The 45,248-nt window shown below is 71.1% G+C and carries 36 protein-coding genes and 3 pseudogenes; 28 read left to right on the top strand and 11 right to left on the bottom strand.

The features are described 5' to 3' along the window. Window positions 1-579, bottom strand: a 579-nt coding sequence (locus tag CKO43_RS12145) for a TetR family transcriptional regulator (protein ID WP_200230187.1), incomplete at its 3' end; no start/stop codon positions are given. 80 nt (window positions 580-659) lie between these two features. Between CKO43_RS12145 and CKO43_RS12150 the strand changes: the two genes are divergently transcribed. From CKO43_RS12150 to CKO43_RS12215, 15 genes and pseudogenes are all read left to right on the top strand, one after another. Then, window positions 660-1,325: an O-methyltransferase gene (locus CKO43_RS12150; protein WP_200378788.1), complete on the top strand. Its 666-nt coding sequence runs from the start codon at window positions 660-662 to the stop codon at window positions 1,323-1,325. A 305-nt stretch (window positions 1,326-1,630) separates the two neighbouring features. Next, window positions 1,631-5,941 (top strand): PAS domain-containing protein, encoded by a 4,311-nt coding sequence (locus CKO43_RS12155; RefSeq protein ID WP_200378789.1) that lies wholly within the window; start codon window positions 1,631-1,633, stop codon window positions 5,939-5,941. 237 nt (window positions 5,942-6,178) lie between these two features. Continuing rightward, on the top strand, window positions 6,179-6,553 hold the full coding sequence (locus CKO43_RS12160; RefSeq protein ID WP_200378790.1) for a response regulator: 375 nt from the start codon (window positions 6,179-6,181) through the stop codon (window positions 6,551-6,553). 17 nt (window positions 6,554-6,570) lie between these two features. Then, window positions 6,571-8,904 (top strand): response regulator, encoded by a 2,334-nt coding sequence (locus tag CKO43_RS12165; protein WP_200378791.1) that lies wholly within the window; start codon window positions 6,571-6,573, stop codon window positions 8,902-8,904. Then, a complete protein-coding gene (locus tag CKO43_RS12170) occupies window positions 8,901-10,061 on the top strand; it encodes a methyl-accepting chemotaxis protein (RefSeq protein ID WP_200378792.1) in 1,161 nt (386 codons plus the stop codon). The genes CKO43_RS12165 and CKO43_RS12170 overlap by 4 nt, the downstream gene beginning before the upstream one ends. A 20-nt stretch (window positions 10,062-10,081) precedes the next feature. Then, entirely contained in the window at window positions 10,082-10,453 is a 372-nt protein-coding gene (locus CKO43_RS12175) for a response regulator (protein WP_200230174.1), read from the top strand. A 9-nt stretch (window positions 10,454-10,462) separates the two neighbouring features. Then, window positions 10,463-10,777 (top strand): STAS domain-containing protein, encoded by a 315-nt coding sequence (locus tag CKO43_RS12180; protein ID WP_200378793.1) that lies wholly within the window; start codon window positions 10,463-10,465, stop codon window positions 10,775-10,777. Beyond that, a complete protein-coding gene (locus CKO43_RS12185) occupies window positions 10,774-12,915 on the top strand; it encodes a chemotaxis protein CheA (protein ID WP_200378794.1) in 2,142 nt (713 codons plus the stop codon). The genes CKO43_RS12180 and CKO43_RS12185 overlap by 4 nt, the downstream gene beginning before the upstream one ends. Window positions 12,916-12,926: 11 nt before the next feature. Next, window positions 12,927-14,438 (top strand): annotated as a pseudogene (locus CKO43_RS26425) (PAS domain-containing protein); the annotation flags it as partial. Window positions 14,439-14,912: 474 nt separating this feature from the next. Beyond that, window positions 14,913-15,740 (top strand): annotated as a pseudogene (locus CKO43_RS26430) (methyl-accepting chemotaxis protein); the annotation flags it as partial. 10 nt (window positions 15,741-15,750) lie between these two features. Beyond that, window positions 15,751-16,290 (top strand): chemotaxis protein CheW, encoded by a 540-nt coding sequence (locus CKO43_RS12195; protein WP_200378796.1) that lies wholly within the window; start codon window positions 15,751-15,753, stop codon window positions 16,288-16,290. 1 nt (window position 16,291) lies between these two features. Further along, window positions 16,292-17,107 (top strand): CheR family methyltransferase, encoded by an 816-nt coding sequence (locus CKO43_RS12200; protein WP_200378797.1) that lies wholly within the window; start codon window positions 16,292-16,294, stop codon window positions 17,105-17,107. Then, window positions 17,104-17,583 carry a chemotaxis protein CheD gene (locus CKO43_RS12205; RefSeq protein ID WP_200378798.1) on the top strand — a complete coding sequence of 160 codons (480 nt, stop codon included), beginning with the start codon at window positions 17,104-17,106 and terminating at the stop codon, window positions 17,581-17,583. The genes CKO43_RS12200 and CKO43_RS12205 overlap by 4 nt, the downstream gene beginning before the upstream one ends. Before the next feature lie 14 nt (window positions 17,584-17,597). Beyond that, on the top strand, window positions 17,598-18,647 hold the full coding sequence (locus tag CKO43_RS12210; protein WP_200378799.1) for a protein-glutamate methylesterase/protein-glutamine glutaminase: 1,050 nt from the start codon (window positions 17,598-17,600) through the stop codon (window positions 18,645-18,647). 4 nt (window positions 18,648-18,651) lie between these two features. Continuing rightward, window positions 18,652-19,314 carry an excisionase family DNA-binding protein gene (locus CKO43_RS12215; protein WP_200378800.1) on the top strand — a complete coding sequence of 221 codons (663 nt, stop codon included), beginning with the start codon at window positions 18,652-18,654 and terminating at the stop codon, window positions 19,312-19,314. A 51-nt stretch (window positions 19,315-19,365) separates the two neighbouring features. Here CKO43_RS12215 and CKO43_RS12220 read toward each other — a convergent pair whose 3' ends face one another. The 4 genes from CKO43_RS12220 to atoS form a co-directional block, all read right to left on the bottom strand. Beyond that, the gene (locus CKO43_RS12220) at window positions 19,366-20,349 is read right to left on the bottom strand and encodes a DUF6976 family protein (RefSeq protein ID WP_200230163.1); all 984 of its coding nucleotides are present in this window, start codon (window positions 20,347-20,349) and stop codon (window positions 19,366-19,368) included. A 7-nt stretch (window positions 20,350-20,356) separates the two neighbouring features. Continuing rightward, window positions 20,357-20,572, bottom strand: coding sequence for a hypothetical protein (locus tag CKO43_RS12225; protein WP_200230161.1), 216 nt, complete (start codon window positions 20,570-20,572; stop codon window positions 20,357-20,359). Window positions 20,573-20,722: 150 nt separating this feature from the next. Next, window positions 20,723-22,108: an acetoacetate metabolism transcriptional regulator AtoC gene (gene atoC, locus CKO43_RS12230; RefSeq protein ID WP_200378801.1), complete on the bottom strand. Its 1,386-nt coding sequence runs from the start codon at window positions 22,106-22,108 to the stop codon at window positions 20,723-20,725. Next, window positions 22,105-24,015, bottom strand: coding sequence for a two-component system sensor histidine kinase AtoS (gene atoS / locus CKO43_RS12235; protein WP_200230156.1), 1,911 nt, complete (start codon window positions 24,013-24,015; stop codon window positions 22,105-22,107). Before atoS ends, atoC begins: the two co-directional genes overlap by 4 nt. A gap of 292 nt (window positions 24,016-24,307) precedes the next feature. On the opposite strand from atoS, the gene CKO43_RS12240 reads away from it, so the two are divergent. From CKO43_RS12240 to pta, 6 genes are all read left to right on the top strand, one after another. Then, window positions 24,308-24,961: a CoA transferase subunit A gene (locus CKO43_RS12240; protein ID WP_200230155.1), complete on the top strand. Its 654-nt coding sequence runs from the start codon at window positions 24,308-24,310 to the stop codon at window positions 24,959-24,961. 1 nt (window position 24,962) lies between these two features. Continuing rightward, window positions 24,963-25,619 carry a 3-oxoacid CoA-transferase subunit B gene (locus tag CKO43_RS12245; RefSeq protein WP_200230154.1) on the top strand — a complete coding sequence of 219 codons (657 nt, stop codon included), beginning with the start codon at window positions 24,963-24,965 and terminating at the stop codon, window positions 25,617-25,619. Between the two features lie 27 nt (window positions 25,620-25,646). Continuing rightward, window positions 25,647-27,074 (top strand): short-chain fatty acid transporter, encoded by a 1,428-nt coding sequence (locus tag CKO43_RS12250; protein WP_242481141.1) that lies wholly within the window; start codon window positions 25,647-25,649, stop codon window positions 27,072-27,074. A gap of 139 nt (window positions 27,075-27,213) precedes the next feature. Next, complete coding sequence (locus tag CKO43_RS12255; protein ID WP_200230153.1) at window positions 27,214-28,389, top strand: acetyl-CoA C-acetyltransferase; 1,176 nt, start codon at window positions 27,214-27,216, stop codon at window positions 28,387-28,389. A gap of 257 nt (window positions 28,390-28,646) precedes the next feature. Further along, the gene (locus tag CKO43_RS12260) at window positions 28,647-29,876 is read left to right on the top strand and encodes an acetate/propionate family kinase (protein WP_200230152.1); all 1,230 of its coding nucleotides are present in this window, start codon (window positions 28,647-28,649) and stop codon (window positions 29,874-29,876) included. Beyond that, a complete protein-coding gene (gene pta, locus CKO43_RS12265) occupies window positions 29,876-31,951 on the top strand; it encodes a phosphate acetyltransferase (protein WP_200230151.1) in 2,076 nt (691 codons plus the stop codon). Before CKO43_RS12260 ends, pta begins: the two co-directional genes overlap by 1 nt. Window positions 31,952-31,975: 24 nt before the next feature. On the opposite strand, the gene CKO43_RS25805 is transcribed toward pta, so the two are convergent. The 3 genes and pseudogenes from CKO43_RS25805 to CKO43_RS12275 form a co-directional block, all read right to left on the bottom strand. Then, window positions 31,976-33,208, bottom strand: coding sequence for a Zn-dependent hydrolase (locus tag CKO43_RS25805; protein WP_242481146.1), 1,233 nt, complete (start codon window positions 33,206-33,208; stop codon window positions 31,976-31,978). A 33-nt stretch (window positions 33,209-33,241) separates the two neighbouring features. Continuing rightward, window positions 33,242-34,411, bottom strand: a pseudogene (locus tag CKO43_RS25810) (diaminopropionate ammonia-lyase); the annotation flags it as partial. Further along, entirely contained in the window at window positions 34,408-35,613 is a 1,206-nt protein-coding gene (locus CKO43_RS12275; RefSeq protein ID WP_200378803.1) for a M20 aminoacylase family protein, read from the bottom strand. The gene CKO43_RS12275 and the pseudogene CKO43_RS25810, both read right to left, overlap by 4 nt. A 112-nt stretch (window positions 35,614-35,725) precedes the next feature. Between CKO43_RS12275 and CKO43_RS12280 the strand changes: the two genes are divergently transcribed. Next, window positions 35,726-36,232: an Lrp/AsnC family transcriptional regulator gene (locus CKO43_RS12280; RefSeq protein ID WP_242481142.1), complete on the top strand. Its 507-nt coding sequence runs from the start codon at window positions 35,726-35,728 to the stop codon at window positions 36,230-36,232. Here CKO43_RS12280 and CKO43_RS12285 read toward each other — a convergent pair. After that, entirely contained in the window at window positions 36,216-37,223 is a 1,008-nt protein-coding gene (locus CKO43_RS12285) for an NAD-dependent epimerase/dehydratase family protein (RefSeq protein WP_200378804.1), read from the bottom strand. The genes CKO43_RS12280 and CKO43_RS12285 overlap by 17 nt on opposite strands. A gap of 94 nt (window positions 37,224-37,317) precedes the next feature. On the opposite strand from CKO43_RS12285, the gene CKO43_RS12290 reads away from it, so the two are divergent. After that, window positions 37,318-38,193: a LysR family transcriptional regulator gene (locus tag CKO43_RS12290; protein ID WP_200230144.1), complete on the top strand. Its 876-nt coding sequence runs from the start codon at window positions 37,318-37,320 to the stop codon at window positions 38,191-38,193. Here the strand turns inward: CKO43_RS12290 and CKO43_RS12295 are convergent. Continuing rightward, entirely contained in the window at window positions 38,190-38,726 is a 537-nt protein-coding gene (locus tag CKO43_RS12295) for a hypothetical protein (protein WP_200230142.1), read from the bottom strand. The genes CKO43_RS12290 and CKO43_RS12295 overlap by 4 nt on opposite strands. Window positions 38,727-38,901: 175 nt before the next feature. Between CKO43_RS12295 and CKO43_RS12300 the strand changes: the two genes are divergently transcribed. Continuing rightward, window positions 38,902-39,978: a phospholipase A gene (locus CKO43_RS12300; RefSeq protein ID WP_200378805.1), complete on the top strand. Its 1,077-nt coding sequence runs from the start codon at window positions 38,902-38,904 to the stop codon at window positions 39,976-39,978. 83 nt (window positions 39,979-40,061) lie between these two features. Next, window positions 40,062-41,453 (top strand): amidohydrolase family protein, encoded by a 1,392-nt coding sequence (locus CKO43_RS12305; RefSeq protein WP_200378806.1) that lies wholly within the window; start codon window positions 40,062-40,064, stop codon window positions 41,451-41,453. A gap of 1 nt (window position 41,454) precedes the next feature. On the opposite strand, the gene CKO43_RS26220 is transcribed toward CKO43_RS12305, so the two are convergent. Then, window positions 41,455-43,005, bottom strand: a complete 1,551-nt coding sequence (locus CKO43_RS26220) for a methyl-accepting chemotaxis protein (RefSeq protein WP_200378807.1) — start codon at window positions 43,003-43,005, stop codon at window positions 41,455-41,457. A 158-nt stretch (window positions 43,006-43,163) separates the two neighbouring features. Between CKO43_RS26220 and lpxC the strand changes: the two genes are divergently transcribed. The 3 genes from lpxC to CKO43_RS12325 all read left to right on the top strand — a co-directional run. Further along, window positions 43,164-44,099, top strand: a complete 936-nt coding sequence (gene lpxC, locus CKO43_RS12315; protein WP_200230189.1) for a UDP-3-O-acyl-N-acetylglucosamine deacetylase — start codon at window positions 43,164-43,166, stop codon at window positions 44,097-44,099. A gap of 10 nt (window positions 44,100-44,109) precedes the next feature. Continuing rightward, complete coding sequence (locus CKO43_RS12320; protein ID WP_200230133.1) at window positions 44,110-44,295, top strand: hypothetical protein; 186 nt, start codon at window positions 44,110-44,112, stop codon at window positions 44,293-44,295. Window positions 44,296-44,321: 26 nt separating this feature from the next. Further along, the coding region (locus CKO43_RS12325) for an ExeA family protein (protein ID WP_242481143.1) at window positions 44,322-45,248 on the top strand (927 nt) is incomplete at its 3' end.

Here is a 45,248-nt window from a genome sequence, read left to right on the forward strand (position 1 = left end):
CCCCATCGCCCGCACCCGCGCCTGAGACCTCCCCGTCTCCGACACCCGCTTGCCCACCGCACTCAGCGTCGTCGTGATCAGCTCCGCCGCCAGCGCGCGCCGCGCTTCAGGAGCCTGCGGCATCACCTCGTCGACAAACGCCCGCAGCGCACGTTCGCCGGCCGCGCGTGTGTCCAGCGCCTCGGGCGCATCCCGGTACAGCGGCGCCGCATCGTCCAGCGCCCCGCGGATCGCCGCTTCCTCGCATTCGGACTTCAGGAAGGCGTGCACCAGCCGCCGCAGGCGCTCGCGCGGCGGGCGGCGGCGGTCTTCCAGCAGTCGCGCCAGCATCTCGCTGGTGCTGCGCCACTCGTCGCTCTGCAGCCGGAACAGGATCGCCGCCTTGTTCGGGAAGTACTGGTAGATCGAGCCGACGCTGACGCCGGCACGTTCGGCCACGCGTGTGGTCGTGAAGCGGCGCGCGCCTTCCCGGGTCAGAACCTGAACCGCCGCCTGCAGGATGGCGCTCACCAGGTCGTTGGAACGGGCTTGTTTGGGCCGTCGGCGCGAGGTGATGGGCGGTTGGCGTGGCTCGGTCATGTTCGGCTCCCGGAACGCGAATGGCGAATGTGAAGAGTGCTTCATATTATTCACGGCACTCCCCTCTTGAAAGACCGTGCATGAACACCCTGGACACCGCGCCGCTGGCGCCCCTGCTGGACCGCCTCTTCGCCGAAGCCGACGCCGCGCTGCCGGCGTTGCACGCGCTGCTGGCCGGCCTCTCGCCCGACGAACAGGCCGCCGCCGTGCGCAGCCGCAGCGGCTACCGCGAGCTCTACGCCCGCCTGAAGGACCAGCCGCTGCCCGTCTCGCGCGAGACCGGCCGGCTGCTGTACCTGCTGGCACGTGCCACCGGCGCGCGCACGGTGGTCGAGTTCGGCACCTCGTTCGGCCTGTCGACGCTGCACCTGGCCGCGGCGCTGCGCGACAACGGCGGCGGCCGGCTGATCGGCAGCGAGTTCGAGCCCGGCAAGGTGGCCCGCGCCCGGGACAACCTCTCCGCCGCCGGCCTGGCCGACGGCGTGGAGATCCGCGAAGGCGACGCGCTGCAGACGCTGGCCGCCGGCCTGCCGCCGGTGGTCGACCTGCTGCTGCTGGACGGCGCCAAGGCGCTGTACCCCGAGGTGCTGGCGCTGGTGCTGCCGCAGCTGCGCCCGGGCGCGCTGGTCGTCGCCGACAACGCCGACGACTGTCCCGACTACCTGGCCTTGGTGCGCGCGCCGGGCTCGGGCTGGCTGTCGCTGCCCTTCGGTGCCGACGTCGAGCTGTCGCTGCGGCTGGGCTGACGGCGCCTGGCGCCCGCTGCAGGCCTGGAGCTGCCAGGTCCTGCTCGTGCACGGGCGCGCCTGCGTCGCGCGACGAGGAAGGTTTCGTGCGCGGCCTCGCCGGCCGTCTCACGCGCTGCCGCTGGCCGCCGCCCCGCGTCCCGGGACGCGGGCCGAGGCGCAGCGGCACTACTGGGCACAAGGCGGAGCCGCGAGCGTTCCGTCTTCAAGTCCATCCGGCTACGGCCGATGAACGGGGCAAGGCATGGCGCCCGGCCGGAATACTCCCGCCGGGCTGCTGCTGCCCCCACCCGGCGGGACCTTCGATGAGCCTACTTCCTGCCGTGCTGGGCCTGCTGGTGCTCGTGGCCTTGGCCGGGGCACTGCTTGCGCTGGCGGCCAGCCGCGCAGCCGGGCGCACGCTCGCTCGCGAGCGCGAGCGGCTGCTCAAGATCATCGAGGGCACCGACGTCGGCACCTGGGAGTGGAACCTCGAGACCGGCGCCATCGTCGTCGACGAACGTTGCGCGCAGATCGTCGGCTACACGCTCGAGGAGCTGGGCCCGACCTCGCTGGCCAGCCTGCGCCGCATGACGCACCGCCGCGACCTGGCCCGGTCGGCCGCGCTGATGCGCCGCCATGCCGCGGCCGAGCTTCCCGGCTACGAGTGCGAACTGCGGGTGCGCCACAAAGACGGGCGCTGGGCCTGGGTGCTGTCGCGCGGCAAGATCTTCAGCCGTGCCGCCGACGGCCAGCCCCGGCTCATGGCGGGCACGCACATGGACATCAGCGAGCGCAAGCGCGCCGAGACGCTGCTGCGCGAGTCCGAGGCCCTCAACCTGTCGATCCTCAACTCGGTCAGCGCCGAGATCGCGGTGCTCGACCGCGACGGCGTGATCATCGCCGTCAACGAGCCCTGGCTGCGCTTCGCCCGCGAGAACAGCCCGCCCGATGGCCGGGCGGCGGCCGGCACCGGTGTCGGTGCGAACTACCTCGGCATCTGCCAGCCGCAGGGCCAAACCACCGACGGTGCGGATGACGCGCACGCCGCGCGTGCCGGCATCGCCGCCGTGCTCGAGGGCCGGCTGCCGCGCTTCTGCATGGAGTATCCCTGCCACTCGCCGCGCGAGCAGCGCTGGTTCAGCGTCACCGTCACGCCGCTGGGCAGCGACGGCCGCGGCGCGGTGGTGTCGCACGCCAACATCAGCGAGCGCCGCCGCGCCGAACTCGATCTGCAGGCGCAGAACATCAAGCTGGACATGAACCGCCAGGTGCTCAACGCGGTGTCGGAGGCCATCCTGGTCAAGGGCGCCGACTCGAAGATCATCTGGGCCAACCGGGCGTTCCTCGACTACTACGGCATGGACTTCGCGCAACTGCAGGGCCTGGTCGACGCTCCCTTCGTCGAGCCCGACCTGACGCAGCAGTACCTGCGCGACGACGCCCAGGTGTTCAGCTCGGGCCAGGCACTGGACGTCGCCGACGAACAGGTGACACGTTTCGACGGCGTGGTGCAGCAATGGCACACCGTCAAGTCGCCGATCTTCGACAGCCAGGGGCAGGTCGTGGCCACGGTCGGCGTCTCGCGCGACATCAGCGCGCGGCTTCAGGCGGCAGACGAACTGCGCGCCAGCCAGGCCTTGCTCGACGCCACCGGCCGCATCGCGGGCGTCGGCGGCTGGACGCTGGACATCGCCACGCAGACGGTACGGTGGACCGACCAGACCTGCCGCATCCACGACGTCGAGCCCGGCTACCGCCCGAGCCTGGAGGACGGCATCCGCTTCTACGCGCCCGAGGTGCAGCCGGTGGTCGAACGCGCGGTGCGCGCCAGCATCGCCAGTGGCGCGGGCTTCGATCTCGAACTGCCGCTGACCACCGCCACCGGCCGCTCCATCTGGGTGCGCGCTGTCGCCGAGCCGGAACTCGTCGACGGCCGCACCGTGCGCCTGATCGGCGCCTTCAAGGACATCAGCGCGCGCCGTGCGCTGGAAGACGAACTGCGCCGCCAGAGCGAACTGCTGGGCAGCGTGCTCGAGCACCTGCCCTGCGGGCTGAGCGCCTACGACCGCGACCTGAAGCTCCTGGCCAGCAACGGCGAGCACCAGCGCCTGCTCGATCTGCCGGCTGCCTTGTGCCAGCGGCCCGGCATCGGCCTGGAGGAGGTGCTGCGCTTCAGCGCGGCTCAAGGCGAGTACGGCGACACGGGTGCCGAGGCCACGGTGCAGTCCATCCTGGACAAAGCTCGCGGGTGCACGGCGGTGTATCTCTCGGAGCGCATCCGTCCCAACGGCATGACGGTGGAGCGATCGGTCGCGCCGCTGCCCGGTGGCGGCATCGTGGTGACCCACAGCGACATCACGGCGCGCAAGCTGGCCGAGCGTGCCTTGCAGACGCAGACCGAGCGTCTGCGCCTGGCCGCCGACAGCGCCGGCATCGGCGTCTGGGAGTACGACCCGGTCCGCGGCACGGTCGACTGGGACGACATCTGCTACCGCATCTACGGCATCCGTCGCGATGCGAGCGTCACAGCGCTGGATCTCTGGACCAGCCACCTGCATCCGCAGGACGCCGAGCGTGTGCTGGCCGACTTGCAGGCAGCGATGGCCGGCCAGGGCAGCTTCAAGCCCGAGTTCCGCATCTTCCGCGCCGATGGCGAGCTGCGGCATATCCAGGCCGCCGCCCACGTCGTGCGCGACGCCGCCGGGCTGCCGGTCCGGATGACGGGCGTGAACATCGATGTCACGCCGCAGCGGCTCGCTGAACAGGCGCTGCGCGACGCGATGCAGGCGGCCGAGGCGGCCAACGTCGCCAAGAGCCAGTTCCTGGCCAACATCAGCCACGAGATCCGCACGCCGATGAACGCCATCCTGGGCATGCTCACACTGCTGCAGCAGACGGCGCTGACGGCGCACCAGGCCGGCTACGCCGACCGGACCGAACGCGCCGCGCGTTCGCTGCTGCGGCTGCTCAACGAGATCCTCGACTTCTCCAAGTCGGAGGCCGGCAAGATGGTGCTGGACCCGCAGCCCTTCAGGCTGGACGAACTGCTTCAGGACGTCGGCTCGCTGATGTCGGCGAGCCTGGGCGTCAAGCCGGTGACGCTGCGGCTGGACATCGACCCCACGATCCCGCAGCGGCTGGTCGGCGACGCGTTCCGCCTGAAGCAGGTGCTGATGAACCTGCTGAGCAATGCCATCAAGTTCACCGCCGTCGGCGAAGTCGTGCTGTCGATGCAGGCCGCGCGGCGCGACGAAGCCGAGGTGAGGCTGCAGGTGGCCGTGCGCGACTCCGGCATCGGCATCGCGGCCGAGAACCACGAACGTGTGTTCATCGGCTTCAGCCAGGCGGATGCCTCGATCACGCGGCGTTTCGGTGGCACCGGCCTGGGGCTGGCCATCAGCCAGCAGCTGGTGCTGCTGATGGGCGGCCGGCTCGGGCTGGACAGCGCGCTGGATCAGGGCAGCCGCTTTCACTTCGAGCTGACGCTCGCTGTGGCCGACGGCGCCGCGCCGCTGCTGCCGGTGCCGCTGGGGTGGCCGCGCCGGGTCAGCGCCCGGCGGCGCCTTGCGGGCCTGCGCCTGCTGCTGGTGGAAGACAACGCCGACAACCAGCAGGTCGCGCGCGAGTTGCTGGAGGCCGAGGGTGCGGAGGTCTGCCTGGCCGGTGACGGGCAGCAGGCGCTGGCGGCCGTGGCCCAGGCGCAGCCGCCGTTCGACCTGGTGCTGATGGACCTGCAGATGCCGGTGATGGACGGCTTCACCGCGACGCGGCTGATCCGCCGGGAGCGCGGGCCGCAGGTCCTGCCCATCGTGGCGATGACGGCGAACGTGATGGCCGTGGACCGTCAGGCCTGCCTCGCCGCCGGCATGAACGACCATGTCGGCAAGCCTTTCGATCTGGACCATCTGGTGCACGTCCTCTGCCGCCATGCCGGGAAGGCGCCGGCCGGGCCCGCAGCGCCGCCGCCGCTGCCTGCCGCCTTGCCGGCGGCGCTGCCGATGGTGGTGCTGGACGCGGCCGTGGCGGCGGGCATCGTCATCGGGCCTGCGCTGCAGCGCCTGGGCGCGCGCGTCGACATCTACCAGCGCATGCTGCGCGCCTTCGTCCGCGACCTGGCCTCGATGCCGGGGCGGCTGCGCGGCCACCTCGAGCAGGCCGAACTGCCGGCTGCCGTGCGCCTGCTGCACGACCTGAAGGGCCAGGCGGCGACGCTCGGTGCCGTCGACCTGGCCGACGAGGCGGCGCGGAGCGAGAAGCGCCTGGCGGCGCTGTGCGGGCCATCGGTCCCGGCCGATGGCGCGGCAGCCGCGCTCGCCGACGCCTGCCGCGCCATCGACGCGGCGTGCCCAGCGCTGCAGGCCTTGCTGCAGCGGCTGCAGGCCCTGCCGCAGCGCCCAGCGGACGCCGCGCCGACGGCGGGTGACGCCGCGGCCTACGCGCAGGACCTGCTCAGCCTGTGCACGCAGCTCGGCCAAGGCGACATGGCCGCGACCGACAGCGTCGACGCGCTGCAGCGACGCCACGGCGGCACCCAAGACGGGGGCCTGCAGCCCTTGGCCGACGCCGTCGGCGCGCTGGACTTCGAGCACGCGCTGCAGCTGTGCCGGCAACTGCTGGAAGCAGCGCAGGCCTGAAGCGTGCGCCGCCGCGGCGGCCGCCCGTTCCCGCTCGGTCGAGCCGGCCTGGCGCAGCCGTATTTGGAAACATCCAAATACTTTAAAACATCTAAAGTGATTCCAGGCGAGGTCGAAAACTAAGCATCGGCTTTGCCTTCAAGAATCAGGTCTGGCGCCATGCCCCATAGCAAGATGCAGTTGCCCGGCGGTTGCGGAGCCCTCGCCACCCCGGTGGCCAGGCGGCCCGTGTCGGCGATGCGCGCCCTGCTGGTGGACGACGACAAGTTCATGTTGACGGTGCTGGCCGACCTGCTGGGAGACCTGGGCGTGCACGGCGTCACGACGGCCACCAGCGGTGCCGAGGCGACCATCGCCTTCGACCGCCTGCTGCCGCCGCCCGACGTGATCCTGTGCGACCTGAAGATGCCCGGTGGCGACGGCTTCCAGTTCATGGAGGTCCTGGCTTCGCGCAAGTACGCCGGCGGCGTGGTGCTGGTCTCGGGCATGGAGGCCCGGGTGATGAACTCGGCTTCGCTGATGGCGCGTTTTCACCGCCTGAATGTGCTGGCCTTGCTGAACAAGCCCGTCAGTGCGCCGGCCCTGGCTGCCGCGCTGGCGCAGCTGCTCTGAGTTCCGGCCACGCCGTCATGTCGACCTCTCCCGTGCGCGCCGCAGGGCCGCGCCGTCCCACCCTGCTCGTCGTCGACGATCAGATGCTGAACATCCAGGTGCTGCACCAGGTGTTCGGCGCCGATCACCAGGTGCTGATGGCCACCGGCGGTGCGCAAGCCGTGCAGATGTGCCGCGCCCACCTGCCCGACCTGGTGCTGCTGGATGTGGTGATGCCCGGGATGGGCGGCCACGAGGTCTGCCGTCGGCTCAAGGCCGACCCGCTGACGCGCGACATTCCGGTCGTCTTCGTCACCGCCCAGGACGACCCGGACATGGAGACCCGCGGGCTCGAACTGGGCGCCGTGGACTTCATCGTCAAGCCGATCAGCCCGGCCGTGGTGCGGGCGCGCGTCAAGACCCATCTGGGCTTTTCACGCACCAGCGCGCTGCTGGCGGCGACGCTGGAGTCCGCTGCCGCGGGCATCCTGGTGACGGACTTCAACGGCCGGGTCAGCCTCTTCAACGCGCCCTTTCTGGCGATGTGGAGCCTGACCGCGGAGACGATGGCCGCGTGCCGCGACGAGACGACGGTGTTCGACCTGTTGCAGGCGCGTGTGCTGCACCCCGAAACCCACCGCCTCGAACTCGACGCGGCGCTGGCGCGCGGCGAAGCCCCTGACCGCTTCGACGCCATCGAGCTGCCCGACGACCGCCACCTCGAGCGCCAGATCCGCCCCTTCCGCATCAACGGCCGCCAGGCCGGCCACGTCATCAGCTTTCGCGACGTCACCGAACACTGGCGTGCCGCCACGCAGCTGCGTGCGCTCAACGACACGCTCGAGGCGCGCATCGTGCACCGCACCAGCGAGCTGCAGGCCGCCGTGCAAAGCGCCGACACCGCCAACCGTGCCAAGAGCGCCTTCCTGTCGAACATGAGCCATGAGATCCGCACGCCGCTCAGCGGCGTGATCGGCATGGTCCACCTGGCGCTCAAGGCCGACCCCAACGAGCGCCAGCGCGAATGCCTGGAGCAGATCCAGTTCGCCGGCCAGCATCTGCTGGGCATCGTCAACGACATCCTCGACTTCTCCAAGATCGAAGCGGGCAAGCTGCAACTGGAAGAGACCGACTTCGTGCTCGCCGAGCTGCTGGCCGCCTTGGCCGGCCAGACGACTCCGGCCGCGCTGGACAAGGGCCTGAGCCTGGTCTTCCAGTGCGACGACGGTCTGGCCGAACGCTATCGCGGCGACGCCCTGCGCATCCACCAGGTGCTGCTGAACTTCGTCGGCAACGCCGTCAAGTTCAGCTGCCGGGGCGAGGTCCGGGTGCGAGCCATGGCGCCAGACGGTGCGGCGCCTGGCTGCGGCCTGCGCTTCGAGGTCAGCGACCAGGGACCCGGCCTGACGGCGGCCGACGCCGCCGGCCTGTTCCAGTCTTTCCACCAGGCCGATGCGTCGACGACGCGCCGCCATGGCGGCACCGGGCTGGGGCTCGCGATCTGCCGCCAGCTGGCCACGCTGATGGGTGGCGAAGTCGGCGTGCACAGCCAGCCCGGCGTCGGCAGCACCTTCTGGTTCAGCGTGCCGGTGTCCGTGGCCACCCAGGGCGTCGCCGTCGAACCCGCGGCGCCGGACCTGGCCGTGATCCGCGGCGCGCGTGTCCTCGTCGTCGACGACAACCTGCTCAACCAGCGTGTCGCTATGGACCTGCTTCAGGACCTCGGCGCCCAGGTCGACCTGGCCTCGAACGGCCAGCAAGCCGTCGAATGGCTGCAGCGGCAGGCCTTCGACTGCGTGCTGATGGACCTGCAGATGCCGGTGCTCGACGGCCTGCAGGCCACGCGGCTGATCAAGGCCATGCCCGCGGCCGCGGCCATCCCCGTGATCGCCGTGACGGCCAACGCCAGCGAGCACGACCGCCTGCGCTGCCTCGACGCCGGCATGGTCGACTTCATCGGCAAGCCCTTCAATCCTGCACACCTGTACGCCACGGTCGCCCGCTGGCTGGGCCAGGCGCGGCCCGTGGAGCCCGAGGCGCCGTCCTTCGACCTGGCGGTTCTGGCGCACAACGTGGCCGGCAACCCGCAGCGCATGCGCCGCTATGCCTCGATGTTCCAGGAGTCCATTGCGCAGACGCTGGCCGAGTTGCACGCCGCGCTGGAGCAGGGCGACCTGTGCGCGCTGGCCGATCTGGGGCATCGCCTGAAGGCTTCGGCGCGCATGGTGGGTGCGCTCGGCTTTGCCGATCGGTGCCAGGCGCTGGAGGACCTGCGCGAGCAGGGCTCGCTGCAGCAGGCCAGCACGATCGTCCAGGCGATGCCGGCGCTGCTGGAGCAGGCGTCGGCCCGCCTCGACGAGGAGTTCGCATGAACGCCGGGCGTCGCAACCTGAACGTGGTCCTGGCGCTGGGCGCCTCGTGTTGCGCGGCACTGCCGCTGCTGGGCGGACACCCGGGCGCGCTGGAGCTGATCGCGGCGCTGGGTGTGGCCGTTGCCAGCGGCCTGCTGGCCTGGCGCGCCGGCGGCCCTGTGGCCGTGGACCAGGTGCCGGCCGAGCCGGGCGCCGGAACCGGGCCGAACGAATCGCTTGCGCCCTTGCTGCAGGCGGTGCTGCCGGTCTGGCTTCAGCACGCCGGCAGCGTCAGAACCCAGACCGAAGAGGCGGTGCATCGGCTGGCGCAGAGCTTCGCGTCGATCACCGAGCAGTTCGAGGCCGCGGGCTTCAAGGGCACGAACGCAGCCGCGCTCGACCCCGACGAGACCACGATAAGCCTGCTCACGCTGTGCGAGCGCGAACTGCAGCCGCTGGTGGCTTCGATGAAGCACATCCTGGACGGCAAGGGTGTGCTCGTGTCCAGCGTGCACGAGCTGTCGCGCGCCACCACGGAGTTGCAGGACATGGCCAGCGGCGTCGGCCATATCGCCGCGCAGACCAACCTGCTGGCCATCAACGCCGCCATCGAGGCGGCCCGTGTCGGCGAGGCCGGCCGGGGTTTTGCCGTCATCGCCAAGGCGATCCGCGATCTGTCGCACGAGTCGGCAAAGACCGGCAAGCGCATCACGGAGCGCATGGCGCAGGTCGCGACGATCATGCACACCACGGCGCAGACCGCCGTCGACGCCACCGAACACGACCAGACCGCGATCGAGCTGTCGGCCAAGGTGATCGAGGACGTGCTGGCGCATGTGCGCGAAATCAGCGGCAAGTCCGAGACCATGCGCACGCAGGGCGGCGTCATCCGCGGCGAAATCGACAGCCTGATGATCGGCCTGCAGTTCCAGGACCGGGTGAGTCAGCTGATCACGGTGGTCGAAGCCGACATCGGCCGCATGAGCGAAGGGCTCGAACAGGCCCGGCCGCTGCCGCCGGCCCAGGTCTGGCTGGACGAGCTGCAGCAGCACTACACGATGCCCGACCAGCGCCGCAGCGCGGCGCCGGTGGCGGCCGTTCGCAGCGCCGCCGTGGCCGCCTGCGCCGCGCCCGCGCCTGCCGCCGCCCCCGCTGCGGCGACGGCCATCTTCTTCTAGATCACCGCAACGGACCTCCCATGGCCAAGACCATTCTGATCGTCGACGACTCGAGTTCGCTGCGAGTCCTGGTGAAGCTGGCGCTGGTGCGCGCGGGTTATGCCGTGATCGAAGCCGGCGACGGCAAGGCCGGCCTGGCGCAACTCGAGCAGGCGCCCAAGGTGCACCTGATCGTCAGCGACGTGAACATGCCGACGATGGACGGCATCACCTTCGTCAGCCAGCTCAAGCAACAGCTCAAGCACAAGTTCACGCCGGTGATCATGCTGACCACCGAGAACCAGGACGCCAAGATCCAGCAGGCGCGTGCCGCCGGAGCCAAGGCCTGGCTGACCAAGCCCTTCGATCCGGCGCAGCTGCTCGACGCCGTCTCGCGTCTGGTCCTGCCCTAGGCGCCGGCCATGCACCACGCCATCCCCGCCGCGGCGCTGCCGGCCGATCTGACCATCTGTTCGGTCGGCGAATGGGCGCCGCGCCTGCGCAGCTGTCTCGCCGCCGCCGACACGGCGGCCGGCGCCCCGCCGCTGTACCTGGACGCCGCCGCCGTCGAAGAGGTCGATGCCGCCGGCGTGCAGCTGCTGCTGGCGCTGTCCAACTCGCTGGGCCGTGAGCGGCTGCGGCTGGTGGCGCCGAGCACGGCGCTGATGCGGGCCTGCCGCGCACTGGGCGCCGAGCACCTGCTGGCCGAAGACCAGGCTCCCGAGGCCACGCCATGAGCCGCGTCCAGAGCGACCAGAGCTTCGTCGCCGAAGCGCTGCCGGCCTTCATCAGCGAGGCGCACGAGCAGATCGAAGCCCTCGAACAGCTGCTGCTGCAGCTCGAGGACGCGCCCGACGACAGCGAGCTGCTGGCGGCGCTGTTCCGCTGCGCGCACACCATCAAGGGTTCGGCCGGCGTCTTCGGCCTGGATGCGGTGGTGGCCTTCACGCACCATGTGGAGACGCTGCTGGAGCGGTTGCGCGCCGGCCAGTTGCGGCTCAGCCCGGCGCTGAGCACGCTGCTGCTGCTGAGCAACGACGAGATCCGCGCCCTGGTGCACGCCGCCGAACACGGCCAGGCCGAGGCGGACGATGTCCAGGCCGCGCGCGCGGCCATCGTCGCGCAGTTGCAGGCGGCCAGCGGCGATGCGCCCGCGCCGGCCTCGGCCGCGCCGCCCGGCGCCGCCGACGCGGCAGTCGCCGGCGCCCGGCGCTGGCAGGTGGCGGTGCGCTTCGGCCTCGAGACCTTTCGCAACGGCATGGACCCGTTGACCATCCTCGACTACGTGCGCGGCCTGGGCGTGGTGAGCGGCCTGAGCTGCGACAGCGCGGCGGTGCCGGCGCTCGACGCTGCCGACGGCGCCGAGGCCTTCGACGCCGAGAGCTGCCACCTCGGCTTCACGTTCTGCCTGGACACGGCGGCGCCGCGCGAGGACATCGAGCGCGCCTTCGCTTTCGTACGCGACGACTGCACGCTGGATCTGCGTGAAGCCGCCGCTGCCGTCGCCACGGCGCCGGCCGCGGCGACGGCAGCGCCGCAACGTACACGCGACGTGGCGGCGGCCGCCGCGCCGGCGGGCGAGGGCCGCTTCATCCGCGTCCACGCCGACCGCCTGGACGAGGTCATCAACCTGCTGGGCGAGCTCGTCATCGCCGGTGCCGGCGCGGCGATGCTGGCGCGCGAGACCCGCCAGCGCGGCCTGGTCGAGGTCACGCAGCGCATCACGCGACTGATCGAGGGCGTGCGCAACAACACGCTGCAGCTGCGCATGGTGCCGATCGGCGACACCTTCGCGCGCTTTCGCCGCGTCGTGCGCGACACCGCGTCCGAACTCGGCAAGGACGTGCTGCTGGAGCTGGCCGGCGGCGATACCGAGCTCGACAAGGCCGTGGTCGAGCGCATCGCCGACCCGCTGATGCACCTGGTGCGCAATGCCCTGGACCATGGGCTGGAAACGCCGGCGCAGCGGCTGGCCGCGGGCAAGCCGGCCCAGGGCCGGCTGAGCCTGAGCGCCTGCCACGAGTCGGGCAGCATCCTGATCCACATCCGCGATGACGGCCGCGGCATCCAGCGCGACAAGGTGCTGCAGCGCGCCTGGGATCGCGGGCTGGTCGAGCCCGGCGTCGAGCCGCCCGAGGACGAGATCCTGAAGCTGATCTTCGAGCCCGGTTTCTCCACCGCCGAGACCGTGACCAATCTCAGCGGCCGCGGCGTCGGCATGGACGTGGTGCGACGCAACATCGAGGCTTTGCGCGGCTCGGTGGCGATCACCAGCGAGGCCGGGCAGGGCTCGGCGATCGCGATCCGCCTGCCGCTGACGCTGGCCATCATCGACGGCTTCCTGGTCGGTGTCGGCCCGTCCAAGTTCATCTTCCCGCTCGACGCGGTGGTCGAGGTCATCGCGCAGCGGCGCACGACGACCACCGCCGACGCGAACGGACGCAGCTGCGTCGAGCTGCGCGGCCAGATGCTGCCGGTGGTCGACCTGCGCGCGCTGTACGCGCTGGATTCGGCGCGCTCCGAGCGCTGCAGCGTCGTCGTGCTGCGCCACGGCAGCAGCCGCTTCGGCGTGCAGGTCGACGCGCTGCTGGGCCAGCACCAGACCGTCATCAAGCCGCTGGGTCTGCTGGTGCGCAGCCTGCGCGGCATTTCGGGGTCTTCGATCCTGGGCACCGGCGAGGTCGCGCTGATCTTCGACGTCCAGGCGCTGGCTGAACTGGCCGTGGCCGGCAGGCCGCACGCGGCGCCCCGGCCCGCATCGCCCCTCTCCGAGGTCTGCACCGTGTCCGCAGACCCCTCCATTTCCGCTGACCCGGGTTCGCGCAGCCGCGTAGCGCCCGCCCACGCCACGCAACCGCAAAAGGCCTCCACGTGAAACTCGACAACATGAAGTTATCCGGCCGGCTTGCGCTCGGCTTCGGCACGGTGCTCGTTCTGATGGCAGCCGTGGCCTTCAACGGCTACCGCAGCCTGGAGTCCGTCAACGACGCGCTGATCGACATCACCCACGAGCGCATGCCCAAGCTGCTGGCGTCGGACGACTGGGAACGCGACGTCTACATCACCGGCCGCGCGATGCGCAACATCGTGATCCTGCCCGACGCGGCCGACGTGAAGAAGGAGCTGGCGACCTGGACCGAAGTGAACAAGGCCATCGACGCCAACATCGCCGGGTTCACGAAGACGGTGCGCAGCGATGCCGGCAAGGCCGCGCTGAAGGCGGCGCTCGACAAGCGCGCGGTCTACGCCGAATCGGAAGAGGCCTTCATGCGGCTGGCGGCGGCGGGCGACATCGCCGGTGCGCGCAAGGTCTTGCTCGACGGGGCGCGGGATCAGCTGGCGGCCTACGTCGACGCGATCCACAAGTTCTCCGCGCATCAGAAGGAGAGTGTCGAAGGCGCGGTCGTCGAAGCCGGCAGCACCGTCAGCCAGGCCCGCATGCTGACGTTCATCCTCGTCGGCCTGGCCATCACCCTCAGCGTCGCCGTGGCGCTGTGGCTGTCGCGCAGCCTGACGCGGCGCCTGGCCCAGTTGCTGGGCATCGCCCGCGGCGTGGCCGCCGGCAAGCTGGACAACGTCATCGACGCCGGCAGCGGTGACGAAATCGGCCAGGTGACGGCCGCGATGGGCCAGATGCAGACCGACCTGCTGGCACGCGAGACGGCCGACGCCGACTCGCGCGGGCAGATCGCCGCCGTCGGCAGGGCGCAGGCGGTGATCGAGTTCGCGCTCGACGGCACCGTGCTCGCGGCCAACGACAACTTCTGCAGCGCGCTGGGTTATGCCAGCCAGGAGATCGTCGGCAAGCACCACAGCCTGTTCGCCGAGCCGGCCTATGCCGCCAGCCCCGAGTACCGCCATTTCTGGGCCAAGCTCAACCGCGGCGAGTACGACGCCGGCCAGTACAAACGCATCGGCAAGGACGGCCGCGAGGTCTGGATCCAGGCCAGCTACAACCCGATCATCGACAAGGCCGGCAAGCCGATCAAGGTCGTCAAGTACGCCACCGTGATCACCGCCGACAAGCTGCGCGCCGCCGACTACGAAGGCCAGCTCAAGGCCATCGACAAGGCCCAGGCCGTGATCGAGTTCGGCATGGACGGCAAGGTGCTGCGCGCCAACGACAACTTCCTGCAGGTGCTCGGTTATTCGCTCTCCGACGTCGTCGGCCAGCACCATTCGATGTTCGTCGACGCCGCCGACCGCAACAGCGTGGACTACCGGCTGTTCTGGGAGAAGCTGGGCCGCGGCGAATACGACGCCGGCCAGTACAAGCGCATCGGCAAGGGCGGCAGGGAGTGCTTCATCCAGGCCAGCTACAACCCCATCCTGGACATGAACGGCAAGCCCTTCAAGGTGGTCAAGTACGCCACCGATGTCACCGCCGAGGTCAACGCCAGCCGCATGCTGCGCGAGGCCGTCGAGCAGACGCAGGTGGTGACGACCGCGGCCCGGCAGGGCGACCTCGGCAAGCGTGTGCCGCTGGAAGGCAAGAGCGGGCCGATCGAGTCGCTGTGTGCCGGCGTCAACGAGCTGGTCGATACCACCTCGGTGATCTTCACCGATGTCGGCCGCATCTTCGGCGCGCTGGCCGCCGGTGACCTGTCGCAGCGCGTGACCCGCGACTACGCCGGCACCTTCGACCAGGTCAAGCGCGATGCCAACGCCACGAGCGAGAAGCTGGCCGTGATCATCGAGGACGTCGGCCGCGTCTTCTCGGGCATGGCCGAGGGCGACCTGACCCAGCGCATCACGCGTGATGCCGAAGGCGTGTTCGACCAGGTCAAGCAGGACGCCAACACCAGCTCGGACAAGCTGGCCAGCATCATCGAAGAGGTGCGGGCCGCGGCCGGCGCGCTGACCGGCGCCGCCAACCAGGTCAGCGCGACCGCGCAGTCGCTGTCGCAGTCGGCCAGCGAGCAGGCCTCGTCGGTCGAGGAGACCACCTCGTCGGTGGACCTGATGTCGGCGTCGATCACGCAGAACAGCGACAACGCCCGCGTCACCGACAACATGGCCACCAAGGCCAGCAAGGAAGCGGCCGATGGCGGCCAGGCGGTGACGCAGACCGTCAGCGCGATGAAGCAGATCGCGCAGAAGATCGGCATCATCGACGACATCGCCTACCAGACCAATCTGCTGGCGCTGAACGCGGCGATCGAGGCCGCCCGTGCCGGCGAGCACGGCAAGGGCTTCGCGGTCGTCGCCGACGAGGTGCGCAAGCTCGCCGAGCGCAGCCAGGAAGCAGCCAAGGAGATCGGCGACCTGGCCGGCAACAGCGTGTCCACCGCCGAGCGCGCGGGCAAGCTGCTCGACGAGATCGTGCCGTCGATCCAGAAGACCTCCGAGCTGGTGCAGGAGATCGCCGCGGCCTCGCAGGAACAGAGCCAGACCGTCACCCAGATCGGCGGCGCGATGGGCCAGCTGAGCAAGGCCACGCAGCAGAACGCGTCGGCCTCCGAAGAGCTGGCGGCGACGTCGGAAGAACTCTCGGGCCAGGCCGAGCAGTTGCAGGAGGCGGTGGCCTTCTTCACGCTGGGCAGCGACGCGGCGCCGGCGGCACGTGGCCGCACCCCTGCGGCCCCCCTGGTCGAGCGGCGGGCGCCGAACTCGCCGCCGCGCGCCACGGCCAGGACCAGCGCCCCGGCAGCGCGGGTGGCCGCGGCCGCCGGCGCGCGCGGCAACTTCCGCCCGTATTGAGCGCCGCGCCATGAGCAAGCTCTCGACGCCGGCCACGGCCGGCAGCACGACCGCTGACGCAGCCGGACATGCGCCGGCCCAGTTCCTGACGTTCTGGCTGGGCGAGGAAGTCTTCGGCATGGACATCCGCAGCGTGCGCGAGATCATCCAGTGCGGCCCGATGACGGCGCTGCCCCTGATGCCGGGCTTCGTGCGCGGCGTCATCAACCTGCGGGGCGCGGTGGTGCCCGTGATCGACCTGAACGCCCGCTTCGGCCGGGCGCCGGCGGCCATCGGCAAGAAGAGCTGCATCGTCATCTTCGACACCGTCAAGAGCGGCGAGCGCACCGAGCTGGGCCTGCTGGTCGATTCGGTCAGCGAGGTGATCAAGATCGCAGCCGACCAGATCGAGCCGGCGCCCGACTTCGGTGGCGCCGTGCGCCGCGACTTCATCCGCGGCATGGGCAAGGTGGGCCCGCGTTTCATCATCCTGATCGAGCCCGACCGCGCGCTGGACGTGCACGAGATGGCCGGCCTGTGCGAATCGGCGCAAAGCGCGTTGGAGGCCTGAGGTGAGCGGCTTGAGCGATGGCACCTTCCGCGAGTTCGCTGCGCTGATGCACGCGGCGGTCGGGCTGTCGTTCAACGACAGCAAGAAGGCGCTGGTCTCGTCGCGCCTGACGCCGCGCCTGCGGCGCCTGGAGATCGAGGACTTCGACGCCTACCTGGCTCTGATCGCCGGCGACCCGCAGGGCGAGGAGTTCCAGACGGCGGTGGACCTGCTGACCACCAACGAGACCTACTTTTTTCGCGAACCGGCGCACTACGAACTGCTGCAGCGTGAGCTGCTGGCCGAGCGCCCGCGTACGCTGGCCGTCTGGAGCGCAGCCGCGTCCTTCGGCGACGAGGCCTACAGCACGGCGATGCTGCTGGCCGACTTGCAACAGCAGGGCTCGATCGGCGCCGACTGGACCATTCTGGGGACCGACATCAGCGACCGCGTGCTACGCAGCGCTTGCGCTGCGGTTTACCCGCAGGAACGGCTGCGCGACGTCACGCCGCAGCGCCTGAAACGTTATTGCCTGCGCGGCGAGGGCGAGTCCGAAGGTCTGGTGCAGATGCACCCGAAACTCAGCGAGCGCGTGCGCTTCGGCCAGCTGAACCTGTGCCAGCCGATCGAGACGATAGGCCCCTTCGACGTCGTGTTCCTGCGCAACGTGCTGATCTACTTCGACGCCGAGACCAAACGTGCGGTGGTCGACCGCGTGCTGACGCAGCTGCGCCCGGGCGGCCTGTTCTTCACGGGCACGGCCGAAGGCCGCGTGTCCTGCGCCACGCCGCTGCAGGCGCTGGCGCCCGGCGCCTTCCGCAAGGCCCTGGCCGCATGACCGTCGTGAGCGCCGTGAGCGCCGTCGTCCACACGCTGCACCCCGGCGACCTGGCCTTCGCCACCCAGGGCGAGCGGCTGGACACGCTGCTCGGCTCGTGCGTGGCCATCGTGCTGACCGACCCGCGCCGCACCGTCGGCGTGATGTGCCACATCGTGCACGCGCGCCCGGCCTCCGGCGCCCGGCCGCCCAGCACGGCTTACGCCGGCGTCGCCCTGGCCGGCATGTACCAGCTGTTGCGCGCCCATTCCATCGCGCCCAAGCTGTGCGAGGCCTATGTCTACGGCGGCGGCAACATGTTTCCCGATCTGGTCCAGGCCACGAGCGTCGGCGACGACAACGCGCGGTGGGCGCTGAACGCGCTGGCGGCCGACGGCATCCCGGTGCTGGCGCACGATCTCGGCGGCGCGGTCTACCGCCGCCTGCGCTGGACCGTCGGCCACGCGGCGCCGCAGGTCAGCGCGGTCGCGATATGAGTGCCGCCTGAGCCATGGCGATCAAGGTCTACGTCGTCGACGACTCGGCCGTGGTGCGGCAGGCCTTGATGCACCTGCTGCAGGGCGATCCCGACATCGTGCTGATGGGCAGCGCGCCCAACGCCTTGATCGCCGCGCCCGTGATCAGCCGCACGCCGCCCGACGTGCTGCTGCTGGACATCGAGATGCCGGGCATGGACGGCCTGACCTTTCTGCGCCAGCTGATGGCGACGACGCCGATTCCCACCGTCATCTGCTCGACGCTGAGCACGCAGGGCAGCCAGGTGGCGCTGGAAGCGCTGGCCGCCGGCGCGGTCGCGGTGGTAGCCAAGCCGCGGCTGGGGCTCAAGCAGTATCTCGAGGACTCGCGGCGCGAGCTGGTGCAGGTGCTGAAGCAGGCGGCGCGCACGCGTCCGCGCGTCGTGGCGTCGGCGCGAGCCGCAGCGCACGCGGCCCCGCGCCCGGCGCCGGCCGGTCGCCACGGCCTGGCGGTGAACAAGCCGGTGCTGATCGGCAGCTCGACCGGCGGGACCCAGGCCATCGAGGCGGTGCTGATGGGCCTGCCCGCCGACGGTCCGGGCATCGCCATCGTGCTGCACATGCCCGAGAAGTTCACCGAGATGTACGCGCAGCGGCTGGACGGCTGCTGCGCGATGCGGGTGCGCGAGGCGCGCGACGGCGACCGCCTCGAGCGCGGCCTGGTGCTGATCGCGCCCGGCGGCCTGCACCTGCAGTTGCGCAAGGCCGGCGGCCAGTACTTCGCGGTCGTGGCCGATGGCCCGCCGGTCAACCGGCACAAACCGTCGGTGGACGTGTTGTTCCGCTCGGCCGCCGAATGCGCCGGCGGCGACGCGCTGGCGATCCTGCTCACCGGCATGGGCGACGACGGTGCCCGCGGCATGAAGCTGCTGCATGGGCTCGGCGCGCGCACGCTGGCCCAGGACGAAGCCAGTTGCGTCGTCTTCGGCATGCCGATGGAGGCCATCCGTCTGGGCGCGGCCGACCAGGTGCTGGCGCTGTCGAAGATGGCCGGCGCGATCTGCGATTTCGACGCCCGAGGCTGAGCGGGTGGCCCGCTACACTCGCCGCACCGTGCCTCTAGCCGAGCGTTCCTACACCACGATCGAAGTTTCCAGGCGGCTGGGCGTGTCGCTGCAGACCGTTCAACGCTGGGTCGATTCCGGCCATCTGAAAGCCTGGAAGACGCTGGGCGGACACCGGCGCATCGATGCCGCCAGCGCCGAGCGTCTGTTCGCCGAGCGTGCAGCCGGTGCGACGCCCGTGGTGGTCGTGATCGACAACCAGCCGGGCGCGCGCGAAGAACTGGTGGAACTGGTGCGTCAGGCGCTGCCGGACGCCCAGGTGGCAGCGGTCGAAGACGGATTCCGGGGCTTGGTCGCGATCGGCCGGGCCGCCCCCGACATCGTCGTCACCGACATCCAGGTGGCGCACATGGACGGCTTCGAGATGCTGCGAAGTCTGGTCGGCGCCAGTGGGCCCCAGCCGCCGGCTTTCATTGCCGTCACGGCGCTGTCGGATGCCGAACTGGCCGCGCTCGGCCCGCTGCCAGGCCAGGTGCTGCTGTTCCAGAAGCCGCCGGATCCCGGCCGCTTCATCGCCGCGCTGCAGGACAGCGCGAGCCGCGTTCAGGCCCGGGACGAGGCGGCGGTGGGCACTACCGCTGCCGAGACCCGCAAGCCGCGTGGGCGGCACGTGCGCAAGAGCGGCTGAGCCGTGTGCGCGGGTGCCGTCGGCCGACGATGGCCGACGACGGCCGGCCGCTCACACCACGCGCAGCACCACCATCGTCTGGTTCAGCAGCTGGTAGGCGATCTCGCCGAAGGTGGCCGGCCCCTGGACGCCGCCGATGGCCTTGCCCTCGAGTTCGCCGAACAGGAAGTTGAGCACGCAGTTGCAGGCCAGCACCGCGCCGTCCAGGTCCTGCGCCGCGAGCCGGCTGCGGAAGGCCTCGGCGTAGTCGGCGATCGGGCGCGCGACGCGGTAGTCCACGCCCGGGAACACCGGCGCGTACAGCTGCACCAGGCCGCCGGCGGCCGGCACGCGTTGCAGCGAGGCGTTGATGCGTGCACCGGCGAAGTCGCCCACCAGCGGCAGCTGGCCGTGTTCCAGCCCGCGCGAGCGCAGGTAGGAGGCGAAGTTGACGCGCTCGCCGTTGACGCGGCAGGTCTCGACCTCGAAGCTGGTGTCGTCGAAGCGCAGCACGTCGCCGTCGTCGGGCTCGAACAGGTTGACGATGTCGATGCAGGCCAGCTTGTCGGCGGGCAGCTTCAGGTAGGCGACGACCGCGCGGTCCTCGTGGCGCGTGCCGGTGCTGCCTTCGTAGACCGTGGGCCTGACGCTGCCGATCTCGCTGACGTGGCAGCCGGCGATCCAGCCGACGGTGGGTTTGACGAAGGCGTCCTCGTAGCTGGCCGCTTCGGCGGCGAAACGCTGGTGGGCGCGGCTGCCGCCCGGGATGATCGTGATCGACACGCCGTTGTCCGGCGCATGGCCGGCGATGCCTGCCAGCTCGTCGGCGCCATAGCTGGCGAAGCTGACCTCGCCCAGCGGCGCCAGGTCGGTGACGAAGACGTGCTGCGCGTCGGACACCGTGCCGCCCTGGTTCAGCATGAAGTAGGGGATGGAGCCGCCGATCCAGCGGCCCGGCGGCAGCGCGCGCAGCGCGGCGTCGGTGCCGGCCACGCACAGCGCTGCGCCGGTGCGGATCAGGTCGCAGGCGGTCTGCAGTGAAACGAGTTGGTTCATCGTGTCCTCAGACGGCGGTGAGTTGCTGGACCTCGGCCGGGAGGATGCGCTCCCACTTGCTGAAGAAGGCGTGCATGTCGGCGATCTTGGTGCTCACCGGATCGGCGCTGCGCTCGATGCGCTTGCACAGCAGCTGGGTGCCCAGGTGCTGCGTCTTGATGCGCGTGATGGCGCCGTCGGCAAGCCGCCGCCAGCAGGGATGGTTCAGGTCGGGAAGGGCCATGCTGTCTCCATGCGGCGCGCCGGCGCCGGGTCGTGGGCCCCGCGACAACGGGCGGGGCTGCGCCCATTAAGCCAGCCTGCGCTGCCGATAGTGACAACAATGCGCTTGAAAAGCGCAAAAATGAGCATTAGGCGCTAAAAATGAGCCTCTTCAGCTGATGCCGTATTCCTGCAGCTTGTAGAGCAGGGCGCGCCGGCTGATGCCCAGCCCGGCGGCGGTGCGCGCGCGGTTGCCCTGGTGGCGCGTCAGCGCGCGACGTATGACCTCGGCCTCGAAGTCGCCGACCTGCACCCGTAGCGGCCGGTCTTCGCCGGCCGTCGTCGGCGCCGGCTCGACCTCGCTGCTGCCGGCGCGCTGGCGGCGCACGTTGTCGGGCAGGTCCTCGGGCAGGATCTGGTTGGAGGTCGTCATCACGACCGCCCGCTCGACGGCGTTCGCCAGTTCGCGCACGTTGCCCGGCCAGTCGTAGCTGGACAGGCACTTCAGCGCCGCCGGGTCGAAGCCGCGCAGCTCGACGCCGTTCTCGGCGCAGAAGCGGTCGAGGAAGTGGTTGGCCAGCAGGATCACGTCCTCGGGCCGCTCGCGCAGCGGGAGCGTGCGCAGCGAAACCACGTTCAGGCGGAAGAACAGGTCCTGGCGGAACGTGCCCTCGCGCACCATGGCCTCGAGGTCGCGGTTGGTGGCGGCGACGATGCGCACGTCCACCTTCACCGGTTTGCTGCCGCCGACACGCTCGAACTCGCGCTCCTGCAGCACACGCAGCAGCTTGACCTGCAGCGCTGGCGTGATCTCGCCGATCTCGTCGAGGAACAGCGTGCCGTGTTCGGCCATCTCGAAGCGCCCGCGGCGCTGCGCGGTGGCGCCGGTGAACGCGCCCCTCTCGCAGCCGAAGAACTCGGTCTCGAGCAGGGTCTCGGGGATGGCGGCGCAGTTCACCTTGACGAAGGGGCCGGCGGCGCGCGGCGACCAGTAGTGCAGCGCCGACGCGAACAGTTCCTTGCCGGTGCCGCTCTCGCCGTGCACCAGCACCGTGGCCTGGCTGCGCGCGACCTTGGCGACGGTCTGCTTCAGGCTGACCATCTGCGGGCAGTTGGTCAGGATGGCCTCGGAGCCCAGGCGCTCGGACAGCTCGCGCCGCAGCGAGGCGTTCTCCTCGCGCATCGAGCGGATGTCCAGCGCGCGCTTGACGAGCACGCGGATCTCGTCGAGGTCGAAGGGCTTGATGACGTAGTCGAAGGCGCCGTCCTTGATCGCACGCACCGCGGTGCCGACTTCGGCGAACGCGGTCATCAGGATCACCGAGGCCTTGCGGTCTATGCCCATGATGGCCGACAGCGCCTCCAGCCCGCTCATGCGCGGCATGCGGATGTCCATCAGCACGACGTCGGGGCGCTCGCGGCGGTAGGCCTCGACGGCCTCGGCGCCGTCGCAGGCGGTGACGACGCGCAGGCCCTCCTTGCCGAGCACGGCGGCGAGCATGCGCCGGATCGCCTCGTCGTCGTCGCAGACGATGGCGGTGGGGTGGTCGGGTGTCATGGCGCGGGGTCGCTCGTTTGGTCGGGGCGGGGGCAGCGTATCGGAAGACGGATCTCCACAGTGGTGCCCTCGCCGATGTGGCTGTCGATGCTGATCGTGCCGGCGTGGGCGTCGACGATGCGGTGCACCATCGCCAGCCCGAGGCCGGTGCCCGAAGCCTTGGTCGAGAAGAAGGGGTCGAAGACCTTGGCCAGGTTCTCCGGCGAGATGCCGACGCCGTCGTCGCACACGGCGATGCTGACCAGCCCGGCGTCGACCGCGGCCACCGCGATCTCGACGTGGCCGCCCTGCGGCAGCGCCTGTATGGCGTTGATCAGCAGGTTCAGGATCGCCTGCTTCAGCGCCTCGCGGTCGCCTTCGATGCCGGGCAGCCCGGGCTCGAGCTTCACCGCCACCTGCGCGTCGGAGCGGCCGCGCGCGAGGAAGGCGGTCTCGCGCACGAGTTCGCCGATGTCGATGCTGTCGATCTGCGGCGGCCGCGGCCGGCCGAAGGCGAGCAGCTCGCCGACGATGTGGTTCAGGCTGTCGACCTCGCGGATGATCAGCGGCCCGTAGTGGCGCCATTCCTCGATCGACTCGCAGTCCTGCAGGTACTGCAGGAAGCCGCGGATCGAGGTCAGCGGGTTGCGGATCTCGTGCGCGATGCCGGCCGTCAGCTCGCCGAGCGCGGCCAGGCGGTCGGCGCGCATCACCTGCACCATCAGCCGGTCGCGCTCGCTGACGTCCTTCAGCACGACGACGGCGCCGATCGGGCGGCCGTCGCCGTCGCGCAGCACGCTGGCCGAGGCGTCGACCTTGAAGGTGTGCTCGCCGCGTGTCAGCTCGACGGCGACGCCGACGTTGGTGCGGCCACTGTCCAGCGTGTCCAGCAGCGCGCTGTGCGTCCGGTTGCTGGTGAACAGGTCGCGGTACGGGCGGCCCAGCGCCTGCTCGGCCGTGACCTCGTAGAGCTTTTGCGCCGCCGGGTTGATCGCGGTGACGACGCCACGGTGGTCGACGGCGACGATGCCGTCGGCGACGCTGGACAGGATGTTCTCGGTCAGCGAGCGTGCGTCCAGCAGCGCCTTGGCCATGCCGTTGATCGCATCGACGACGACGCCGAGCTCGTCGCGCAGCGGCGGGATGCGATAGCGCAGGTCGGTCTCCATCGCCTCCAGCCCGTCGACGACGACGTCGACCTCGCGCGCGAGCCGGTGCGACATCACCCAGACCAGCACGAAGGCGACGCCGAAGCCGAAGAGCGCGGTCGCGACCGCGGCCAGGTAGGTCAGGCGCTGCTGCAGGCCGATGGCCTCGGTGGTCTCGTTGGCCCAGACGTAGCCGATGACCTGGCCCTTGCGCTCGATCGGCCGCATCGCGTTCAGGATCGAGCCGCGCACCAGGCTGCCTTCGGTGACACGCGGCTGGTTCAGCGCCATCACCTCGCGCCCGGGGTGGTCGGCGGGGATCGATCGCCCGATCGTGTAGGCGTAGTCGCGGCTCGGGCCGTAGGTGACGATGGCGTCGAGCCGGCGCACGTAGTAGCCCACGCCGATGCCGGGCTCGGCCGCGGCGACGCGGTCGGTCAGCGGCGTCAGGCGCTCGGACAGGCGGCGGATCGCGGCTTCGCGGTTGTCCCAGCCGCCGGGCACGCCGGCCAGGTAGGCATCGAAGCCGGGGCCGAGCTCGGAGTCGAGGATGCGCGTGATCGCGTAGAGCTTCTTCTCCTTCTCCACCAGCACCGCGCCGCGCTCCTGGTAGACGAGCGCGATCGCGACGCCTGCGATCGGCAGTGCCACCACCACCAGCGAGGTCGCGATCAACCGGTTGCGCAGCGTGTGAAAGGGCTGCAGGAACTCCTGCACCCGGTGGTGCCGGGGCCTGGGGTTCCCGGCGCGTCGCGCGTGCGCGGGATCGGTTGTCGTCATTCGCTTGCCTCGGCTACGGGCCGCATTGTCGGTGGCCTTGGCGGGTCGTGCCGAAAGGTATGGCGCTCCGGGTGTGCAGTTCTTTGCGCAGCTGCGCAGTGGTTTTCACATGGGTACCTGTTACTCAATTACGAATTGCAGATGAAACCCTTTAAAAACAACGGCTTGGGTATTTGGCACGGCCTTTGCGGAAAAGGCTCGCTCCCTCAGGATTTCGAGGGTGTTCACGGAAAGTCCCCAAGATGCTTCGCCGCCCAATAGGTTGCGGAGCGCATACCGGAGAACCAAGACAATGTCCAAAGTAACCGCTCTCGCGGATGCCGTCGCCCGAATCCCGGACGGTGCCACGCTGATGATCGGCGGCTTCATGGGGGTCGGCTCACCGCACCGCCTGATCGACGAACTCGTCCGCCAAGGCAAGCGTGATCTGACCGTCATCGCCAACGACACGGCGCGCAAAGGTGTCGACATCGGCAAGCTGATCGCCGCCGGCGCCGTCAAGAAGCTGGTCGCCTCGCACATCGGCCTGAACCCCGAGACCCAGCAACGCATGATCGCCGGCGAGATCGAGGTCGAGCTCGTGCCGCAGGGCACGCTGGCCGAGCGCATCCGCGCCGGCGGCACCGGTCTGGGCGGCGTGCTCACGCCCACCGGCGTCGGCACCGTGGTCGCCGAAGGCAAGCAGACCCTCGAGGTTCAGGGCCGGACCTTCCTCGTCGAGACGCCGCTGCGCGCCGACTTCGCGCTCGTCGCCGCCTGGCGCGCCGACTACATCGGCAACCTCCAGTACGAGCTCACGGCTCGCAACTTCAACCCGGTGATGGCGATGGCCGCCGACCACGTGATCGCCGAAGCCGGCGAGATCGTGCCGGTCGGGATGATCGCCCCGGACCACGTGGAGACCGTCTCCGTGGTCGTCGACACCCTCGTGGCCAAGGAGGCCTGACATGGACGACAAGACCCTCATCGCCAAGCGCGTGGCCCAGGAACTCAAGAGCGGCCAGCTCGTCAACCTGGGCATCGGCCTGCCGACGCTGGTGGCGCGCTACCTGCCCACGGGCGTCAACGTCTTCTTCCAGTCGGAGAACGGCGTCATCGGCATGACGCCGCTGCCCGAACCCGGCATGGCGGCCGATGCGCTGACCGACGCCGGCGGCACGCCCACCAGCATCGTGCCTGGCGCCGCGGCCTTCGACAGCGTCGCCTCCTTCGGCTTCATCCGCGGCGGCCACCTCGACGTCACCGTGCTCGGCGGCCTGCAGATCGACGAAGCCGGCCAGCTCGCCAACTGGATGGTGCCGGGCAAGATGGTCCCGGGCATGGGCGGCGCGATGGACCTGGTGAGCGGCGCCAAGCGCGTGATCGTCGCCATGACGCACACCGCCAAGGGCGAGCCCAAGATCATCGAGCGCTGCTTCCTGCCGCTGACCTCGGTGCGCCGCATCGACCTGATCGTCACCGAAATGGCGGTCATCGAGCCCACCGCCGAAGGCCTGGTGCTGCGCGAAGTCGCGCCCGGCTTCACCGTCAAGGACGTCGTCGCCGCCACCGCGGCCCGCCTCATCGTGCCGGGCACCGTCACGACGATGGCCATCGACGCCTGAGTGCCCTCTCTCCCCAGGAAGACAACCATGTCAGCAGTTCTCGACAAAAACGGGATTCCCCAGAACGACGCCGACGGCCCCCGCGGCCTCGCACGCCTGGCCTACGCCTTCACCGGCTGGGCCGAGAAGTGGTTCCCCGACGCCTTCGTCTTCGTCATCCTGACGCTGTTTGCCGTCGTCGCCGGCGACCTGTTCATCGGCGCCTCGCCGCTGGCCATCGCCAAGGGCTTCGGTGACGGCTTCTGGTCGCTGATCCCGTTCACGATGCAGATGGCGATGGTCGCCATCGCCGGCTACGTCGTCGCCGCGTCGCCGCCGTGCACGCGCCTCATCGACCGCCTGGCGGCGGTGCCCAAGACCGGCCGCGGCGCCATCGCCTGGGTCGCGACGATCTCGATGATCGCGTCGATGTTCAACTGGGCGCTGAGCCTGGTGCTCGGCGGCCTGCTGGTGCGCGCCCTGGCGCGGCGCTCCAACCTGCACATGGACTACCGCGCCGCCGGCGCCGCGGCCTACCTCGGCCTGGGCGCGACCTGGGCGCTGGGTCTGTCCTCGTCCTCGGCGATGCTGCAGGCCAACCCGGCCTCGCTGCCCAAGTCGATCTCGGACATCAGCGGCGTGATCCCGCTGTCGGAAACGATCTTCCTGCCGCAGTCGATCGTGATGTGCGTGATCATCATGGCCTGCACGATCACGGTGGCCTACTTCTCGGCACCGCGCGGCGCCACCGTCAAGACCGCCCAGGACATGGGTTGCGACGTGTCGGCCGACGCCAAGGTCGAAGAGACCGCCGGCCGCCCGGGCGACTGGTTCGAGTTCTCGCCGATCCTGCCGATCCTGGTCGTGCTGCTGGCCGCCGGCTTCATCTGGACCGAGTTCCAGGCCAAGAGCCCGCTCAACGTCATCTCGAACCTGAACACCTACAACTTCGTGTTCCTGATGATCGGCCTGCTGCTGCACCGCAACATCCGCTCCTTCCTGAAGGCGGTGGCCAAGGCGGTGCCGACGACGGCCGGGGTGCTGATCCAGTTCCCGTTCTACGGCGCCATCGCCGCGATCCTGACGCACGTCACCGGGACCGACGGCGTCTCGATCTCGCACCACATCTCCGAGCTCTTCGTCTCGATCGCCAACGAGCACACCTTCCCGGTCGTGATCGGCATCTACTCGGCGATCCTCGGCTTCCTGGTGCCCTCGGGCGGCGGCAAGTGGATCATCGAAGCGCCCTACGTGCTGCAGGCCGCCAAGGACCTTCACGCCCACATGGGCTGGGCGGTCCAGGTCTACAACGCCGCTGAAGCGCTGCCCAACCTGATCAACCCGTTCTGGATGCTGCCGCTGCTCGGTGTGCTCGGCCTGCGTGCCCGCGACATCGTCGGGTTCTGCTTCACGCAGCTGATCTTCAACGCACCGCTCGTGATGTTCCTTCTCTGGGGACTGGCCCTGACGCTGTAAGGCGTCGCGGACGGGGGGCCGGCCGCGAACCGGCCCCCCGCCTTTCAAACCCCGGATTCCTTCCTACCGACCACCGCCGTCAGCGCCCCGCAGCCGAGAACCCGTTCGGCGCGGCACTGCCGGCCAGGAGATTCAAGACATGACCGACATCGTCATCGCTTCCGCCGCCCGCACCGCGATCGGCTCCTTCAACGGCTCGCTGGCTTCGCTCGAAGCCGCCGATCTGGGCATCGTCGCGATCCGCGCCGCGCTCGAACGGGCCGGCGTCGAACCCGGCGCCGTCGACGAGGTGATCCTCGGCCAGGTGCTGACCGCCGGCCAGGCGCAGAACCCGGCGCGCCGCGCCGCCATCGGCGCCGGCATCCCGCAGGAAGCCACCGCCTTCGGCATCAACCAGGTCTGCGGCTCGGGGCTGCGCGCGGTCGCGCTCGGCGCCCAGCAGATCGCCTGCGGCGACGCCCGCGTGATCGTCGCCGGCGGCATGGAGAGCATGAGCCGCGCGCGCCACGTCGCCCACCTGCGCAACGGCGTCAAGATGGGCCCGCTCGAGTTCGTCGACAGCATGATCCTGGACGCGCTCACCGACGCCTTCCACGGCTACCACATGGGCATCACGGCCGAGAACATCGCCCGCCAGTTCGGCATCACGCGCGAAGAGCAGGACGCCTTCGCGGTGGCTTCGCAGAACAAGGCCGAGGCGGCGCAGAAGGCGGGCCGCTTCGCCGCCGAGATCGTGCCGGTGACGATCAAGTCGAAGAAGGGTGACACCGTCTTCGATCAGGACGAGTTCGTGCGCCACGGCGCCACGCTCGAAGCCCTGGCCAAGCTGCGCCCGGCCTTCGACAAGGCCGGCAGCGTGACCGCCGGCAACGCCTCGGGCATCAACGACGGCGCCGCCGCCCTGGTGCTGATGACGGCCGCCGACGCCGCCGCACGCGGCATCAAGCCGCTGGCGCACATCAAGTCCTGGGCCACCGCCGGCGTCGACCCGCAGATCATGGGCACCGGCCCGATCCCGGCGTCGCGCAAGGCGCTGGCCAAGGCCGGCTGGACCGTCGCCGACCTCGACCTGGTCGAAGCCAACGAGGCCTTCGCGGTGCAGGCGATCTCGGTCGCGCGCCAGCTTGACCTTGATCCCACCAGGGTCAACGTCAACGGCGGCGCGATCGCGCTCGGCCACCCGGTGGGTGCGTCCGGCGCGCGCGTGCTGATCACGCTGCTGCACGAAATGCAGCGCCGCGAGGCCCGCAAGGGGCTGGCGACGCTGTGCATCGGCGGCGGTATGGGCGTCGCGCTCTGCGTCGAACGTGCCTGAAATGTGAGGCGTTGACGTTTCGTCGCTTGCCGCCCACACCGCGGCGGGCGGCGATCGGTTATATATCGCCGCTTCCGGTATGCGGGTTTACGTGCACCCGCTGCTTGACCCCGGATCGCCCGCAGGCTGACAGGAGTGTCGTCATGCCGCGCGTTTGTCCCGAGATGGGCGCCCTTCCCAGCAGGCGATACGCACGATCTCATCCGACCCCCTTGCGGAGTCCGGCCTGCGGGCTGCCCCTGTTCGAAAGTTTTTCCATGCCCATCTCCTCGCCGCTCACGCTCGTCGTCAACTGCGGCTCCTCATCCCTGAAGTTCGCGCTGTTCGACCCGGCCGAGCCCGCCGCCCTGATCAGCGGCCTGGCCGAATGCCTGGACGCGCCCGACGCGCGCATCCGCTTCGACGCCGACGGTGAACGCATCACCACCCAACTCGACGGCGGCGGCCACCGCCAGGCGCTGGACGCGCTGCTGGCCTTCGTCGGCGCACGCGGCCTGCTCGAGCGCATCGCCGCCGTCGGCCACCGCGTCGTGCACGGCGGCGAACGTTTCACGCGTTCGGTCGAGATCACGCCCGAGGTCCTGCAGGACATCGAAGCCTGCTCGGCGCTGGCGCCGCTGCACAACCCGGCCAACCTGATCGGCATCCGCGCCGCGATCGCGGCGCTGCCGCAGGCGCGCCAGGTGGCGGTGTTCGACACCGCCTTCCACCAGACCATGCCGCGCGAGGCCTACCTGTACGCGCTGCCGCAGCAGTACCGGCGTGAACTCGGCGTGCGCCGCTACGGCTTCCACGGCACCTCGCACCGCTACGTCGCCGGCCGCGCGATCGAGCAGCTCGAGCTCGACCCGCAGGACAACGGCCTGGTCATCCTGCACCTGGGCAACGGCGCCTCGGCGACCGCGATCCGCAACGGCGTGAGCGTCGACACCTCGATGGGCCTGACCCCGGTCGAAGGCCTGGTGATGGGCACGCGTTCGGGCGACGTCGACGCCGGCGCGCTGCTCTACATCGCGCGCCGCGCCGGGCTCGACCTGGACGGCGTGGATGCGCTGGTCAACAAGAAGAGCGGCCTGCTCGGCCTGTCCGAGCTGTCCAACGACTGCCGCACGCTGGAAGCGGCGGCCGCCGAAGGCCACGAAGGCGCCCAGGCGGCGCTGGAGGTCTTCACCTACCGCATCGCCAAGACCGTCGGCGCGCTGGCGACGGCGCTGCCGCGCCTGGACGCCGTCGTGTTCACCGGCGGCATCGGCGAGAACTCGGCGACGGTGCGTGCCGCGGTGCTCAAGCGCCTGGCGATCTTCGGCCTGGACGTCGACGAGGAGCGCAACCGCGTGACACGCGGCGGCGCCACCGGCGTCGTCAGCCGATCCCACAAGCCCAGCGCGCTGGTCGTTCCCACCGACGAGGAAGGCACGATCGCCCGCGACACCGCGGCCATCGCCTTCGGCGGCGCTGCCGCTTCCTCCGAGATGGAGGCCGCGTGATGACCCCCGCCCGTTCCGCCCGCCTGCTCTACGTCGTCCCGACCGAACCCGGTTTCGGTGTCTCCTCGATCGCGCTCGGCCTGGTGCGTGCGCTCCAGGTCGCCGGCGCCAAGGTCGCCTTCGTCAAGCCGATCGCCGACCCCGACCTCGCCGGCGATGGCCGCGACCGTTCGGTCGTGTTCGCGCGCCAGATCTTCGGTTTCGAGGTGCCGGACGCGATCACGCTCGACAAGGCCGAGACGATGACGCGTGCCGGTGACATCGACACCCTGCTCGAGGACGTGGTCGCGCTGGTGCACGCCGCGTCCGAGGGCGTCGACATCGTCGTCGTCGAAGGCGCCGCGCCGGCCGACGGCCATCCGCTCGTCACCGACCTCGACCTCGCCGTGGCCAAGGCGCTGCGCGCCGACGTCATCCCGGTGGTGCCCGGCGCTGTCGACAGCATCCCCGCGCTCGGCGACCGCATCGCCGACGTGCTGCACCGCTTCGGCCGCGACGGCGCGACGCCGGTCGGCGTCGTCGTCGCGCGTGCGCCCGAGGACCTGGCCGCCGACGCGGTGGCCGGCACCGCGGCCGCGCCGCTGCTGGGCATCGTGCCGGAGAACGCGGCGATGGCCGCACCGCGCCTGTCCGACGTCGTCGAGGATCTGGGCTTCGAGATCGTCGAAGCCGGCGACCTGGCCGGCGCCCGCGTGCAGGACGTCGTCGTCGCCGCACGCAGCCCCGAGCACCTGGTCGGGCGCCTGGGCCCCGGCACGCTGGTCGTGACCCCGGGCGACCGCTCCGACGTCGTGCTGACGACGAGCTTCGCCAAGGCCACCGGCATGCCGATCGCCGGCATCTTGCTGACCTGCGGCGCTGAACTGGCGCCGTCGCTGAAGAGCTTCCTCGAGCCGCGCCGCGCCGGGCTCAACATCCTGCGCACGGACCTCCAGACCTACGAGGCCGCAACGCAGCTGGCGGCGCTGGACCGGCGCGTGCGCATCGACGACGTCGAGCGCATGGACCGTCTGGTGCAGCACGCCGCCGAACACCTGGACGTCTCCGGCTTCGCCGCCGTGCCGGGCGATCTGCGCGCGCGCACGATGACGCCGCCGATGTTCCGCCACGCGCTGATCCGCTCGGCGCGTTCGGCGCAGCGCCGCATCGTGCTGCCCGAAGGTGACGAGCCGCGCACGCTGGCAGCGGCCGCGATCTGCGCGCGCAAGGGCATCGCCCACTGCGTGCTGCTGGGTTCGCCCGAGACCGTGCGTGCCGCCGCGGCGCTGCACGGCATCGAGCTGCCGCAGGACGTCGAGATCCTCGACCCGGACGTGGTGCGCGAGCGCTACGTTGCGCCGATGGTCGAGCTGCGCAAGTCCAAGGGCCTGACGCCGCAGCAGGCGACGGCGCAGCTGGAGGACACCGTCGTGCTCGGCACGATGATGCTGGCCACCGGCGACGTCGACGGCCTGGTCTCGGGCGCGGTGCACACCACCGCCAGCACCGTGCGGCCGGCACTGCAGCTGATCAAGACGGCCCCGGGTTCGTCCATCGTCTCGTCGGTGTTCTTCATGCTGATGCCCGACCAGGTGCTGGTCTACGGCGACTGCGCGATCAACCCCGACCCGAGCGCCGACGAACTGGCCGAGATCGCGATCCAGTCGGCCGACAGCGCCGCGGCCTTCGGCATCGAGCCGCGGGTCGCGATGATCTCGTACTCGACCGGCGCGTCGGGCACGGGTGTCGACGTCGACAAGGTGCGCGAAGCCACGCGCCTGGTGCGCGAGCGCCGTCCGGAACTGGCCGTCGACGGCCCGATCCAGTACGACGCGGCCTCGGTCGAGAGCGTCGGCCGCCAGAAGGCGCCGAACTCGCCGGTCGCCGGCCGTGCCAACGTCTTCGTGTTCCCCGACCTGAACACCGGCAACACCACCTACAAGGCGGTGCAGCGCTCGGCGGGCGTGATCTCGGTGGGACCGATGCTGCAGGGCCTGCGCAAGCCGGTGAACGACCTGTCGCGGGGCGCGCTCGTCGACGACATCGTCTACACGATCGCGCTGACGGCGATCCAGGCCGAGGCGACGCCGGCCTAAGGCCGGCGCGGGCGGCGGGCCGGCCTATTCGGCGGCCAGCCGCCGCACCACGTCCAGCAGCACGCTCGCGCCCTGCGCGAGTTCGGCGGCGGACGTGTGCTCGCGCGGGTTGTGGCTCAGCCCGCCCGCGCTGGGCACGAAGATCATCGCCGCCGGGCAGATGCGCGCCAGCATCTGCGCGTCGTGGCCGGCGCCCGAGGTCATGCGCCGCGTCGCCAGCCCGCGCCCGGCGGCGGCGGCTTCGATCAGCCGCAGCAGCCGCGGGTCGAACACCACCGGCTCGAAACGCGCCAGCCGGCGCGCCGTGATCGTCACGCCTTCCTGCTCGGCGAGCCGCTGCAGGAAGGCTTGCAGTTCGGCTTCGGCCTGGCGCAGCCGGTCCTCGTCGCTGTTGCGCAGGTCCACCGTCAGCGTCGCCTGCGACGCGATGACGTTGATCAGCCCGGGCTGCAGCTCCAGCCGCCCGACCGTCGCCACCTGGCCGGCGCCCAGGCGCAGCGCCAGTTCGCGCACGAAGACCGCCACCGCCGCCGCGGCATGGCCGGCGTCGTGGCGCAGCCGCATCGGCGTCGTGCCGGCGTGGTTGCTCTGGCCGCGGATGACGATCTCCTGCCACGAGATGCCCTGCAGGTCGGCGACCGCGCCGATGGCTGCAGCTTCGGCCTCCAGCACCGGCCCCTGCTCGATGTGCAGCTCGACGTAGGCGTGCGGCCGGATGCTGCCGACCGGCAGCTCGCCGGCGTAGCCGATGCGCCGCAACTCGTCGCCCAGGCGTGTGCCGTCGCTGCCCACCGTGTCCAGCGCGTCCTGCAACGCCAGGCCGCCGGCGTGCACCAGCGAACCCAGCATGTCGGGCTGGTAACGCACGCCTTCTTCGTTCGTGAACGCGGCGACGACGATGGGCCGGCGCGTGTGCACGCCGTCTTCGTCCAGCCGGCGCAGCACTTCCAGCCCGGCGAGAACGCCGTAGTTGCCGTCGTAGCGGCCGCCGTTGGCGACGGTGTCGATGTGCGAGCCGACCATCACCGGTGCGGCCCCGGGCTCGGTGCCGGCACGGGTGCCGAAGATGTTGCCGATGGCGTCGATCTGCACCGCCAGGCCCAGCTCCCGCATCCAGGCGACGAGGCGGTCGCGGCCGGCACGGTCGGCGTCGCTCAGCGCCAGCCGGCAGACGCCGCCGTCGGCGGTGGCGCCGATGGCGCCGTGTTCGTTCAGCCGCGCCAGCAGCCGGTCTTCGGCTATCGCCTGCCGCGCCAGCCAGCCGCGCTGTGCCGCGAGCACGGCGTCGGCGTCGCGGCCGACGAGTTCGCGGTAGAGGGCGGGTGCGGTCGCGCCTTCGGTGCTGATCAGCAGCACACGCGAGCCGGCGTCCAGCCCGGCGGCGGCGCGCCCGTCGGGCCGCGCGCACAAGGCCAGCAGCCCGGCCAGGCCGGCGACACCCGACTCGCCGGCGAGCACCGGCACGTCGCCGTGGGCGCCTTCGGCCAGCCGCCGCATCGCCGCCACCGCGGCCTCGTCGCCGACGGTCATGAACAGGTCCACCGCCGGCTGCAGGAAACGCCAGGCCAGCGGCGAGGGTTCACCGCAGGCCAGCCCCGCCATCACCGAGTCGACGCTGCCGCCGGCCGGCGCCGGGCGGCCGGCGCGTGCGCTCTGCAGCAGGCAGTCGGCCTGCTCGGGTTCGACGACGATGAAACGTGGGCGCGCGGCGCCGTAGCGCTGCCAGAACAGGCTCACGATGCCGGCCGCCAGCCCGCCGACGCCGCCCTGCAGCACGACGTGGCTGTAGGGGCAGGGGCCGTCGGGCGCCAGCTCCAGCGCCTCGTCGGCGATCACCGCGTAACCCTGCATCACGTCGCGCGGCACCGCCTCGTAGCCTTCGTACGAGGTGTCGGAGATGACGTCCCAGCCATTGGCTTCGGCCAGGCGCGCGGCTTCGGCCACCGACGCGTCGTAGTTGCCGGCGATGCGCACGATCTCGGCACCGCAGGCGGCGATCGCGGTTTCGCGTTCGGCGCTGACCTGGGCGTGCAGCACGATGACGCAGCGGCAGCCCAGGCTTTGTGCCGCGGCGGCGAGTGCACGCCCGTGGTTGCCGTCGGTGGCGCTGACGACGGTATAGCCGGCCAGCGCCTGCGCGTGGCGGCCGGCGAACAGGGCCGCCGCGCTCCAGCCGGCGTCCGGCCAGCGCCGCTGCACGCGCCACAGCAGCGCCAGCGGCGCGCCCAGCGCCTTGAAGCTGGCGAGCGCCGAGCGCCTCGACTCGTCCTTGATGTCGATGCCCGCCAGCCCCAGCGCGGCGGCCAGCCCGGGCTGCGGCCACAGCGGTGTCGGTTGCGGCGCCAGCAGCGACCATTGCGACAGCGCTTCGCGCCCGGCGCGGCAGGCGTCCTGGTTCAGCAGCGCCTGCAGCGCGGGCGGGTAGGGCTGCCGGGTGGTGTTGGGGTTCTGGAAGATCACGGCCGTTCCTCCGCGATGACGGGCAGGCGCAGCCGCACCAGTTCGGCGAACCAGCGTGCGCCCAGTGGCACCAGGGCGTCGTTGAAGTCGTAGCCGGCGTTGTGCAGCGGCGTTGCGCCGGGCTCGCTGCCGGCGCCGTTGCCGATGAAGACGAAGGCGCCGGGCAGATGCAGCAGGAAGCGGCCGAAGTCCTCGGAGGCCATCACCGGCGGCGTGTCGGCGTCGACACGCCCGGTGCCGACGACACGGCGCGCGGCCTCGAGCGCGGCGGCGACGCCGGCGGCGTGGTTCACGGTCGGCGCGAACTCGTGCGTGTATTCGACTTCGCAGCTCGCACCGTGGGCGCGGCAGATGCCGTCGCAGAGCTCCCGCATGCGCCGCTCCAGCAGCGCCTGCACCTCGGGCGCGTAGCTGCGTGTGTCGCCGCTGATCACCACCTCCGACGGCACGGCGTTGCGGATGCCGTCGGTGTGGAACCCGGTGCAGGAGACGACGGCCGGCTGCTGCGGGTCGACCGAACGCGAGACGATGGTCTGCAGCGCCAGCACGATCTCGGCGCCGATGACCAGCGGGTCGACCAGCTGGTGCGGCCGCGCCGCGTGGCCGCCGCGGCCGTGGATGCGGATGACGAAGTTGTCTTCGCTGGCCATGATGGCGCCGACGCGGGTCGCAAAGCGCCCGGCGGCGATGCCCGGCATGTTGTGCAGACCGTAGATCTCGTCCATCGGGAAACGCGCCAGCAGCCCGTCGGCCAGCATCGCCGCGGCGCCGCGGCCGTGCTCCTCGGCCGGCTGGAAGACGAAGCGCACCGTGCCGTCGAAACCGCCGCCTTCGGCCAGCAGCTGCGCCGCGCCCAGCAGCATCGCCATGTGGCCGTCGTGGCCGCAGGCGTGCATGCGGCCCGGGTGCGCCGACGTGTGGGCGCGCTGCGGCGCGTTCTCGGTGATCGCCAGTGCGTCCATGTCGGCACGCAGCCCGACGACGCCGCGGCCGCTGCCGGCCCGCAGCGTCGCGACGACGCCGGTGCCGCCGACGCCGCGCTGCACCTCGAGCCCGAGCAGCGTCAGCACCTGGGCGATGCGCTCGGCGGTGCGGTGTTCGTCGAAGCCGGTCTCGGGGAAGCGGTGGAAGTCGTGGCGCCAGCGCACCCAGTCGGCTTCGGGCGCGGGCTCGGTCGCGGGCGAGTCGGGTGTCGGGTTCATCGCAGGCTTCGCAGTGGCAGCGGCACATTGTTGGCGCGAGGAACCGAGCCGTTGCCTCGCGAGGATGGCGACGGTGCTATGTTTGTCTCACCGATTGCCCGACGAAGAGATCATGACCCGCATGCCTGCCGCCGGCCCCGCACTGGACGCGCTCGATCTGCACCTGCTGGACCTGCTGCAGGACGACGCCGCGCTGACGATGCGCACGCTGGCCGAGCGGGCCGGCTCCTCGCCCGCGACCTGCCAGCGCCGCATCGCGGCGATGCGTGCCTCGGGCGTGCTGATGAAGCAGGTGGCGCTGGTCGACCGGCAGCAGGTCGGCCGGCCGCTGACGGTGTTCGTCTCGGTCGAACTCGACCGCCAGAACGACGCGCTGCTGCGCCAGTTCGAGCAGCGCATCGCGGCCGAGCCGGCGGTGATGGCGTGTTACGAGGTCTCGGGCGAGTTCGACTTCCTGCTCGTCGTCAGCGCCGCCTCGATGCAGGACTACCACGCGTTCACGCGCGAGCTCTTTTCGTCAAACCACAACGTGCGCAACTTCAAGAGCATGTTCGCGATGCACTGCTCCAAGTTCGAGACCCGCGTGCCGCTGGCCGCGCCGGCTACGGCAAGGGCCTGAGGCTGCGAGCCGCTCGGGGTGGCGCGGCCGGCAGGCACCCGAGTGCCTGCAGCGTCGTGGCTGCGGCTTCGTCCAGCGGCGTGTGCGGCTCGTCGCCGAGCAGCGCGAGCAGGCGGCGGTTGTCCAGCTGCACCGGCTGGCGCCACAGGTAGCGCATCTCCAGCAGTTCGCGCAGCGTGGTGACGAAGGGCGCGGCCAGCCAGACCTGCCACCAGCCGAAGGGCGCCAGCCGCGGCGTCGCGCCGCCATGGGCGACGACGACACGCTGCACGGCGCGGGCGAGCTGGCTGCCGTCATCGTCCCAGTGGCCGCCGAAATGCAGCCGGGTGAAGGCCGGCAGCTCGGCTCGGCGCGCCAGCAGGCGCAGGACGCAGCGGGCGACGTCGGGCAGGTAGGCGTACTGGTGGCCGACGCCGGGGCCGGGCAGCTGTACCTGCGTCACCGGCCGGCCCGGTCGCAACATGCCCTGGCTGAACCAGCTGTTGCGCACACCCGGGCCGAAGAAGTCGCCGCAGCGCAGGATCAGCACGCGCAGCGCGCCGCTGGCGGCGGCGGCTTCGAGCCGGCGCTCCATCTCGACGCGGATCGCGCCCTTGCGCGTCAGCGGCCGCTGCGGCGCGTCTTCGGCGATCAGCGGGAACACGTCGGGTCCGTAGTTGTAGACCGTGCCCGGCAGCACCACGGTGGCGCCGTGGGCGCGGGCCGCGGCGATCGTGTTGTCCAGCATCGGCAGCACCAGCTCGCTCCAGCGCCGGTAACCGGGCGGGTTGACCGCGTGCACGATGACGCTGCAGCCGCGCGCAGCCGCCATCACGTCTTCGGTCTGCATCGCATCGCCGACCTGCCACTCGATGCCGTCGTCGAGCGCCGCGGCCGCCGGCCCACGCCGCAGCGCACGCACCGGCCAGCCGGCGGCACGCAGCTGGCGAGCGATCTCGCCGCCGACGCCGCCGGTGGCGCCCAGTACCAAAACCCTGTCTTGCGAACCCATGGTCTGCTCCCGAACCTGCGGATGGGCGCCATTCTGGGTAGCGCATGGCTTGAAGAGAATTGCAGAACTCAGCCGAGTCGCTATACAAATCCGTATGGAAGAAACCATCGGCTGGGAGCTCTACCGCTCGTTCCTGGGCGTGCTGCACGAAGGCTCGCTGTCGGCCGCGGCGCGCTCGCTGGGGCTGACGCAGCCGACCGTCGGCCGCCACGTCGCGGCGCTCGAACGCGCGCTCGGGCAGGCGCTGTTCACACGTTCGCAGGCCGGGCTGATGCCGACCGAGGCGGCGCTGGCGATGCAGCCCGCGGCCGAGGCGATGCAGAACCAGGCGGCGGCGCTGGAACGCACCGCGCGCGGCTTCGGTGCCGAGCTGCGGGGTGCGGTGCGGGTGTCGGCGAGCGAAGTCGTCGCAGTCGAACGCCTGCCGCCGGTGCTCGCGGCCTTGCGCGAGGCGCACCCGCAGCTGCAGATCGAGCTGGTGCCCAGCAACCGGCTGCAGGACCTGGTGCAGCGCGAAGCCGACATCGCGGTGCGCATGGCCCCACCGCAGCAGGAGGTGCTGGTGGCCACGCGGGTCGACGACGTGCTGGTCGGCCTGCACGCGCACGAGCGCTACCTGGCGCGCCACGGCGTGCCGCAGCGCATCGCCGACCTGCAGACGCATGCGCTGATCGGCTTCGACGTCGAGACGCCGTATCTGCGCGCGGCGCGCCAGGCGCTGCCGCTGTGGCAGCGCGCGAACTTCGCGCTGCGCTGCGACAGCGACCTGGGGCAGCTGGCGCTGATCCGTGCCGGCGCCGGCATCGGTGCCTGCCAGACGGCGCTCGCCGGGCCCGGCCTGGTGCGGGTGCTGGCGGCCGAGGTCGAGATCCGCCTGCCGGCCTGGATCGTGATGCACGGCGACCTGCGCAACAGCCGGCGCTGCCGCGTGGTCTACGACGCGCTGGTGCAGGCGCTGCGAGCGGCCTAGACCGAACGCACGACCTCGCCGCCGGCGGCTTCGAGCGCGGCGCTGGCCTGGCTGGCCGCGGCTGCGTCGCGCGGGTGGGCGACGACGGCGCTGCGGCCGTGTTTCAGCGCGTGCCGCACCTGGCGGATGACCAGCGCATGGTCGGGGCGCAGCGTCAGCAGCCCGGCCAGCATCATGCCGGCGACGGCGCCGAAGCCGACGCAGACGGCCGTCGTCACCTGCGGCGACGCGACCGCTGCCGGCCAGCCGAAGACGACCAGAAGCGCCGCCAGCAGCAGCCCGGCGCCCAGCCCCGCGGCGCCGAGCACCAGGTGGCTGCGTTTCAAGGTGCGCCAGATGCCGCCCTGCTCGGGCTCGAGCTTGCGCGCGATGTCGGGGTCGCCCGGGGCGACGACGGTGACGTCGCGGTCGCTGCCGGCCATCTGGGTGCGCAGGCTCTCGGCGGCGCGGCGTGCGGCAGCCGGCTCCGGAAAGAGGGCGGCAACGAGTGTCAGCGAACGTTCGCCGAACAGCGGGGCGTGGGTCGTGCTCATCTCGTGCTCCTGGTGGTGGGCGGGCCGCGCCTGCAAGGGCGCGACCGCGTGTCTTCATTGCAACGCCGGCGCCATGGCGGCGCCATCGCCAGACACCGCGTCCGGGTGTGGGCAGCGGCCTACAGCCGGCGGACAGCCTTAAGCTCGCCGCCGTCGCCACATCCGTAACCTGCCCATGTCCGTTCGCCCGCTGCCCGGTCCGCTGTCCCTGCTGGCGCTCTGCGCCGCCGCCCCGGCCCTCGCGGCCGGCGACCCCCCGGATGCGCGCCTGGCCGAGTGTGTCGAGATCGCCGCCGCGCCCGACCGCCTCGCCTGCTACGACCGCGTCGCCGGCCGTGCGCCCGCCGCGCCACTGCCGGCCGCCGACGTGCCGCCGACGCTGCTGGCCGCACGCGGCGCTCCGGTCGAGGACCCGGCCGAAGCCAAGGGCGGCAGCCTGCTGTCCAAGTACTGGGAGCTGGACCGCGCCGACAAACGCGGCATCTTCAACTTCACCGGCTACCGGCCCAACTACGTGATGCCGGTGCACTACACCGACCGCATCAACCGCCGCCCGAAGACGCCGACGCAGGACGAGGTCGAGCAGCCCAACTACCGCAACGTCGAGGCCAAGTTCCAGCTCTCGGTGCGCGCCAAGCTGGCGCAGGGGCTGCTGCTGCCCGACGCCGACCTGTGGTTCGGCTACACCCAGCAGGTGCTGTGGCAGATCTGGAACTCGACCGATTCCAAGCCCTTCCGCAACTCCGACTTCGAGCCCGAGCTGATGTACATCGTGCCCACGCCCCAGGCGCTGGGCACGCTGCCGCTGGGCTGGCGCTGGCGCTACACCGAGCTCGGCCTGGCGCACCAGTCCAACGGCCAGAGCGACCCGCTGTCGCGCAGCTGGAACCGGACCTACCTCGGCGCCGGCTTCGAGCGCGGGCCCTGGACGCTGCAGGCGCGCATCAACCACCGGCTGTCGGAGTCGGCCGCCGACGACGACAACCCCGATCTCGTGCAGCACCGCGGCCGCGCCGAGTTCACGTTCGGCTGGGCCTCGGGGCTGCACACCGCGTCGCTGATGTACCGCACGACGCTGAAGGACGGGCACTACGGCGCCTACCAGTTCGACTACACCTACCCGGTGTTCCCCAGCCAGCCCAACGGGCTGCGCTGGTACTTCCAGCTCTTCGGCGGCTACGGCGAGACGCTGACCGACTACAACTTCCGCCAGAACAGCGTCGGCCTGGGCCTGAGCTTCCTGCAGTTCTGACGGGGCGCTGCACGCCGCGCGCCGGCGCCTGCCGGCGTGGCCGGGGGGATACTTGCCGCCGTTCCCGTCCCTGCCTGCTTCCCATGACCGACCTCCTCGTCCGCGGCGCCGCCGAACTCTGGACCGGCCGCCGCGACACGATGCGTGTGCGCGGCCCGGTGGACCTGCGCGTGCGCGCCGGCCGCATCGCCGCCATCGGCACGCTGACCCCCGAACCCGGCGAACGTGTGCTCGACGCCAGCGGCTGCATCGCCTACCCGGCCTGGGTCAACACCCACCACCACCTGTTCCAGAGCCTGTTGAAGGGCATTCCCGAGGCGATCGACCTGCCGCTCGTGCCCTGGCTGGGCGCGGTGACGGTGCCGTACCGCGCCGGCTTCCGCGACGAAGAGGCCTTCCGCGTCGCGGTGCGCGTCGGCCTGGTCGAACTGGCGCTGTCGGGCTGCGGCACGGTGGCCGACCACCAGTACCACGTCTATCCGGGCATGGGCTACGACCCGTCGGCGATCTGCTTCGACGAAGCCGAGCGCCTGGGGCTGCGTTTCGTGCTCTGCCGCGGCGGCCAGACCCTGCCCAGCGCCGACGCGCCGCCCGAAGCCGAGCCCGAGACGCTGGAGCAGTTCCTGGCCGGCGTCGAACACGACGCGGCACGGTTCCACGACCCCTCGCCGCAGGCGATGCGCCGCGTCGTCAGCGCGATCACGACGCCGCACACCAGCTGCACCGGCGACGAGCTGCGCGAGATCGCGCGCCACGCGCGCGGCCTGGGGCTGCGGCTGCACAGCCACCTGTCGGAGACCGACGACTACCGGCGCTGGGCGCGCGAGCGCCACGGCTGCACGCCGATCGAGTTCGCCGAGCGCCACGAGTGGCTGGGCCCCGACGTCTGGTACGCCCACATGGTGCACCTGGACGACGCCGAGCTGCGCCGCTGCGCCGAGACCGGCACCGGCATCGCCCACTGCCCGCAGAGCAATGCGCGCCTGGGCTCGGGCATCGCCCGCATCCCCGAGGCGCTGGCGCTGGGCGTGCCGGTGGGCCTGGCGGTCGACGGCGCGGCCTCGAACGAAGCCTGCGACATGCTGAGCGAAGCCCACGCCTGCTGGCTGACGCACCGCGCCGACCCGCGCGCCGGGCGTTTCGCCGGCCAGCCCGGCGGCCATGCGGGCGCGATGTCGGTCGAGGACGTGGTGCACGTCGGCAGCGCCGGCGGCGCGCGTGTGCTCGGGCTGGACGGCATCGGCACGCTCGAAGTCGGGCAGGGTGCCGACCTCGCGCTCTACGACCCCTGCGAGCCGCGCCACTTCGGCCTGCACGACCCCGCCGTCGCGCCGGTGGCCAGCGGCGGGCGCACGCCGCTGAAGGCGCTGCTGGTGGCCGGGCGTGTCGTCGTCGAGAACGACACGATCCCGGGCCTGGACCTGGCGCGGCTGCGCGCCGACGCCGCGCGGCTGACGGCGACGCTGCGCCGCTGAATCAGGCGGCGACGCGGAAGCGCCCGACCAGGGTCTGCAGCGCCTCGGCCTGGCGGCGCAGGCTGTCGGACGCCGCGGCGCTTTCTTCGACGAGCGCGGCGTTCTGCTGCGTCACGTCGTCCAGCGAGGTCACCGCCTGGCCGACCTGGTCGATGCCGGCACGCTGCTCCTGGCTGGAGTGGCCGATCTCGGCGACGAGCACGTTGACACGTTCGACCTGGGAGACGATGGCGGCGATGCGCTGGCCGGCGTCGGCGACCAGGCCGTGGCCGCTGTCGACCGTCTCGCGGCTGGCACCGATCAGCGTCTTGATCTCGCGCGCGGCTTCGGCCGAACGCTGCGCCAGCAGGCGCACCTCGCTGGCGACGACCGCGAAGCCGCGGCCCTGCTCGCCGGCGCGGGCCGCTTCGACCGCGGCGTTCAGCGCCAGGATGTTGGTCTGGAAGGCGATGCCGTCGATCGTGCCGATGATGTCGCCGATGCGCTGCGAACTCGTGCCGATGGCCTGCATCGTGGCGACGACACGCTGCATCGCCTCGCCGCCGGAGGTGGCGCCGACGGCGGTCTCGGAAGCCAGGGTCGCGGCCTGCTGCGCCGTCTCGGCGTTGCTGCGCACGGTCGACGCCAGTTCCTCCATCGACGCCGCGGTCTGCTGCAGGCTGCTGGCCTGCGACTCGGTGCGCCGGCTCAGGTCGGCGTTGCCGACCGCGATCTCGGAGCTGCTGGTGGCGATCGAGTCCGAGGCGCCGCGCAGCTCGCCGACGAGTTCGACCAGCGCCGCGTTCATGCGCGCCAGCGCCGTCAGCAGCCGGCCGGTCTCGTCGCGGCCGCCTTTCGGGATCTCGGCGCTCAGGTCGCCGGCGGCGACACGGTCGGCGACCTCGACGGCGCTGTTCAGTGGCACCGTGATCGAACGCGTGATCGCCCAGGCGAGCAGGCCGCCGGTGGTCAGCGCGACCAGCGCCGCGACGATCATCGTCAGGCGCGCCTTGGCGTAGGCGGCCTCGTTCTCGGTGTTGGCCTGCTCGAGCGCCTTCTGGTTGTACTTCTGCAGCTCGCGCAACTGGCCGGCGAAGGCGTGCAGCGACTCGTAGGTGACGCCGAACAGCTGCGCCCGCGCGGCGCCCTCGTCGGCGCTGTCGACGGTGGCGAAGACCTTGCCGATCTCGTCCTTGTAGCGCTGGCGCCCGGCGTCGGCCTTGGCGAACAGCGCGACGGCCTCGGCGTCGTCGAGCAGCGGCTTGAGCTCGGCCATCGCATCGTCGAAGGCCTTGACGTTGACCTGCAGCCGCTCGCGCGCCTTCGTCAGGCGCTCGGGGTCGGTGTCGCCGACGAGCTGCATCACGCGGCCGATGCTGCCGCGCACGTTGTCCAGCGCCGCGCCTTCGAGCGCGACCTTGCGGTACTCGACGTCGACGATGTGGCGGGTGCGGTCCTGCATGCCCGACATCGTCCAGCCGGCAAGCGCGAGCGTTGCCACCATCAGCAGCAGCACGACGATGAAGGCCCCGCCCAGGCGCACGCCGATGCGCAGGTCGCGAAAGAAAACCATGCAAAGCTCCTCCGGGAAATCCCGTGTTCTTCGCAAGCTATCGGCATTCGTGCCGGCAGATGAACCGCTCGCCTCTGACAAATTTGCCAATTTCCGCCATTGAGTACGCCTTGACCCGCCGCTCGCCCCGGCACGGCGCCATGCGGGACAATACGGAGATGATCCAGCAGCGCACCCTGAAGAGCCTGACGAGGGCCGTGGGCGTCGGTGTCCACAGCGGGCAGAAGGTCGAACTGACGCTTCGCCCCGCCCCGCCGGACACCGGCATCGTCTTCCGCCGCATCGACCTGCCGGTGCCGGTCGACATCCCGGTGCGCCCCGACACCGTCAGCGACACGCGCATGGCGACGACGATCAGCCCGAACGGCGACCCCGGCGCGCCCAAGGTGCAGACCATCGAGCACCTGCTGTCGGCCTGCGCCGGCCTGGGGCTGGACAACGTCTACATCGACATCACCGCCGAGGAGGTGCCCATCCTCGACGGTTCGGCGGCGAGCTTCGTCTTCCTGCTGCAGAGCGCCGGCATCGAGCTGCAGAACGCGCCCAAGCGTTTCCTGCGCGTGAAGAAGGCGGTCGAGCTGCGCGAAGGCGAGGGCGCGTCGCTGAAGTGGGCACGTCTGGAGCCCTACCACGGCTACAAGCTCAGCTTCGAGATCGAGTTCCACCACCCGGCGCTCGACGCCACCGGCCAGCGCCGCGAGTTCGATTTCGGCTCGGGCCGCTACAAGACCGACATCGCACGCGCCCGCACCTTCGGCTTCACCAAGGACGTCGAGATGATGCGCTCGCGCGGCCTGGGCCTGGGCGGCAGCATGGACAACGTCATCGTCGTCGACGAATACCGCGTGCTCAACGCCGACGGCCTGCGCTACGACGACGAGTTCGTGAAGCACAAGATCCTCGACGCCATCGGCGACATGCACGTCGCCGGCAAGCCGCTGCTGGCCGCCTACACCGCCTTCAAGGGCGGCCACGCGCTGAACAACAAGCTGCTGCGCAAGCTGCTGGCCGACCAGAGCGCCTTCGAGATCGTCAGCTTCGAGCGCGAGAGCGACGCCCCGCGCGGCTTCGCCGAGCTGGCGCCGGCCTGGTGACCGCGGCGCGATGCTGATCTTCCGTCTCGTCTTCGGCCTGCTGCTGCTGGCCGGGCTGCTGTGCTTCGCGATGTACATCGCCACCGGGCAGGGCGTCTGGCGCCGCCGCGGCATCGTCATCGTCAAGTGGACGGTGCTGGCCGCGCTCGGCTTCTTCGCGGTGCTGATCCTCGAACGCCTGGCGGTGATGCTGTAGCGCCGGGCGGCGCCGGCTCCCCGGTTATGCTCGTGCGCGACATGGTCGAATCCTTCTTCGGTCTGGCGCGCGAGCCCTTCTCGATCGCCCCGGACCCGCGTTTCCTCTATCCGAGCGAGCAGCACCGCGAGGCGCTGGAACTGCTGAACTACGGCCTGGCGCGTGGCGCCAGCTTCGTGCTGCTGACCGGCGAGATCGGCGCCGGCAAGACCACCGTCTGGCGCACCTTCCTCGAGCAGCTGCCGTCCAACATCGACGTCGCCAGCGTCGTCAACCCGAAGCTGGGCGTGGACGCGCTGATCGCACGCGTGTTCGAGGACCTGCACGTCGAGCTGCCGCCGGCCGAGGGCCCGGTCGACATGGTCGACGCGCTGCACGGCCACCTGCTGCTGGCGCACGCCCAGGGGCGGCGCACGCTGATCGTCATCGACGAGGCCCAGGCGCTGTCCGACGAAGTGCTGGAGCAACTGCGCCTGCTGACCAACCTGGACTCCAGCGGCCGCAAGCTGCAGGTGCTGCTGATCGGCCAGCCCGAGTTGCGCGAGATGCTGGCCCGGCCCGAGCTGGAGCCGCTGGCGCAGCGCATCGTCGTGCGTTTCCACCTCGGTGCGCTGTCGGAGACCCAGACCGCGGCCTACGTCGAACACCGGCTCGCGGTCGCCGGTTATGCCGGTGCGCTGCCATTCGACGGCGAGGCGCTGGGCCTGGTGCACCGTATCAGCGGCGGCGTGCCGCGGCGCATCAACGTGCTCTGCGACCGCGCGCTGGCACTTGCCGCCGAAGCCGGCGTGCGCCGCATCGGGCGCGAATTGCTGGAACGCGCGGCACACGACGTCGCCGGGCCGGCGCCGCGGCCTGCGCCCCGGCTGGCCGCCGGCGGCGCAGCGGCCCCGATGGTCGCGCCGCTGGCCTCGCCCGGCGCACCGCCGGTGTGGGCCTTCATCGCCGGTGTC

This window comes from Rubrivivax gelatinosus (assembly GCF_016583785.1).
GTDB classification, from domain to species: domain Bacteria; phylum Pseudomonadota; class Gammaproteobacteria; order Burkholderiales; family Burkholderiaceae_C; genus Rubrivivax; species Rubrivivax gelatinosus_B.

What these genes read in the sequence shown, in the direction of transcription:
- CKO43_RS12150 (WP_200378788.1), top strand. Translation starts at nt 660, where the DNA reads ATGAACACCCTGGACACCGCGCCGCTGGCGCCCCTGCTGGACCGCCTC.
- CKO43_RS12210 (WP_200378799.1), top strand. Translation starts at nt 17,598, where the DNA reads ATGGCGATCAAGGTCTACGTCGTCGACGACTCGGCCGTGGTGCGGCAG.
- lpxC (WP_200230189.1), top strand. Translation starts at nt 43,164, where the DNA reads ATGATCCAGCAGCGCACCCTGAAGAGCCTGACGAGGGCCGTGGGCGTC.
- CKO43_RS12165 (WP_200378791.1), top strand. Translation starts at nt 6,571, where the DNA reads ATGTCGACCTCTCCCGTGCGCGCCGCAGGGCCGCGCCGTCCCACCCTG.
- CKO43_RS12285 (WP_200378804.1), bottom strand. Translation starts at nt 37,223, where the DNA reads ATGGGTTCGCAAGACAGGGTTTTGGTACTGGGCGCCACCGGCGGCGTC.
- CKO43_RS26220 (WP_200378807.1), bottom strand. Translation starts at nt 43,005, where the DNA reads ATGGTTTTCTTTCGCGACCTGCGCATCGGCGTGCGCCTGGGCGGGGCC.
- CKO43_RS12240 (WP_200230155.1), top strand. Translation starts at nt 24,308, where the DNA reads ATGTCCAAAGTAACCGCTCTCGCGGATGCCGTCGCCCGAATCCCGGAC.
- CKO43_RS12295 (WP_200230142.1), bottom strand. Translation starts at nt 38,726, where the DNA reads ATGAGCACGACCCACGCCCCGCTGTTCGGCGAACGTTCGCTGACACTC.
- CKO43_RS12175 (WP_200230174.1), top strand. Translation starts at nt 10,082, where the DNA reads ATGGCCAAGACCATTCTGATCGTCGACGACTCGAGTTCGCTGCGAGTC.
- CKO43_RS12290 (WP_200230144.1), top strand. Translation starts at nt 37,318, where the DNA reads ATGGAAGAAACCATCGGCTGGGAGCTCTACCGCTCGTTCCTGGGCGTG.
- CKO43_RS12205 (WP_200378798.1), top strand. Translation starts at nt 17,104, where the DNA reads ATGACCGTCGTGAGCGCCGTGAGCGCCGTCGTCCACACGCTGCACCCC.
- CKO43_RS12185 (WP_200378794.1), top strand. Translation starts at nt 10,774, where the DNA reads ATGAGCCGCGTCCAGAGCGACCAGAGCTTCGTCGCCGAAGCGCTGCCG.
- CKO43_RS12250 (WP_242481141.1), top strand. Translation starts at nt 25,647, where the DNA reads ATGTCAGCAGTTCTCGACAAAAACGGGATTCCCCAGAACGACGCCGAC.
- CKO43_RS12260 (WP_200230152.1), top strand. Translation starts at nt 28,647, where the DNA reads ATGCCCATCTCCTCGCCGCTCACGCTCGTCGTCAACTGCGGCTCCTCA.
- CKO43_RS12155 (WP_200378789.1), top strand. Translation starts at nt 1,631, where the DNA reads ATGAGCCTACTTCCTGCCGTGCTGGGCCTGCTGGTGCTCGTGGCCTTG.
- CKO43_RS12280 (WP_242481142.1), top strand. Translation starts at nt 35,726, where the DNA reads ATGACCCGCATGCCTGCCGCCGGCCCCGCACTGGACGCGCTCGATCTG.
- atoC (WP_200378801.1), bottom strand. Translation starts at nt 22,108, where the DNA reads ATGACACCCGACCACCCCACCGCCATCGTCTGCGACGACGACGAGGCG.
- CKO43_RS12180 (WP_200378793.1), top strand. Translation starts at nt 10,463, where the DNA reads ATGCACCACGCCATCCCCGCCGCGGCGCTGCCGGCCGATCTGACCATC.
- pta (WP_200230151.1), top strand. Translation starts at nt 29,876, where the DNA reads ATGACCCCCGCCCGTTCCGCCCGCCTGCTCTACGTCGTCCCGACCGAA.
- CKO43_RS12320 (WP_200230133.1), top strand. Translation starts at nt 44,110, where the DNA reads ATGCTGATCTTCCGTCTCGTCTTCGGCCTGCTGCTGCTGGCCGGGCTG.
- CKO43_RS12300 (WP_200378805.1), top strand. Translation starts at nt 38,902, where the DNA reads ATGTCCGTTCGCCCGCTGCCCGGTCCGCTGTCCCTGCTGGCGCTCTGC.
- CKO43_RS12170 (WP_200378792.1), top strand. Translation starts at nt 8,901, where the DNA reads ATGAACGCCGGGCGTCGCAACCTGAACGTGGTCCTGGCGCTGGGCGCC.
- CKO43_RS12245 (WP_200230154.1), top strand. Translation starts at nt 24,963, where the DNA reads ATGGACGACAAGACCCTCATCGCCAAGCGCGTGGCCCAGGAACTCAAG.
- CKO43_RS12195 (WP_200378796.1), top strand. Translation starts at nt 15,751, where the DNA reads ATGAGCAAGCTCTCGACGCCGGCCACGGCCGGCAGCACGACCGCTGAC.
- CKO43_RS12255 (WP_200230153.1), top strand. Translation starts at nt 27,214, where the DNA reads ATGACCGACATCGTCATCGCTTCCGCCGCCCGCACCGCGATCGGCTCC.
- CKO43_RS12225 (WP_200230161.1), bottom strand. Translation starts at nt 20,572, where the DNA reads ATGGCCCTTCCCGACCTGAACCATCCCTGCTGGCGGCGGCTTGCCGAC.
- CKO43_RS12275 (WP_200378803.1), bottom strand. Translation starts at nt 35,613, where the DNA reads ATGAACCCGACACCCGACTCGCCCGCGACCGAGCCCGCGCCCGAAGCC.
- CKO43_RS12305 (WP_200378806.1), top strand. Translation starts at nt 40,062, where the DNA reads ATGACCGACCTCCTCGTCCGCGGCGCCGCCGAACTCTGGACCGGCCGC.
- atoS (WP_200230156.1), bottom strand. Translation starts at nt 24,015, where the DNA reads ATGACGACAACCGATCCCGCGCACGCGCGACGCGCCGGGAACCCCAGG.
- CKO43_RS12220 (WP_200230163.1), bottom strand. Translation starts at nt 20,349, where the DNA reads ATGAACCAACTCGTTTCACTGCAGACCGCCTGCGACCTGATCCGCACC.
- CKO43_RS12160 (WP_200378790.1), top strand. Translation starts at nt 6,179, where the DNA reads ATGCGCGCCCTGCTGGTGGACGACGACAAGTTCATGTTGACGGTGCTG.